Source organism: Mesorhizobium sp. M0159, from assembly GCF_040322295.1.
GTDB lineage: Bacteria > Pseudomonadota > Alphaproteobacteria > Rhizobiales > Rhizobiaceae > Mesorhizobium.
This window is the reverse complement of sequence record NZ_JAMYTF010000023.1, coordinates 1-53330: the sequence shown is the minus strand read 5'-3', so window position 1 is coordinate 53330 and position 53330 is coordinate 1. Positions and strand designations below refer to the sequence as shown.

Below are 53330 nucleotides of genomic sequence, written 5' to 3'. Positions count from 1 at the left end.
CCTGTTCGACCGCCTTGATCACCGTCTGGCGGCTGGCCGGAAAGATCGGCAGCCGGTCCAGATAGGCGGAGAGCACCTTGAGGCAGCGCTCGCGCTGGCCGGACCACGGGTCGAGCACAAGGGCGGCGTGTGCCGTGCAATAGCGGCCCCAAGCCACGAGCAGTGCCTGTGTCTCCTTGGTGTCGCGCGGCAGCGGCGGCCGGTTCGGCAGAGGCGCGCGCGCCTTCTCGATGATGTCAGCCATCAGGTCGGGACGGCTGGTCAAATGGCGCACGCTGGCGTCTGTAGCGAGTTTCGCCGCGGCATCCTTGAACTCGACGATCTCGGCCCAAGTGAAGCCGGCGCCGATCAGATCCTTGGACCGGACGCCGCCGCCGACCGAAAACAGATCGCGCATCGCCTCGGCCATTTCGCGGCAGCGCGGATGCGCATCGTCGGCATCCTCGGGAAAGATCGGGCGCGTCTGCGTTGAGCGAAAGTCAGCTTGGCTAAGCATAACAATTGGCCTCCTGGGTACGTGCCATTGCGGAATGAAGTTCTGCCTGCCGGGCAAGCGCAGCCTGGTCTTCGAACCGGCCCTCGATGCCGGTGATGATCGTCGCGAGCTGGTCGTCGGACAGGCGGTCGCGCCAGTCGGTCCAGTCGCGTTGAACGCCGGGCATGGTGTCGTAGCCGAGGCATTCGAGCGTCTCGATCAGATCGCGCCTTTCGGCCGACATACCCTCAGGATGCTCGCCGACGTTCATCGGACGGCACCGAAGATCACGGCGGCGCAGAACAGGATCGCTGTGACCGCCGCCAGCGAGGCGAGATTCTTGGCCAGCGAGTAATCCTCGTGATAGCCTCGTGCGCGCTGCAGGCGCTCACCTTCGATGACGCCGAGATTGCGCGGGGGGACAGGATGCGACCATTGATACTGGCGGCGACGCTGGTGGCGGCTTGGGCCGGACAGGGGCGAGCAGACGATCCTTCCGTTCTCGGCCGGTCTGGCATGGAACGGGTCTACGTTTGGCTGGACTACGAATCGTGGAGCGAAGGGCTGGCGCTCATTCGGGCCGGTGTGCACGAGACCGACCCGCAAATGGTCCTTCGCCTGATGGCGTGCGTTGCCAGCAAGGGCGACCACGCGGTTGTCATCGGGCGTCCTTCCCTTGCGGCAAAGACCATCCTCGTCATTGACGGCGCCCAAAAGGGCTGTCGCGGTTTTGTGACCGACGAGGATCTTGGATTGCGATGACACTGAAGCGCTCCACCGAATGTGCGATGGGCAAAGTGTGAATTACTCACATCGAAGTGTCAAGCGTAAATGTGATAAACTCACACTTCAAAATGCGGGAGTGAGAATCATGCGGGTTTTATGGGGCCCGTTTGCGCGGCTTGGCGATTAGCACGGCCGCCAGTTCGCTCGCCAGATCGACGACCTTGGCGCGCTCCTCATCGTCGAGCGGCGCAAGGTAGGCGGCGATGACCTCTCCGAACTGCGAGGCCAGATCCTCTCCGAACGACCGCTCCAGCCTGTCGACCACCTCCCGGTTGAGGCTCTTGCCGCCGCGAACCGCCTCAAGCCGTGCTTTGAGTTCGGGCGGCAGGCGGACATGGAAGCTGGGGCGTAACGGTCGGGACATGACCCCGACTTATCGCCGAAAGGTCAAGTGTTCGAAATGGTTCCAGATTTTGTAGAAAACTGGTACTAGTTTCCCCGCTATTCACAGGGCATCGTTACAGGTTGAAACAATCTGGTGATCATTCAGCAATGGTTGTATGCGTACCGAAATGGGACACTGGACGGCGTGAAAAAACTGATTTGACAGCCTAGAGGAAATTGTTCCTAACTTCACTGCCGTTCGGTTTGGGAGAAGAGACAAGTGATCCAGTACGAATCGCGCGAAGCTGCGGGCGATCAGGCAATGGACAAATTGCGAGCGATCGCGACATCGCCTCAATCAAGAGCAGCGACGATCTCCGAGCGCATTGCCAGGGACACGCGATCAATCGCAGAGGCGATGAGTGAAATCCATGGTGGGCACTGGCGCGTGCTTATCGATCACGATGTTGGCGTGGTGGCGGTTTCGCGGGATTTCTCGGTGCCGCTCGGCTCGCCCAGCGCGAATCTGGCATAGGTCAGCACGGCGGCCTGGACCTCCCGTGGCGCCGCCGCCAAGCGCATGAAAATCTCGCGCAGCTCGTCGCTGCCGTCTATATCCTGCGGTGAGCCTTCGCCGGTGATGAGCCAGGCTTCCCTGACCCTGTAAGCGCGGGCATAGTCCTTGACCGCGCGGGTGATGCCGGTCCGACCGCTTTCGTGCTGGATGTAGGTGTTGTAGTTGAAGCCGAAACGCTTCGCGGCGGCCTTCGCATTGTCGAAGCCGCGCATCTCGCGCGCCTGGCGCAGCCGCGCCGCCTGCTCGTCTACTCGGGTTACATCCGTCATGGCGTGACTTTTTCACATTTCTGGTGTGAGTTTCTACTTGACAGATCGATGTGACTTTCTCACACTATCGGTCATGATGGATCATTCATTCGAACTAGAGACGGACAAAGCTGTCGATGTGGTCGCCCTGCGAGGCGAGCTCGGATGGACGCAGCAGCAGCTCGCGGACCATTGCGGCGTCGACCGCTCGACAGTCTCTACCTGGGAGACGAGGCCTCCGACCAAGGGGCCAGCGCTGATCCTGTTGCGCCAACTCCAGGCTTCGCTTTCCGATGCTGCTCGCCACATTCCAGTGGTTGATGGCGTCGCGGCCGGTCCCGAGAAATTCCCCCAAGCCGGGACCGGCCACCCTCTTTCTAGCGAGGCGGCCGAATGACCGCCGTTCGCTGCTCGCCTTCACTGACCTTGCTGCCGCCGCCAGCGGAGCCGATTCGCCAGTTGCCGGCGCCGACGCAGCGCATGTTGAAACTCCTGTCCGCCTTTGCCCGCGAACATCCTGCCGATCTCCTGGCGCGCCTTTTGCGCGACGAGGCGAAGCGGGTTTTGCGCTGGGCTCCGAGGAAGGGAGACGGCCATGCGTGAACTGTTCTGTCAGGGTAGGGAAGTGGCTTCGAGTCCTGCCCCTGCAACCAATACCCCCAGAGAGCGAAGGGCGGTCAGGTACGGCTCGCGAGGCCCCCTGCACCTGTTGAGGCACGCCCGGCGAAAGCCGTGCGGAGGAGCAAAGCTCGCCGCCCACAATGACGATGGACCCTGGAGGGCAGGCCTTTGGCTGCCCTCCAGGGGGCCGCCTTGATGATGTAGCGCGGGTTTTCATACCCGCGAGTTGAAACGCTTTCCCCCTCGTCCCGCCATGGGAAATGCAGCCCGCATTTCCCGCGCCGGGAAAACTGTGCCCCGGAGCCCGACATGGCCGAAATTTCCAGTCAGTGGTTTTACCGCCTCAAGGCAGCCCAGCGCGACCTGATAGAGCGCTGCGGCACGATCGAGCGCGCCGCTTCCATCGCCTCGCTGTCGAAGAGCCAGATGGGCCGCTTCAACAATGCCGGCGATCCCGAGCTGATGCCGCTGTCGGCTGTGCTGCTGCTCGAAGCCGAGTGCGGCACGCCCCTGGTCACCAGCGTCATGGCCGAATTGAACGGTCGGCGACTGGCCGATGCCGACGCGCTCGGTGCGGCCAACGCCACGATGATGGCGGCGCATGCCGATGTCGTCGTGCAGTTCGGCGAGCTGATCGCCGCCGCAGCCATGGCGTTCGCCGATGGCCGGCTGACACCGGCCGAGCTTGCCGGCATCGACCGGGGCGCGGCGAAATTGGAAATCGCGATTGCCGAACTGCGCAAGGCGGCAGCGGCGGCGCGCGGCGCCGGCGGCCTCAGCATTGTCAGCGGTGCGGCATGAGGCTCGTCAAGCAGCTGTTCCGGCACGATCCGGCAAACGGTGTCTGGGGCGATTGCGCCCGCACCGTGATCGCATGCCTTTGCGACGTGCCGGCCGAAGAGGTGCCGCACTGGCACGAGGACCTCTCCGGAGCTGAGCAATCAGCAAGACACGACGCCTGGCTGCGAGAGCGGGAAATCCTGCGTATTTCGATTCCGGTAGTAGCCGATGCGCTGGGAAAGGCCCTCGAATGGGGCGCGTACTATAGCCGGGGAATGGCCTACATACTCGCCGGCAGGAGCCGCAATGATACCAATCACGTCGTGATCTGCCGCGGGCAAGAGATCATTTGGGATCCTGCCATAGATGACAGCGGCGTCGTAGGGCCGTGTTCCGACGGCTACTTCTGGTTCGAATTCCTGGTGTTGCCCCTGAAGGGGTATCCGGTATGAGCGACTGGTCCGCCGACGACCTGCAGGCGCTGCGCGATCTGACCGGCCAAGGCCTTTCAGCCGCGCAGATTGCCGCTCGCCTGCCGGGTGATCGCAGCCGCAATGCCGTCATCGGCAAGCTGAAGCGCGGCAACGGCAAGCTCGGCCAGTTGCTCGGCCAGCCGAAGAACCAGGCGATCGGCCGGGCCACGCCCAAGACCGAGACGCCGCCAAAGCGGAAGTATCGTCCCGTGCGCCCGGTCATGGCGGTCACGCGGCCGATCACGCCGGCCTCGCCAGTCGAGCTTCTGTTCACTTCTCCGGATTGCGTGCACTTTTCCAAGCCGATCGAGGCCGTTCCGAACCTGCCGGCGACGCTGCCAATCACCTTCCTGCAAGCGGTGATGACCGACCGGTGCCTTCACTATGCCGGCGCGCCCTACGATCCTGACGGGCCGGATATGCCGGTCTGCGGCGCCGAGCGGGCGGCGGAACCGCTGCATACGCGGTACTGCCGGCGTCACCTGATCGCGAAACGGCAGGTTGCGGCATGAAGGCGCTTGGCATCCAAACTATCTACGGCACCGATGGCGAGTACCAGACGCCCTACATGACGCGCGTCTGGGTTGGCCGCCTACGGTTGCACATCTTCCATCGCGGCGACGCCGACCCAGATCCGCACGATCATCCGTGGGATTTCTGGACCTTCCCGCTAACGAGCTATGTCGAGGAATTCACACTACGCATTCTCGACAGTGATCGCAGCCATGATGCGTTGCCGATGGTCGCTCTGAAAATGGGCTGGGTGACAAAGCGCAGACTAGTGCGCGCTTTTCGTATCCACCATCGCCGGGCGAATTATCTACATAGGGTGCTTGGCCGATTTTCTGGGAATTGGTGGCACGACTGGCCAGGTCGATTGCGCGGTCATCCACCTTTGCCATGTTTCGATGGACGCAAGATCGTCACCATCGTTTGGGTCGGCCGGCAGTCCAGAAAGTGGGGCTTCCTCCGCTACCGTGACGGCAAATGGTGCTGGACGCCTTGGCGCGACTACATCTTCGGCGGCGGCAAGCATGCGCCCTGTGAGCCACGCGATGGGGGCGCGCAATGACACTCTCTGATCGGCCACGAGTTTACACGCTTTGTGGGAGTAGCCGCTTCCCTGAAGCTTTCCACTTGGCAAATGCTCACCTCAGCATGTGCGGCCACATCGTTATTTCGCTAGGCCTGTTTGGCCACACTGATGAACCGCGCGGCTCTCGATTCCTGACATCAGACGGTAACGAAGCCTCGCCCAAGAAGAGGAACTTGGATCAGCTTCATTTCCGGAAGATCGATCTCGCTGATGCGATTTTCGTGATTAACGTAGGCGGATACATCGGCTCTTCGACAAGGCGGGAGATTGCATATGCAGTATCCCAGGGTAAGGCCGTCGAGTGGCTGTTTGCGCCCACGACATCGGTCGACGGTGCTGCCGCATGACCGCGCATCCCGACTATGCCGAATTCCTCAAGGCCAAGGTGCGCCTGGCGCCGGCGCTCGGCTTCGACGTCGACCCGGCAACCGTCAATCCGCTGCTGAAGCCGATGACGCAGGCGATCGTGCCATGGGCCTGCCGCGGCGGCCGGCGCGCGCTGTTCCTGCGCTTCGGCCTGCACAAGACATCGACGCAGCTCGAGGTGATCCGGCAATGCCTGATGCATGCCGGAGGTCACGGGCTGATCGTCGTGCCGCTTGGCGTGCGCCATGAATTCTTCCTCGAGGTCGAGAAGCGTCATCCGAACATCCGGCTGAAGTTCATCAACCGGCCCGGGCAGATGGAAGCGCCGAACGAGATCGGCGCCGAGAGTGTGCTGATCCACCTGACCAATTACGAGACGATCCGCGACGGCAAGCTCGACCCCTGCCTGTTCACCGCTGCCTCGCTCGACGAGGCTGCCGTGCTGCGCGGCTTCGGCGGCACCAAGACCTTTCGCGAGTTCATGGCGACCTTTGCCGGCGACGATCGCAAGACCGGCCGCAAGCATGCCGGCGTGCGCTACCGCTTCGTCGCCACCGCCGTGCCCGATCCGAACGAATATATCGAGTTGCTCGCCTATGCCGCATTCCTCGGCGTCATGGATGTCGGCGAGGCAAAGACCCGCTTCTTCAAGCGCGACAGCGAGAAGGCCGACGCGCTCACACTGCATCCGCACAAGGAGGAAGAGTTCTGGCTGTGGGTCGCGAGCTGGGCGCTGTTCGTCCAGAAGCCGTCAGATCTCGGCTATTCCGACGAAGGGTACGACCTGCCGCCGCTCGATATCCGTTGGCACGAGATTCCGTCCGACCATAGCGCTGCCGGCGAGGAGCGCGACGGGCAGGGCAGGCTGTTCGCCAATTCGGCGCATGGCGTGACCGAGGCCGCGCGCGAAAAGAAGCGCAGCCTTGACGCTCGCATCGCCAAGGTCATGGAAATCCGCGCCGAGGATCCGGGCGCGCATCGCATCCTCTGGCACGATCTGGAGGCCGAGCGGCACGCGCTGGAGAAGGCGATCCCGACCGTCAAATCGGTGTGGGGAACGCTCGACGACGACACCAAGGAAAAGCGCGTCGTCGGCTTCGCCAGGGGCGAATTCGAAGAGCTGGCGACCAAGCCCGTCATCAACGGCTCCGGCTGCAACTTCCAGGACTATTGCTGGTTGGCGATATACACCGGCATCGGCTTCAAGTTCCACGACTTCATCCAGTCGGTGTTCCGCATCCAGAGATTCGGACAGACGCATACCGTGCGCCTCGACCTGATCTACACCGAGGCCGAGCGCGAGATGCGCCGCACGCTGGAACGGCGCTGGCGCCAGTTCGAGGCGCAATCGGAAAAGATGGCGGAGATCATCCGCCGTTTCGGCCTGGCCGAGCAGGCGATCGAGGGCGCGCTGAAGCGCTCGATGGGTGTTATCAGGCGCGAAGTGCGCGGCGAAAACTACCTGGTCGTGCACAATGACACGGTCGAGGAAACCCGGTCGATGGCTGAAAACAGCGTCGACCTGATCGTCACCTCGATCCCGTTCTCGACGCAGTACGAATACACCCCGTCCTTCAACGATTTCGGCCACACCGACGACGACGCTCATTTCTGGGCGCAGATGGACTTTTTGACGCCGCAGCTGCTGCGCGTGCTGAAGCCCGGCCGGCTCGCCGTCATCCACGTCAAGGACAGGATCGTGCCGGGCGGCGTCAACGGCTTCGGCTTCCAGACGGTCAATCCGTTCTCCGACGATTGCTGTTCGCATTTCCGCCGCCACGGCTTCGCCTTCATGTCGCGCGTCACCATCGGCACCGATGTCGTGCGCGAGAACAACGGCACCTATCGCCTCGGCTGGAGCGAGCAATGCAAGGATGGTACCCGGCAGGGCAACGGCATGCCGGAATACACGCTGACCTTCCGCAAGCCGCCGACAGACCGCTCGAACGGCTACGCCGACCAGCCTGTGGTCAAGCAGAAGCCGCTGTCCTTCACCGATCACACCGAGCAGCCGGACAAGGCGCTGCCGCTGGGCGAAGGCGTGCGCACCCAGACGTTCGAACGCGCGCTGCGCAGCGTGCCCGGGACCGGCTATTCGCGCGGCCGCTGGCAGATCGACGCGCACGGTGTGCGCCGGTCGAGCGGCGACCGGCCGCTGCTGCCCGACGAGCTGCGCCGCCTGGTCAAGCTCGACGCCAAGCTGATCTATCGCGGCTGGAAGAAATGGGCGGAAGAGAACGTCTACGATCACGCCCTGCATGTCGAATTCGCCGAGGTGCTCGACGCCGAAGGCAGGCTGCCGCCGACCTTCATGATCGCGCCGCCGCATAGCGACCATCCCGAGATCTGGACCGACGTGGCGCGCATGCGCACGCTGAACATGCTGCAGCAGCGCAAGGGCCGCGAAATGCATCTGTGCCCGCTGCAGTTCGACATCGTCGAGCGGGCGATCGAGCAGCACTCCATGCCCGGCGAGACGGTGTTCGACCCGTTCGGCGGCATCATGACCGTGCCCTATTGCGCGCTGCGCATGGGCCGCAAGGCAGTCGCGGTCGAGCTCAATCCCGACTATTTCGCCGACGGCGTCACCTATGCCGAGATCGCATCCGGAGGCGGGCAGGGGCCCGGCCTGTTCGACCTGATGGCGGCCGAGCAGGCGGCAGCTGAAATGCACGAGGCGGCGGAATGACACCTCTCGCTCAATATCTGCTGAACGATTGGTGCCAGCCGATCAAAAATCGGACTGTCAGTGATCCGCATGGACTTATGCCTGTTATTAGAGAGGCAAAGTGCTTCGAGTGCTCGTCGTTGTGGCCGTTCTATGTCGAGTTGGCCGAAAGTGACTCAACTCAGGCTGATTTACTGGCATCTGGGCAAGTATTTGCGCCAGCACCAGTGACATTCTTGGATTTCGTTCCTGAAAAGCCCAACAAATTCAGAACAGGAATAATTATAGTTGAAGAAAGCAACAGCGACATGCGGATATTCGCATGCAGCAAATTGAAGATGGTTCCCGTCGGGTTAATCAAGTCATCTCAGACATATTCGCGGGGCAGCGCTCCAGCCTACTTTCATGAAAAGAGTATAGATGTAAGCGATGCTCGTGATTTAATTGGAATTGCTTTCTCATTCCTGACCCTCATCAACACCCCGAACATAGTTGGCAGGGTGACCCACCTCCCGCATAGCGGGTTGCAAAAGAGGCTGGCACGGCAGCTTGGCATGACAGGAAAGTTTCCACTTCATGCCTGGACCGAAATCACCCTTTGCATCGATCCATCCGGGTATGATGTCGCTGCCGAAAACAAGGTGGTCGAGGCGTACCTCAGCGGCCAGAAGTGCCTGCATTTTGTCCGCTCGTTCCTACGCTGGCGGCTCAACAGGTTTGAACGCGTGAAGGCGCACTGGCGCGGCGATGCATCCCTCGGGATCAAGCGCAGCCGCTATGTGGTGCAGCCATGAAGCGCTATTTTGTCCGCTCCTTCCTGCGCTGGCGGCTCAATAGATTGGAGTACGTGAAGGCGCACTGGCGACGCAGGGTGTTGGCATGACCGATGCCGCGCCGATCGTCACCGACGCCTTCGATCCCAGCCATGTCGATTTCGACGTGTTCGCCATGTTCCTCGAGGCGCGCCGCGTCCATCGCCGCAAGTCGGCGCGCAAAGTTGCCAAAGAGGCCGAGGTCGAGCTTGACGCGGTGCTTCGCGCGGCCCGCGGGCGCAACCCCGGCAGCTATGAGTTCTTCGCGCTGTGCAACTGGATCGGCGAGGAACCGGCGCTCTTCCTGAAGAAGGAATTCAGGCATGGCTAGTGGTCCTCCCTCATGCGCGCCTGCGGCGTCGCGGCTGGCCACCTACGACTATCGCGGGCTGGGCAGGCTGTTGCGCGCCAGGCTGGAAGATGACGGGCGCGGCTGGCGCGTGTGCGCCGCCGAGATCGGCGTCTGCGCGTCAGACCTGTCGCGCATCTGCAACGGGCAGAGCGTGTCGGCGCCGAAGGCCATTGCCGTCTGCGACTGGCTGAAACTGTCCTTCCGCGCCTTCTACGACCCGCCGCAAGCATCCGAACCGGAGCGTGAAACACAGGAAATGTTTCACGGGAAGAGCACTGAAACAGAGGGGCACGCCGATGGCTGATGATCCCAAGCGCTACGTCTACTGGGTGCAGTTGGTCAACGGTTTCGGACCAAAATCAAGAGCCTTCGTCGTCGTCTTCGAATGCCTGCACGCCACCACCGCCGACATCGACCGGGAGCTGCGCCAGCACGGCGTCGTCAACGGCTCGCGCCTCGACACTGTCGACGACGGCAAGGGCGGGCGGATGATCCGCAGCCGCGCCGATTTCATGTTCGGCGTCGCCGGCGTGGTCTCCATCCAATCCTACCACAAACCTTGCTGGGAGCCCGAAGAATGGCCGCTGTGAAGAAATCTGCCGCACCCGGCTTTGGCAAGCCGGGCAGCATCGACCCGGCCAGGCTGATGAAGCTGCCGCTCGCCATGCAGGCCGAAGGTATCAGGCTGCTGTTCGAAATGGGCCTGACCGCAAGCCAGGTGAAGGCTCGCCTCGGCCTGTCGTCGGGGACAATCAACCAGATCCTCGACAAGGCGCGTCCGTTCACGCGCGGCGGCGACGTCAATGTCGTCGCGGAGGGGATGTGATGCTGCGCCACAAGCTTTCCACACCCGACTTTTCCGAGGTCGAACTCCGGCAAGCTCTGATGCGGCTGGGCGGGGGATGGCTGACCGGCGACGCCGCCCTTGCGGCGATCGTGCTTTGGTCCAGCGGCCAGTTCGACACAAACGCCATCGCCGCCGTCCTGACCGTTCGCGAGGATGCGGTCTGCCGCACCTTGGCGATGGCGCGCGACGGCGCACGTGCGGATGCGAGGGCTCAACGATGAACGCGATGACTGGTTTTGCCCTCGATAACCGCATGACGATCGTGCTGTTCGCCGGCATGGGCGGCGGCTGCGATGGGCTGGAGGACGCCGGCTTCCACGTCCATGTCGCGATCAACCATGACCCGGTCGCGGTCGCCGTGCATGAGAAACGTCATCCACATACGAAACACCTGCGCTGCGACGTGTTCGAGGCCGATCCGCGCAAGGTCACCAATGGGCGCGGCGTGCGCGTCCTGCATGCCTCGCCGGACTGCACCCATTTCTCGGTCGCCAAGGGCTCGAAGCCGGTCAGCAAGCGCCGTCGCTCGTTGGCATGGGTCATCTGCCGCTGGGCCGGCACGGTGCGGCCCGAAACCATCACGATGGAGAACGTCCAGGAGATCAGGACGTGGGGCCCTCTGATCGCCAAGCGTGACCCGGCGACCGGGCGCGTTATGCGGCTCGACGGTTCGATCGCGGCCAAGGGCGAGCGCGTGGCGGTGCAGGATCAATGGCTGGTCCCGGATCCTCGTCACAAGGGTCGCATCTGGCGCGCTTGGCTGAAACATCTGCGCGGGCTCGGCTACAGCTTCGATTACCGAATTCTGGTCTGCGCCGACTATGGGGTCACCACGATCCGGAAGCGCTTCTTCGGCGTCGCCCAGGCCGACGGCCGGCCGATCGTGTGGCCGGCGCGCACGCATGCGCCGCGCAAGGATGCCAAGCGGCTCGGGCTCAAGCCTTGGATTGGCGCGCATACGATCATCGACTGGTCTCTGCCGGTTAAATCGATCTTCGGCCGCAAGAAGCCGCTGGCCGAGGCGACATTGCGGCGCACGGCGCGCGGCGTCATGCGCTATGTCGTCGACGCTGCAAAGCCTTTCATCGTTCCGATCACCCACTCGGGCGGCGATCGCGTTCACGACGCCGGCGAGCCGCTGCGCACGCTGACCACTGCGCACCGCGGCGAACTGGCCGTGGTCTCGCCGGCATTGATCCGCACCGACCAGCAGAGCGCCGCCTCTCGCAATGGTGTCCATTCCGTCGAAGAGCCGATCAACACGCTGCATACGTCGTCGGGCATAGCGATGATGGGCGCGACCATCGTCGGGGCAGGCGGGCGAGCCGCGCAGTCTGCGCCGCGAGACCTCGATGAGCCCCTTGGAACGACGACCGGCAAGGAGGATCGTATTCTGGTCGCCGCGCATCTGTCCAAGTTCAACCAGAACGGCGACGGCTATATGCCGACCGAGCCGTTGGACACCGTCATGGCCGGCGCGCCGCGGCATGCTGTCATTGCCGCCAGCCTCGTCCAGGCGGGCTATGGCGAGCGCGAGGGGCAGGCGCCGCGCAGCCTCGACATCGAAGCTCCGCTCGGTGCGCAGGTCGCGGGCGGTGGCAAGCATGCACTGATTGCGTCCTTTCTCGCGCAGCACAATGGCGATCCGCGCGTCGACGGCAGCAATGAAGCTCGGCCGGGCCGACCGATCGATGAGCCGCTCGGTGCCTTCACCACCAGCCCCCAAGTCGGCGTCAGCGCCGCATTCATCGCACAGCACAACACGGGCGAGCCGGGCAGATCAGCCGAAGATCCGTTGTCGACTATCGTCACGCTTGGCTCAACGCAGGGCGTGGTCGCCGCCGCGCTCGGCAACATGCATGGCACGAATCGAGACGGCCGGCCCATCGACGAGCCGTTGGCGACCGTTGCCGCTGGCGGCAATCATGCGCATCTGATCCTTGGCTTCCTCCAGCACTATTTCGGCTCTGGCAAGCAGGATGACGACGTGCGCCAGCCGCTCGGCGCGCTCACCGGCAAGGCACGCTACGGCCTGGTCGAAGTGATGGTGAAGGGCGTCCCACACTACATCGACGACATCGGCATCCGCATGCTTGAACCGGAAGAGGGCGCGGCCGCGCACGGCTTCAAGCCCGGCTCGCTGCCGGACGAAATCACCATCGCCGGCAAGACCCGCCGCCTGACCAAGACCGAGAAATATCACCTGGTCGGCAACAGCGTGCCGCCGCGCATGATCAAGCTGATCGCCGAATTCAACGTCCGCCACGCTTTCGCGGAGGCGGCAGAGTGAATCCATATCTTATCACCGGCCCAGCGCTGGTTTCGTTCTCGGGTGGGCGCACCAGTGGCTTTATGCTGCACGAGATACTGCGGGCCTATAACGGCAAGCTACCCGACGATGTGATCGTGGCTTTTGCCAACACCGGCAAGGAACGCGAGGAGACGCTGCGCTTCGTGCATGAGTGCGGGTTGAGATGGGGCGTCCGCATTCATTGGGTAGAATGGCGCGATGGTAAGCCCGGCTTTGCAGAAGTTGACTTCAGCAGTGCCAGCCGCAATGGCCAGCCGTTCTCGGCTCTCATCGCTAAGAAATCCCGTCTCCCCAACGGCCATGAGCGCTGGTGCACCGAGTACCTGAAAGTGCGGCCGATCTTCGAATTGATGCGGCATCAGCTTTGCCTGGAACCGGGCAGCTATGAGGAAATTATCGGCCTGCGGCACGACGAGGGTATGCGTATCTTCCGAGGCATGGACCGCGCTGCGAAAGATGGCCGCAGCGTTTCGTATCCTCTCGCCAAAGCGAAGGTACTCAAATCTACCGTGTCTGCCTTTTGGGAAACGCAGCCCTTCTTCCTCGATCTGGAGCCATGGGAAGGCAATTGCGACCTTTGCTTCCAAAAAGGGAAAGGGATCCGAAAGCGAATCATCCGAGATCACCCGTCCGCCCCAGCGTGGTGGGCCGGTGAAGAGGCCGGCATTGGAGGGCAATTCGACAAGCGGGATAGCGTGGCTGGGCTCGTGAACCAGGTCAGGGTCACTCCTACACTATGGGAGGCATTTTCCGACAGCTTTGACGACAGCATGGAATACGACGTCGAGTGCGGCCTTCACTGCGGGGTCGCAGCATGAACTTGCAGCCCTTCTTGATTGGCGATGGCTGGATAGAAGTGCTCGACGGCAACGATACGGCACGGGACATCTTTAAACGCCACTACAGTTATAGGTCGCGCCAGCAGATGCGCCGAGCCGAACTCATCATGGGCCCGGGTTTCAAGCTGCTCCTGTTGACAGCAGATGCCGGCGCCCTTTGCGCGTGGCGGAAGGAGAAGCACCGGGCAGACGGTCAGTTCGGTGTCGAATGCGCGATCTTTCGTCGTGAGGACGGTGACCTTGCCAGCGGATTGCTGACGGCGGCGATGTCGATCGCGTGGGCTCGCTGGCCGGGGGAACGGCTCTTCACGTTCGTCGATCCGCGTGAGGTGGTTCCAACCATGCGCGCGTCGCGACCCACCTGGGGGCATTGTTTCTATCAGGCAGGCTGGCGCTTTGTCGGGATCACCAAAAAGCGCCTCCACATTCTCGACTGCCGCCCGGAATATTTAAACCGCAACAGTGGTAATCCCGCTGCAGGATCGCGCTCATGAGCGAGGCGATAAAACTCTTCATCGAAGATGCGCGCGCGGTGTCGATCGAGGATGCCGCAAAGATCATGCGGCTGACGTTCAAGCGGAGCGGCGTCGAGCATCCGCAGCCATGCCCGCACTGCTTTGGCACGGATACATTTTCGTTCAACACGAAGAAGGAAAAGTGGAACTGCCGGGCCGGCGGCATAGGCGGCAACGATGCGATCGGCATGGCCGCCCATTGCGAGGGCCTCGACATCAAGAGCCGCGAAGGTCTCCTCGAGGCCTGTTCTGTCGTGCTCGACCGGGACATTCCGGATGAAGGCGAGCGCGAAAGCGACGAGGATCGCGCCGCGCGCAAGAAGCGGCTGGAAGAACGCCGCCTGCAGAACGATGCCGACGCCGCGGCGCGGGCAGATAGCCAGGCCGACTTTCGCGAGAAGGAGCGTGCCAAGGCGCGCGGCATCTATCAGGCGACCATGCTGCTTCGCGCCGATCGCCTGGCCGCCAGCATCGTCGTCGAATATCTGCGCCGTCGCGGTTGCGACGCACCGCCCGGTGTATGGCTGCGCGCCTCGGCCGAGCAGCCATACTGGCATGGACAGGACGAACGCGGGAGCCCTGCCGTCCTCTATACCGGTGTGGCGATGGTGGCGCCCTTCGTCGACCCTGCCCTGTTGCCGATCGGCTGCCACATCACCTGGATCGACCTGAAGCAGCCGCCGAAGTTCCGGCCGCTGTTGGCCGATCCCGCTACCGGCGAGGTGCTGCCGACCAAGAAGATGCGCGGCTCGAAGAAGGGCGGCCTGATCCCGATCGTCGGCGATCCGGAGGCGCAGCGCTGGGTCGGGGGCGAGGGGATCGAGAACGGCGCGGCCTTTGCCGCGTGGGAAGGATATCGCGAGGATACGTTCTATTTCGCGGCCGGTGACCTCGGCAATCTGTCTGGCCCGGCCGATCCCTCGTCGCGCTTCGCGCATCCGACGTTGAAGAAGCCTGACGCCAAGGGCGTCGCGCGGCCGGTGATGGTCGCCGGGCCTATACCGAAGCGCGACCAGGATGCCGACGACGCCATGTGGGTGGCCGATCACGTCCGCGAGCTGGTGTTGCTTGCCGACGGCGATTCCGAGCGGGTGATGACGGCTGCCGCAATGGCTCGGGCCCGCGCCCGGCATGCCCGGCCGGGGCGCATCATCCCGATCGTCTGGCCGCGCGCCGGATATGACTTTTCACGCATGGCAGTCGAGACGGGGGAATAGTGGGCAAGAAAAAGACTGGCATGCCTGAAGAGGTGGCCACCATTCTCGACGAAGCGACGCGCCAGGCCGAAGCAGCCGGGCTGCCCCGCACCCCGCTCGATGTCGATGTGACTGTCGACGAACTGGATGATGGTGAGCCGGGCACCGGGCCGCGCCGCGGCAGCAAGGTCGATATGGAGGCGGTCAAGGCTTGTGCAGGCCTCGACCATTCCGACACCGACAATGCCGAGCGTCTGCTTGCCCACTTCGGCGAAGATCTGCTTGTGCTGGCCCAGGCGAAGGCGCGCAAGGCCGCCTATGCGGTTTGGACTGGCACGCATTGGGATATCGACACCGGCGATCCGCGCTCGCTGGCGGTGGCACAGAACCTCGGCGGGCGCATCGCGCTGGAGATCGAATACATCGATCACACACCGGCTGAGAACATCGCGATCGAGCGCGGCCATGAGGCGCTGAAGAAGCTGGAGCAAGAGCGTTCTCCTGGCGAGAAAAAAGTCGCCAAGATGGCGGAGGCGGCCCAAAAGAACCTCGCTGCGCGCATCAGCCGGCGCATGTCGCACGCCGTCTCCTCGAAGAACAAAGGGCGGCTCGAGGCGATGCTCGCCTGTGCAGCACCCCACGTCATGCGCGGGCCTGACGAATTCAACGCCGACCCGCTGAAGGTCGCGCTGCGCGGCCATACACTGTGCTTCCGCAAAGTGATCAAGACCGTCCGCAATCCCGCCTTCGACGATCCCGACGACAGCCGCGAGGACGTGCCGGAGTTCATCGTCGCGCCTGTCGCCGAGCTGAAGGTGGTCAAGGGCCATCGCCGGCAGGATCTGATCACACAGGTCGTGCCGGTCGATTACGACGCAAAGGCCGACTGCCCGAAATGGCTCGCCTTCATGACGCGCATGCTGCCGCACGAAGAGGTGCGGCGCATGGTCCAGGTGGCGGCCGGGCTCGGCCTGATCGGCCTGACCGTGCAAAAGTTGTTCTTCCACTATGGCTTCGGCGCCAACGGCAAGTCGGTCTTTCTGGAGGTGCTTTGCCGGCTGCTCGGCGAGGTCTCGGTCACGCTGCCGTCCGAATCGTTCACCGGCGAGGGCAAGGCCGGCGGCTCGGCCAATCCGGATATGGCGCGGCTCTATGGCCGCCGGTTCCTGCGCGTCAAGGAAATGCCAGAGGGCGAGGATCTGCGCGAGAACCTGGTCAAGGACCTGACCGGCGGCGAGCACTTTGCCGTGCGCGACCTGTTCCAGGGCTATTTCGACTTCAAGCCGATCTTCACCGGCCACATGTCCGGCAACGGCTATCCGAAGATCTCCGGCACCGACAACGGCATCTGGCGGCGCATGGCCGTCGTCCACTGGCCGGTCGTCCTCGAGGCGAGTGAGCAGCGCGAGTTCGAGGAGGTCGTTTCCGAATTCCTGCCGGAGCACCCCGGCATCCTGAACTGGCTGGTCGAGGGCGTGAAGATCTTCCTGCGCGAAGGCCTCATCGTGCCCGAGGCGGTTCTGGCGAAGACGCAGGAGTATCGCGACCAGATGGACCCGACGGCGGCCTTCGTGGCGCGCTGCGTGGTGCGCGAGGAGGGCGAGCCGGTGACGGCCAAGCAGTTCTATCAGGCGTATGTCGACTTCACGGTCGACCAGGGCGGCAAGCCGGTCTCGCTGACCCGCTTCGGCCTGATCATGCAGAAGAAGTACCGGCGCGAGGATGGCCGGATCGTCCACTACCACGGCATCCGCCTCGTCGACGTGCCGCCGCCCAAGCGCGAAGGCGGGTCCGGCCAGCATGATTTCGAGGAGCATCTCCGCTCATGACGCGTCTCCCCGCGACCCCTCGTTCGGCCTGCAGTTTGGCCCGCAAACCCATGCGCGCCTTGAATTCATTGGCTTTTCCATGGCGACACTTGGAGACAGTCGCGCCAGTTCGCGCTACTCGCTTCGCAGTGAATAAGACAGCGAAAACAAAGGGTTGCGACAGTCTGCACCACTTTGGCGAGGGCTATAGGTGTGAAGAGGGGTCCGGGGGAGAAAAGGTTTTATGCGTATAGGCATCGAATAACTATCGCTACTCCCGCAACGACACGTCAACCCATTGAAATCGCTAAACGAACTGTCGCTTAATAACTATCGCTAAACTCCCGCAAACTATCGCAAACTGTCGCAAGGATAAGAAGATGAAGACCGTGACCATTGAGGAATTGCTGACCTGGGCCTTCGTCAATGAATTGCCGAAGGGCGGCGGGGTTGATGGGCTGGACAACGCCAACTCGGCCTGGCGGATGCTGGAGGCGTCATCATGGGGCAAGATCACGAGCTTTGCCGAGCTTGGCGCGATCATCGACAGGGGAAGGGGCGATGCCGAGAACTACTGGATCGAGCAGGGCGAGCCGCATGACGACGCGGTTGCCGTCGGGCGCGCGGTTGCCGGGCTGTCGCGCTGCGACGTGGCGGTGCCAAAGGACTGGAACGCGCTGGCCGACTGGCCCGATACCGAAGGCATGGCCGAATCGGCGGTCAAGAAGGCCGTCGAGCGCTACATGGTGCGCACGCCGCAGCGGCGGGCGGCCGGCATCGTCAGCCTCGTCGTCGGCACGGCCATTCTCGGCCGCGAGCCGGACTTTGCGGCCGAGCCGTCCAAGACGCGCATGATGGAGCGCAGCGGCAAGCCGGCATGGTTCGTCATGAAGCGGCTGACCGACATCCATGGGCAGACCTATGACCTGGAGGTTCACGGCTATGACGAGCGCAAGCAAAGGCCGGTGAAGGGCGCCTATCGTAAATACGAGTTCTCGACCGATCCGACCGGCGACATCCTCGGCCGGCTCGATTACCAGATATGGGTCGCGGCCCTGCGCCGGCTCGAGGTCGAGATCGCCATGCAGCTGACCGGGCACAGGCTGGTCTATTCGGATCGCTCGATGACGCCATGGCTTGAGGCCGACAGGCCTGGGGTCGCCATCGTCGAAAGGGCAGCAGATCGGCCCGCGAAAAAAACTGCCGTTGCTTGTTGACGTGCGGGAGAAACTTGACATACATCTGAACACGGTAAAAAAGAAATCACCCCGGCGCCCCAAGCGACCGGGGTTTTTCATTGGGAAAAGGCCGTGACCGTCGAGCTTCATGTCGATGCGTCCGATTTTGCTGATCTTGGCCGCGCCATTGCGCGCCTGCCGGAGCAGATCAAGGCCAAGGCTGCTGCCCGCGCCATGCGCCGCGTCACCGAGATGGCGCGCAGCCGCATCATCAAGCGCGATGCCGAGCGCATCGATATCCCGCCATCGCGGGTGAGGGCGGTGACCACGGCGCACTTCAACGCGGGCGGCAACACGTCCGACGTGATCGTCCGCTCCGGCTGGATACCGCTCTACAAGCTCGGCGCCACCCAGACGGCCAAGGGCGTGCGCGTGCGATTGAGAGGATCATATCGCTCCGCCTTCATCGCAGGGATGAAGAGCGGCCACACGGGTGTGTTCAGGCGACAGGGCAAGGCAAGGCTGCCCATCCGCGAACTGTTCGGACCCAACCCTGCGCACGACATCACCAACAACCCGCAGGTCTACCTCCAGGTGCTGACCGAGATCATCGAACAGAGCCTGATGCCTCGCTACCTGCACGAGGTCGAGAACCTCTTGCCCCGCTGACCCCACCCCCGGTGTAGGGACCGTACCAGCGTCTCCGACCCAGACGGGCCCGGGGGAGCCCGGGATTTTTCTAGTAGGCGCGTCGGAAAGCGGTACACGCAAGAACGTGTGATGCACGCGTGCCGCACGGGACACTGCACGCATGGTCATCGAAACCGACGCCGACGCCGGCGAGTGGATTTCGATCACGGACGCCGCGGCGCGTTTGAGCGCGGCCGGTGACCGGATCGACCGCTCGACCTTGTCGCGCTACCTGAAACAGCACGCGCAAGCGCTGCCGACGCGCGAGGAGGGCAAGTCCCACCTGGTCGAGTTCGGCGGGCTGGTTGCCCATCGTGGCGAGAACATTCGACTGCGCACTGTGCCGCCGGTCTCGGGGCAAGCTCCTGGCCTCGGGATAAAGGCCAAAACGCAGCCTTCACGGTTCGCCGGCAGCCAGTCTGACGGCTTTGCCCGCAAGGCGCAGGCCGATGCCGAGATGCGCGAGATGGACCTCGCCAAGCGCCGCGGCGAACTGACTCCGACGGCCGAGGTCGACAAAGCCGGTCGCGACGCCATCGCGCTGATGCAAAGCGCCTTCGACCGGGCGATCGAGAGCGAGGCGGCGAGCCTTTCGGTCAAGTATGGATGGGACGAGCGCGTCGCGCGCATCGCGCTGAAAGGTTTCGTCCGCGTCGGCCTAGACGACTTCAACCGAGAGATCCGCGAGCGGCTCGACCAGCACGAGCGCGAGCGCGCCGCCGGCGACACCGGGCCATTCGACCAGGCCGGCCTGCAATGAGCTACCACGACGCGCGGCTTTCCTTTCCGGAACTGCCGCATGGTGCCGAAATCCTGTTCACCGGTCTCGAGGCCGCCAGCCGGCCAGTCGCCGACCTGACGATCTCGGAATGGGCCGACCGCTACCGCTTCGTCTCGCCGGAATCGGGGTCGCCCTGGCCCGGCCAGTTCAAGACCGACCGCGTTCCCTACCTGCGCGAGCCGCAGGATTGCCTGCATCCCGACCATCCGGCACGCCGCGTGACCTGCCGCTGGGCGGCGCAGCTCGGCAAGTCGACGGCAATCGAGAACTGGTTCGGCTTCATCGTCGACCAGGCGCCCGGCTCGATGATGATCGTGCTGCCGACCCTCGAGGAAGCGACCAAGTTCAACCGGGTCAAGCTGCAGCCGACGATTGAGGCCAGCCCGCGCATCGCCCACAAGGTGATGCCGGTCAACAGCCGCGACGAGCAGGGCTCGACCACTTCGTTCAAGCGCTACGCCGGCGGCTTCTGCCAGATCGTCAATGCGGGCTCCTCCAAGGGCCTGCAGATGGTGTCAATCAAATACCTCGCGATGGACGAGGTCACCGGCTATCCGCGCGACGTCGACGGCCGTGGCAGCCCGCGCGACCAGGCCCGGGCCCGCCAGAAGATGTATGGCGACCTCGCCAAGGAATGGGAAGGCTCGACGCCCGGCATCTCCGGAGAATGTGCAATCACCGGCGATTTCGAAGTCGGCGACCAGCGCTACTACTACGTGCCCTGTCCGTATTGCGGCATCTATCATGTGCTGGAATTCGACCAGTTTCGCGAGCAGCTGCGCGATCCTGATCCGGCGCGCAATCTGCCGGTTCATGTGGCCTGCATCGCCTGCAACGGCGCCATACTCGACGGCCACAAGGCCGAGATGAACGCGCGCGGCCACTGGATCGCCCGCCGCGTCCATGACGGCGAGGAGAAGGTGCCGGACGCGATCGCGCCCCAAGACATCGGCCGCTGGCGCTGCGACCCCTGTGAGGGCCGCTGCCGCGACTGGCAGCCGAGCTATCATCTGTGGGCGGCCTACGCGCCGCGCGAACGCTTCGCCGACATCTGGCACCGCTTCAAGGACGCCGAAGGCGACACGACGAAGCTGCGCACCTTCTACCAGCAGGATCTGGCGTTGCCCTACGATCCGGGCGGCGTCGCCGTCGAATGGGAAAAGATCGTCGAGGCGGCGCGCAAGTTTCCGTTCCCGCAAGGGACCATCCCAGCCGAAGCCGGTCTCATCGTCTCGGCCGCCGACGTCCAGGGCTATGGCATCAAATGGTCGGTCTGGGCGGTCGGGCCACGCGACCGCGCCTGGCTGATTGACCGCCAGGTCTTCATGGGCGCGCCGGATCAGGTCGACGACGCCTGGATCGAGCTCGCCGACGCGCTCGGCAAGTCCTACCGGACGGCCGGCGGCGGTGAGAAGGGCATCGACATTTCCGGCGTCGATTCGGGCTTTGCTACCGATCGCGTATACCGCTTCTGCGCCTCGCGGCCGAACGTCTACGCGCTCGACGGCCGCCACCAGATCGGCCTGCCATGGCTCGGCACGCCGGTGAAGAAGGATATTCGCGACCAGCGCAAGCGCATCATCGCCAAGGTCATGCTCTATCCGGTCGGCCTTTACGACATCAAGACCTCGGTGATGGCGGCGCTGGCCAATTTCGTGCTCGGCCCCGACGAGAGGGGCAGCTGGCCGCGCAACACCATCCATCTGTCGAACGAGCTCTGCGACGACGAGTTCGCCAAGGAGATGACGGCGGAGCGGCTGGTCGATCCGGACGAGGAAGCGCGTGCGACGGTCTCGCGGCGGGCGCGTAACCTGATCAGCCCGAAGGCGCCGCGCGAGTGGAAGAAGATTTTAGGCCGCGCCAATGACTGGTTCGACACCACGGTCTACGCCTTCGCGCTGGCCTGGCACCTGAAGCACAAGCGCCGGCTCAATGCCGAGCGCTGGGCCGATCTGTTGACTGAACTGCACGGCAAGCCGGCCGAACCGGACCTGTTCGAAGCGGCCGAGGACGGGCCGTTCAAGGGCAAGACCAGAAAAGCCGATCCGGAGCGCGACGCGCGCCGCAAGGCAAACCGTGAAAAATGGGCGAAGCGAACGTGAAACTGATCGACCGGCTGCTGGGACGAAAGGCGGGCACGGATGTTTCCGCGCGTCCGCTTCCCGGCGCGGCGTTCCTGCGCGATTCGCGCTCGGCAATCATCAACACGCGCCCGGCGATCCTGCGCGACAGTCGCGATGAAATCCGACTTGCCTGGCGGCGCGCCGCCGGGCTTGCCATCGACCTGATCCAGAATTCCGGCAGGCTGAAGGGCGCCGCCGACCAGGTGCTCGCCGATACGGTCGGGGTCGAGCTGGTGCTCAACCCGACGCCTGACCTGTCCGGCCTCGGCTATAGCGATGCCGAGACGGCGGAGCTGATCAAGCTCATCAAGCGGCGCTGGAAGCGCTACGCCTGGAACCCACGCGAATGCGACATGCGCGGCAAGTTCACCGTGCCGCAGATGATCGACATCGCGCTGCGCTGGGACATGGCCTATGGCGAGGCCACCGGCCTGATTTCCTACATGCCGATCGCGCAACGCCGCGGCTATGGCATTTCGACCGGCACCAAGGTCTGCATGGTACCGCCGACGGCGCTGGTGCAGGACACCAACGACTATGAAGGCCTCTACCAGGGCGTCATCCACGAAGCGAACGGGCGGCCGATCGCCTACCGATTCGAGGAAAAGGAAGCCGGCATCCGGACCAGGCGCGACTATCGCGCCTATGACGCGGCCGGCAGGCTGCAGGTGATGCATGTGTTCGATCCGTGGGATGCGACCGACGTCCGCGGCATCTCGCGGATTGCGCCGGCGTTCCGCAAGCACATCCAGCATGAGATCCTGGTCGATGCGAAGATCCAGACCGGCATCCTGCAGACGGTTTTCGCCGCTGCCCTGACCAGCCCCAATCCGTCGAAGGAGGCATTCGAGGCGATCGAGGCACTGCCGGACGACAGTGATCTGCAGGCCGACTTCCACGACTATTTCGCCGGCGCCTTGAGCCGTGCGGCAGAAGGCAAGATTTCGATCAGCGGTGATCCGCAGGTCTCTCATCTCGCTCCTGGCGAAGAGTTGAAGCTGCTGACCACGCAGACGCCTGGTCCGGAGTTCCTTCCGGTGTCGGACGAGCTGTCGCGTGATATGGCGCGGGCCATCGGCATCACCTTCGGCGGCCTGACGATGAACCATACGGCGGCAACCTATTCGAGCGTTCGCATGGAGAACTCCTCGATTTGGCCCGTCGTCACGCGTCGCCGCGAGCGTATTGCCGCGCCGATTTGCCAGTCGATCTACGAAGCCTGGCTGGATGAGGAGATCGGCGAAGGCCGCATTCCATTCAAGGGCGGCTACGAGGCCTTTGCCGCCAACCGCGATCGGGTCAGCTGGGCGCTGTGGCAGGGTCCTGCAAAACCCTCCGCCGACGATGGCAAGAGCGCAAAGGCGTCCACCGAACGTCTGGTCAACGGCACCTCGACGCTTGCCAGCGAATGCGCCGAACTCGGCTACGATCCGGATGAAGTGTTCGAGCAGCGCGTGCGCGAGCACCAGAAATATATCGCTGCCGGCATGCCTTCGCCCTTCGTGCCTCGCAATGGTGGCGCGCCAGACGCGGCTGAAGAAGAGCCGACCAAGAAGGCTGCCGCTTGATGCCAACCCTGATCAAGATCGCCGGCGTCTCGGTCGACGCGGAAGACCCATGCGCGCTTTACCAAGCGCTCTATGCGGCAAAGCTGAAACTGATCGCCGGCGAGCGGGTCGAAGAGACTGAAGTGCGCTCGCCGGTCACCCATCAGCGCGTCCGCATATCGGTCGGCAGCGTCGCGGCGCTCGACGCCGAGCTGATGCGGTTAGCCGCCGCCTGTTCGGCGAAGCAGGGCAAGCGCTCGCGTTATGCCAAGTCGATCCGCTTCGTCGGGGGCGGCTCATGTCTCTAGCCTTCGAACGCGTCTGCGGCGTTCTGTTTGACCGGCCGCATCTCTATCATCCGGGCAAGGCGGAAACCTTGCTGAAGATGCTCGGTCCGCGCCTGACGGGCCAAAACATCACCATCGTCAACGCTCCCGGCGCGGTCGACCATGTCGCCTTTGCCAGTGGCCGCCCGTCAGCGGGTGTGCTGGGCGATAGCATGGGCCGCCGCCTCGACCAGCGCGGCATCGTCCCATTTGAGATGATCGGGAACGTCGCTGTCATTCCGGTCGAAGGCACGTTGGTCCAGAAGGGCGCATGGATTGGATCATCATCTGGCGAAACATCCTACCAGGGGCTGATCACGCAATTCGCCCGGGCCGAGCGCAGCACTGCCGTCAAGGGAGCCGTGGTTGAGATCGACAGTTTCGGCGGGCAGGTCAATGGCGCGTTCGAGGCCGCTGCAGCACTTCGGTCGCTGTCCAAGGCCAAGCCGACCATCGCCATCCTGACCGATTTTGCGTATTCGGCCGGCTATCTCCTGGCCAGCCAGGCGCGACAGATCATCATACCGGAGTTCGGCGGCGCCGGCTCGATCGGCGTCGTCATGATGCATGCCGACTTTAGCGGCAATCTGGAGCAGGAAGGCATCAAGGTCACTTTCATCCATGCCGGCAAGCATAAGGTCGACGGCAATCCCTATCAGCCGCTGGCGGCCGGTGTTCAGGAGAAATGGCAGACCGAGGTCGAGCAGATGCGCGACCGGTTTGCCGCCGTCGTCGCGCAGGGCCGCGGCAGGCGCCTGTCGAAAGCGGCGGCGCTGAAGACTGAGGCGGGAGCGTATTCGGCGAGCGAAGCCGTCGAACTCGGCCTGGCCGATGCCGTCGGCGACAGCCAGGAGGCGTTCGCGGCCTTCGTCAAGGAAATCAACGGAAAGGCCTGAACCATGGCGAACAGCATGTTGGCCGCGGTCCGCGCAGCAACGCTCGCGGCCGCGGATGAGCTTTCCCCTGATGATGGGGAAGAAACCGGCGCCCAGGCGTCAACTGAAACCAACCGCCCCCCGCGGGCAAAGGAGACCGGAATGTCCGGAAATCAGGCGCCCGCCGCAGCGGGCTCGCAGGCCGACCATGACGCAGCCGTTGCTGCGGCTGAAACCAAAGGCCACGCCGCCGGCGTGTCCGCTGAAAGCAAGCGCCTCACAACGGCGATGGGTGCCGAAGGCGTTAAGGGCGATGGCGGCCGCATGGCGGCGGCGCTCGACCTCGCAGCCAAGTCTCCGGCCATGTCCGGCGAGGATGTCTCCGCCTTCGTCGTCGCCAATGTGGCGGCAACCAAGCCGACAGGTGGTGCTGATGCCGCCGCGTATGAGCAACAGCGCCTGGCCGCCGCCAGCCTGGCGCAGCCCGGCAATGCTCCGAAACCCGCCGATGCTTCGGCCGGCTGGAAGAAGGCGGCGGACAGCATCAACAAGCGCATCGGCTGATCGAGCCTTTCGCGCACCATCCTCAAAATCGTGAAAGGCTGAAGCCATGACGACTGTTACCGAAGGCCGGCATGCCGGCGAATTTCTGCTCAGCGAGGCGAATTTCCACCGCTCGCGCGAGAACGCCACCGTCGCCTTTTCGCAGACGCTTCTTGCCGGCACCGTGCTCGGCCGCATCGCGGTCGTCGCCGGCGTTGTCGCCACCGCGGCCGCCGATGCCGGCAACACCGCCGGCTCCGGCGCGCTGACGCTCGCCAATCCGGCCGTCTCGTCCAGGGTCAAGGACGGCGTCTACAACATCATCTGCACCGAGCCGGCGACCAATGGCGGCACCTTCGAGGTGACCGATCCGACGGGCAAGTCGATCGGCAAGGCGACGGTCGGCGTCGCCTTCAACAAGGAAATCAAGTTCACCATCGCGGACGCGACCGACTTCGTCGCCGGCGACCGGTTCACGGTGACGGTCGAGGCCGACGCCGAGGATTTCCAGTATGTCGCCTACAACCCGGCAGGCACGGACGGCTCCGAGGTCGTGGCGGCAATCGCGCTCTATCCCGTCGTCACGCCGGCCGACGCGACGGCGGCCATCGCCGTCATTGCCCGCGATGCGGAAGTCAACGGCCACCAGATCGAATGGCCGGCAGGCATTACCGCTGCCGCTAAGGCCGACGCGGTCCAGGCGCTCGAGGCGCGCGGCATCATCATCCGCAACTGACGGTGCGGCGGGTGACCGCCGGCCATTCCGATTGAGCCCGCGGCCCGCCGCGCCCAACCATTTCCTGCCAGCCAGGATTTCCAAGGGAAACCAAAATGGACAACATCCTCGACATCTTCAAGAATGACGCGTTCAGCTGCACGTCGCTGACCGATTTCGTCAATGACCTGAAATACCGGCCCGGTCGCATCGGCGAGATGGGCCTTTTTTCTTCGCATCCTGTCACGACCACAACCATCGCCATGGAGCGCGTTGGCGACATCCTGCAGCTGGTCAAGCCGAGCCCGCGAGGTGGTCCCGGCGAGACCCGCGACATGCCGAAGCGCAAGATGACTGACTTCAAGGTGCCGCACTTCCAGCGCGACTGGGGCGTGCTCGCCGACCAGGTGCAGAACGTTCGCGCAAAAGGGACGTCTGACCAGTTGGCGACGGTGCAACAGATAGTCGGTGCCGTCATTGCGTCCAATACCTCGGACTTCGACCTGACCGAGGAACATGCCCGGCTTGGGGCTGTCACCGGCATCATCACCTATGCTGATGGTTCGACCTTGAACCTGTTCACCGAATTCGGCATCAGCCAGGTTGCGGAAGTCGATTTCGACCTCGACAATGCCAACCCGGCCGACGGGGCTCTGCGCCTCGCCTGCACCAAGGTCATTCGAGCAGAGAAGAAGGCGCTCGGCGCCGTGCCGTTCGCCTCCGTGCACTCCTTTGTCGGCGACACCTTCTTCGACCAGTTGCTGACCCATAAGGAGGTTCGCGACACCTACAAGGGCTGGTCTGAAGCCCAGATCCTGCGCGACTCTTTCGTCGGCAAGAACCGCTCCTCGAACCCGACGTTCGAATTCGGCGGCATCGTCTGGGAGAATTACGGCGAGATCGACGGCGAGGGCGTCGGCATCGCCGCGACCAAGGCGCGCTTCTTCCCAGTCGGTGTGCCGAACCTGTTCAAGACCTACATCTCGCCGGCCGATTACATGGAGACCGTCAACACGCTCGGCGAGCGTCTCTATGCCAAGCAGTGGCCGATGCAGAACGACAAGGGCATCAATGGAGAGTTGCAGATGAACGAGCTGCAGCTCTGCACCCGTCCCGGCACGCTGATGGGCGCGCGCAACACCTGATCGACCCGGCGGCGCTCGGCGCCGCCAATATCCTGTACCGAGGCGCTTGGTTATGATCGACTGGAACGAGGCTTCGGCGGCGCTCGAAACGACCGTCGCCGAAGTCTTCGACCGCGAGACCTTCCGCGTCGTGCCGACGGCGCGGCGGGTCGGCGTCAACGATACCCGCATGGCCGATCCAGACCGTGTCGGCTTCCCATTCCTCGGATCGATCCATTTCGGCCCGGCCGCTCTCGCGCCCGGCTTCTCTCATCCGTCCATGCTGTCTTCGGATCGCGACCGGGCGCGCGAAATGCCCACGCATGAGGCTGTCGTGACCGCGCTATCGACCGACTGGCCCGAGCCGGTCAAGGTCGAGGACCAGATCGTCTGGCTTGACCTCGAGACAGGCAGTGAGAAGGGCCGTTTCCTGATCGCCGCCATTCCGATCGACGGCGGCAAGCGCCTGGCCATCTTCGTCAACCGCACCAAGGGCCGGCCATGACCATCGCTGCCGAAATCGCCCGGCTGGCCGCCGTCGAGAGCCTGTGTCCGACCGCCGCCCTGCTTGCCGAAACGGCGCTGCCGACCTTGGCGCGCCATCGCGTCTTCGACAGCCGCCGTCCGGCGATCGACGAACTCGACGCCGGCGAGGAATACACGCCGGTGCTGTCGCTGTTCACCCGCAAGTCGGAATCTCCGCGCCGCGGCCAAGGGCAGGGCAGCGTCGCCCGAAACGGCCGCACCATGCTCGAGGTGGTGGCGGAGCTCTGCGTGTCGGCGCATGACGAGGACGGCTCGCCCTATACCGACGCCATGGCCGGCTCCGACCCTAAGGCGCGCATCGTGCTGTCGGCGCTCTGCGCCCAGGTGCGCTTCGTGCTGACGCAAGGGCCGACAGGCACGCTCTTTCGCCAGATCGTCATGGCCATCGAATCGATCGACGAGGAAGGCTTCGCCGTCCCCGAGCTTGGCCTGCGCTGGCAGCGCACCACCATGCTGTTCGACTGCCAGATACCCGACGACGACTTTTCAGGCGGCGCAGGGCTGCCGCAGCCGGCCGCACGCATCGCGGTCCTGCTGCCGGCGAACTCCTACGCCAAGGCGACGCTCGACAACATGGCCGCGCAGTTCGGCGCCGCAGCCGTGCTGCCGGTCATCGACACGATCGCCTTCGAAGTGAAGCAGGCGGGCATTTCCGGCGAGATGGGGCCTGCAGCGTCGATCGCGCAGCCGTTTCCGGAAATCGAGGATTAGACCATGGCCAATCTTGTTCACGTCAAGCTCGCCGATGCCGACCACCGCATGCCGCACCCGTTCAATCCGACTGTCGATTTTCCGGCAGAAGGGCTGACCGTCGACCGCGAGGACCCGGCATGGCTGCAGCTCATCAATGACGGCTCGCTGATCGCCGAACAGCCAATCGAAGCGCCTGCCGCCCCGGCCGCAGGCAAGCGCAAGGAGAAATAGAGCCATGGGCATCCTGTTCAACAACATTCCGGGCGCAGGCCTGGTCGCGCCGCTGTTTGCCTTCGAGGTGACCTCCGGCGGCAGCTACCAGTCGGCCTCGCGCCTGCTGCTGATCGGCCATAAGAACACCGGCGCGCTCATTGCAGACAATACCCCGACGCCGGTGGGCTCGGCGCAGGAAGCCGTAGCACTTTGCGGCGTCGGCTCGATGCTGGCCGAAATGGCGCGTGTCGCGTTCTTGAACGCGCCGACGCAGGAAACCTGGATCTTGGCGGCGCCAGCGACTGGAACGGCGCGCGTCGACACCATCAAGGTCAATTCGGTTCCGGCCGGCGGCGGTGTCGCCACCGTTGAAATCGCAGGCGAGCCGGTGCAGGTGCAGATCGCCGCCGGCGACAGCGTCAATACCGTCGCCGCCGCCCTTGCTGCTGCCATCAACGCCTATTTCAACGCGCTGACCGGCGCTTCGCTCTCGGTCACCGCCACCGTCGCCACGGACACGGTGACAGTGACCGCCCGCCATCTCGGCCTGATCTATGCCGACTATGATTTCTATGTGCCGACCGTCGTTGCCGGCAACGCCTTTGCCGGCGCTGCCGTCACCATCACCAACACAGTGGTGCCGACCGGCAGCCCGGACCTGTCGGCGGCTCTGGCCGCACTCGGCGACGATCCCTTCGACTGGATCGTCTCGCCCTTTTCGGATGCCACCAACATCGCCCGCTACACGGCGGCGATGAACGATGTGTCCGGCCGCTGGGCGTACAATCGCCAGGTCTATGGCCATGTCTTCACCACCGCGGCCGGCACGCTGTCGGCGCTGACAACGATCGGCTTGGCACTGAACGACCGCCACCTGACCATCCACCCCCGTCTGCCGGTCGCCGCCGGCAACCCGACGCCGGCCTGGCTGGCCGCAGCTGCCCGCACGGCGCGCATCGTGCCGTGGCTGTCCGACGACGCGACGGGCAATGTCTCGCGCAACCAGAAGGGCCTGGTCGTGCAGGGCGAGCGGCCGCCGCGCGATCGATCGCTGGTGCCGACTTATGCCGGCCGCAACACCATGCTGCGCTCCGGCATCTCGACCGTCATCGTCAACACGGATGGCGGCGTGGCGATCGACAAGGTCATCACCACTTACCAGAAGGATGCCAACGCGCAGCCGGACGAGACGTTTCGCGACATCCAGGCGATCGGCCAGCTCGTCGCCATCCTGCGCTATTTCCGCGCGCAGTTGTCCTATGAGCACGGCCAGAAGGCGCTTGCCGACGAAAACCCCGGCGGCCTCGGCGCGATCTCGACGCCGAAGTCTATCAAGGCGACGCTGGTGCATGCCGCCGACACGCTGGAAAACCGGGGCGTGCTGGAAAACGCGCGCGGCTTTGCCGACCGGCTGATCGTCCAGCGCAACAGCCAGAGCGCCAACCGCGTCGACATTATGGCGCCGATCGACCGCGTCAACCCGCTCGACGTAATTGCCGCCAACGCGATGCTCTACAGCCAGTATCGCGCCGCCTGATCGCCGCAGCCATCCCCATCCAACTGAGAGGAAAAACCGATGCAGAATTTCGGCGGAGAAATGACGTTCGGTCTTTCGACCGGCGAGCGGATCGTGGTGCGCGGCGCGGCCGAGATCATGCCGTCCAATGTCGATATATCAGGCGCCGCCAACCAGGACGGCTCGGTGTATCGGACGGTCGAGCCGACCGGCTTCAAGGCGAACCTCACCTTCGAGGATTTGCCGACCGACGACTGGAACCGTCTGATGCGGGCTTCCGGCTTCAACGTGACGCTCAACGAAAGCTTCACTGGGGTCCAGCATCTGTGGACCGAAGCCGCCTTTACCGGCACGCCGACCATCAACCGGGCGAGCGGTGAAGTCACCGGCGTGGCGCTGATCGCCCGCGTCTACCGGAAGATCTGACGATGGCGGAAACAGTCGTTCCGCTGTCGAAGCGCTACGAAGCACATGGCGAGGCCTTCGACAGCGTCACCCTGCGCGAGCCGCGCTTCGAGGATCTGCTGGCGCTGGGCGAGCCCTACGAAATACAGCGCGCCGCCGGCAACAATGTCGTGATCGAGAATGTCGACACCGTCGCTGCCTATGTTCGCCGCTGTGTCGTGGCGCCGGGGATCGAGAAGCTTGGCGGCCTCGATCTGGCCGATGCCAGGCAGGTGCGTGATGCGGTGATCGGTTTTTTTATGCGTACCGCGCCAACGGTCACCGAGTAGGCGAAGTCGTCGGTATTCAGGCCGACGACCTGATGTTCTTCTTCGGCTGGCAGCCCGGAATTGTGCTGCCGATGCCGTTTTCCGAAATCGCCATGCTGCACAGGCGCGGCATTGAATTCCTGAAGCGTAGGCCGAAGACATGAGCAACCGCACGATCGAGGCCATATTGCGCCTGTCGGCGAAGCTCGGCCCGATGGGTGCCTTCGGCCAGTTGTCCAGCAAGCTCAACCAGGTCAATCAGAAAGCTTTAGCGTTTAACCGCACGCAAGGACTGATGGCGCGCAACAGCATGTTGGCGGCAAACGCCGTCCGCGGGCTTGTCGCCTATGGTCTGGTGCGCGGGGCCGGGCAAATGGTGACAAACTTCGCCGGCGCCGAACGGCGGCTGAACCGTATCGCCATCAATGCCGATGCCGGCAAGGACAAGCTGGGCGAGATGTTCCGCACGGTCGATCGTGCTGCGCTCGACTATTCGATGACGCAGGACAGCATCACGGACGGTCTCGAATCGCTTGTCGCTTCCGGACGCAGCCTCGACGATGCGCTGTCTTTCCTGCCTTCCGTCGCCGCAACCGCGCAAGCTGCCGGCGCCGAGATTGCCGATATCGCCACCACGGCCGACGCGATCGGCAACTCTTTCCATTTCGCCGGCAACAACATGCAGCGCGCCTTTGACATTCTGGTAACGTCGGGCAAGCAGGGCAAGTTCGAACTGAAGGACATGGCCCAGTACCTGCCTTCGCTTGCGCCAGCCATGGCTTCGCTCGGATACGAGGGTGAGAAGGGCTTGGGCAAGCTGGCGTCGATGCTGCAGACGGTGCGCCTGCAAACCGGTGATGCGAGTTCTGCCGCTACCAATTTGCAGAACGTCTTGCAGAAGATGGAATCGAACGAGACGGCGAAGAGCTTTAAGAAGTTCGGCGTCGATCTGCGCAAGGAAATGGCCAAGGCGCGCAAGGAAGGCCGTGACCTTATCGATGTGTTTATCGAACTGACCGAACGGGCGCTCAAAGGCGATCTGTCGAAGATCCCGCAACTGTTCACCGATGCCCAATTCCAGCAAGGCATGCGCGCCCTTTTGCAGGGCCGCGACGCCATGGAGGGTTTCCAGAAGGCGCTCGAAAATGTCGATGGCGCGACGATGCGCGATCTCGGCCGCGTCCTCGATGACAACCAGTCGAAGATCGACCGCATGGGCGCATCGTGGGAGCGCATGGTGCGCGCGATCGGCTCGGGTATTGCTCCCGCCGCCACCGGCGCCATGGACTTCGTCAGCTCCAACATGGACAAGGCGCAGTTCATCAATGCCGAGCTCGACAAGGAAGGCATGGGCTGGTGGGAAAAGCGCATGTGGTGGCTGCGCAACGGCTTTGACAACCAGGACCAGGGGCTGACGGCATTTAAAGGCGGGTGGCGGTCGCCAGAAGGGCTGATCGCCGCCAAGGGGCCGATGAGCGCCAGCCCCGAATTGCCCTCGCGCCGTCAGGACCAGCCGGGCCGCACCCCGATCCCGACACCGCGCCCGGTTGCGCCGAGCGTGGCCGAGCAATACCGGCTCTACGGTCGCGGCCACGCGGCCGCCGTGCGCAACAGCGTTCAGGTCGAGAAGCCGTCCGGCAATGCCGGCAACGCCCCCAAAGACTGGTTCGAGTTGCCCTCCGTGGAAGGCCTCAAGCGCGATTTCGAGACGGCATCATCCGTGGTCGTCGATGGTGGCAAGCAGGCCGGTGACAGCATCAAGTCGGGTGCCGACACTCTGGCGTCGGTCGCGGGCAAGCTGGAAGCGGCAATCGTCGCCGGCGCCAATGCGCTTGCCGGAGCTGCCCGCAGTGCTGCCGCCGACCTGTCGCGGCCTATCGGCTCGCTTAAGGCGGTGCGCGCCGACACCGGCAAGTCCAATGCCGGCCATCTGATGGGGCCACGTTGATGCGCGACTGGCTGAAAGCCTTTCGGCCCGCCTCATTCCGCGGCGTGCCGTTCTTCGTCGAGGCGGAGGAAGCCGAAGGCGGGCGGCGCGTCGCCATCTCGCCGATCGCCTATTCCGATCTGCACATTACCGAGGACATGGGCGGCGATGTCAGGCGTTTCAGCCTGTCGGCCTATGTCGCTGGCGACATTGCCGATGCCAATGCCCGAGCCTTCACCGCGGCGCTCAATGCGCCCGGTGCGGCGACGTTGGTGCTGCCGATGGGCGGTCCGGTGCTGGTTCGCGTGCCGCGCTGGTCATTGTCGCGCGAGCGCGGCCGTGCCGGCTATGTCGGCTTCGAGATCGAGTTCGTTTTGGCAGGCCTCGCCTCGCTGCCTTTCGCCGCCGTGCCCGGCGCCTATGCCATCGCCGCCAAGATCGCCGCCGGCATCGACATGATCACCTCGGCCGCCGCGTTCCGCATGCGCGATGTCGCGCCCGGCCAGGCGGCGCCCTCTGCGCTTGCGGCCGCGGGCGCTGCGGCGCTTATGGCTTCGGTCGCCGATGCGTCGGAGTTGCCGGCCGAAAAGCGGCCCGCCATCGCCGACGCGATAGCGACGATCACGCGCCTGTCGACAGAACCTGTTGCCCAGGCCGGGCCGATCGCTGCGGCGATTGCCTCGACGGTTGGCGCCATTGCCGATCTGGCGAGCCCGGCCGAGGCCACTGAAGCTTTCGCGGTTGCGGCCGCTCCTTCCGGCAACGATGTCTTCGCCCTGGTGGCCGCCGCCGCCTTCGCCGCCGGCTTTTGCCAGGCGCTTGCTGCCGGCGACTATATTTCGCGCCAAGATGCGCGCCGTGCCCGTGACCGCATTGCGCCGGTCGTCGATCCCGTCCTCGAGGCCCTGTCGACAGGCCTCGACGTTGCGGTCAGCGAATGGCTGTCGGATATCGCGGCGACCGCGGCATCCGACCTCAGCGCTGTTGCCGCCAATCGGGCGCCGCTGGTCAGCGTGCAGACCGAAATATCGCTGCCGGCGACGGCGCTGGCCTACGCGCTTTATGGCGACGCTGGTCGCGCCGGCGAGCTGGTCCAGCGCAACAGCGTCGCCACGCCGGCGGCCATGCCGATCAGCTTTGAAGCCATCGCGCCATAAAGGGGATTGGCGTGCCGCTTGAAGTGATTTCCATTCAGGCCGGCGGGCTGCTGCTCACATGGCAGGACATCAGCATTTCGATCTCGGCCGAGGAGGCCGTGCGGTCGGCTGTCGTTACCGGGCATATTCCGCCCGGTGTGGCGCCGCCGTGGCCGGACGACAGGGCCAGCCTGTCGGCCGGAGGCACGCTGCTGTTGACCGGCTATGTCCGCGACTTCCGGCCAGACCAGGGGGCCGACGATTGGAAGGCGACGATTTCACTTGTCTCCCGCACCGTCGACGCGGTCGAGACCTCGATCCTGCACAAGACCGGCCTGGCCGAGAACAAGGACATCAAGGGCATAGGCGAGGCCTTCGACAATTGCGGCGTCGGCATCGAGGCGAAGGGGTCGTTCGAAACCATCGCCAAACACCAGATCGAACCTGGCGAATCGCTGTATTCGACGCTAGAGCCGCTGGCGCGCGCCGAGGCGGCGATCATCCACGACACGCCGGAAGGCAAATTACGCATCGTCCAGAAGCCGGAGGGATCGCACAGCGGCGGTCTGGCGGCTGGCGTCAACATCATCTCCGCCGCGGCGGAATTTTCAGGCGAGGGCAGGTTCAACCCGGTCATCGTTCGCGGCCAGCAATCGCGGGGCACGACACCGCAGGCACTGCGGCCGGAGGCCAAGGCGTCCGACCCCTCGGTCGGCCGCAGCCGCCCCAAGATCGTCGTTCTCGATGGCGAGGCGACGACGAAGCATATGAAGAATGCCGTCGAATGGGAGGCCCGCGCGGCGGCCGGCCTTGCTGTCAACGCGACCATCACCGTGTCGGGTTGGCGCGATGCCGGCGGCAGGATATGGACGCCGAACTTTCTGGTCTATGTCCGCCATCCGCGCGTCTTCCTCGATCAGATGATGGTCATCAAATCGGTGGAACTGACGCAGGACACACAAGCCGATGGTGACGGCACGCGGGCGACCTTGACGCTGACCGATCCGCGCGCGCTCGGCGGCTCTTCGTCCGGTTCGAAGTCGGGCAAGGGCTGGTCGGCGCCGGAGCCAAAGGCGGAGTATTCGGCGCAATGAAATCTTCCGCGCACCTGACGCGTTTCGAGATCGACTCTTCGCGCTTCGACAATGGCCAGCTGCTGATCTCCGGTCGCGGACTTGCCGGCGAGACGTTCAAGGATCTCCTCTACGTCCAGCCGCATGGCGCCGCCAGTCGTCCGCCCAAGGGCGCGATCGGCGTTGCCATGGTCATGCCTGGCCGCCGCACCCAGGCGATGCTGATGGGCATCGAGCACGCTCAGCACCGGCCCGACCTGCCGGACGGTGCCGCGGCACTTTACGATGCGTCTGGAAACATCATCAAACTGTTCGCCGGAGGCGTGACCATGGATTTCGGCTCGCGGACCATCACGCTGACCGGCGGCACCTGGAATGTAAAGGGCGACCTTAACGTCGACGGCAACATCACCGCCACCGGCTCGATCATCGACGCCGGCGGCAACACACCGCACCACACGCACTGATGATCAGGATCGTTCCACTCACCGGCGACGGCGAACCGCTGCTGTCGCCCGATACGCTATGGGACGGTACGTCGGGCGACTGGGCCATAGAAGGCGACGACAAGGCCAATGCCGGCGGCCTGCGCGCCAAGGCGGAACTTGCCACCGCCGTGCTGCTCTGCCTGATGACCGATGCGCGCGTCGAGCCGGACGAGCTGCCGCCCGAAGAGCAGAACCGCGGCTGGCCGGGCGACAGTTTCGACCTTCGCACCGACCTCGGCGAGACGATGATCGGTTCGAAACTCTGGCTGCTGCGCCGCTCGACGGCAAACGATGCGACCGCATTGCGGGCCGAAGACTATGCCCGTGCCGCCCTGCAGACACTAATCGACCAGAAGGCTGCGGCCACTGTTGAGGTGATCGGTACGGCCGATCCGGCGCAGCGGCGCATCGATTTGAAAATCACCTTGAAGGACCGCGATGGCGCGGTCGTCTTCGATCGCCGCTTCGGCGTCCTGTGGGAGCAACTGCGTGGCCTGGACCGTCCTCTCGCCAACTGAGATTTCGACCCGGCTGCGCGGCACCTTGCGTCGCTACCTGCCGGGCACCGATGCACTGGTCTGGCCGAACAATCTGACGGCGATCGTCAAGACGGTCGCAGCCGGCATGCATGACATGCATCTGCGCGCCGCCTGGCTTTACGAGCAGATTTTCGCCACCACGGCCAGCGTCCAGCATCTGGAACGGCACGGTGCCGAACTCGGCATCTATCGCCGGCCGATGGCGCGCGCCGAGGGCGTGGTAACGCTCAATGGCTATGCCGACACCATCTATCCGGCCGGCATCGCCTTTATTGCCGGCAACCGGCTCTATCGCTCGGTTTCCGATGCGCGCTCCAACCTGGCTGGGCTGCTCGCGCTGACCATCCTGTCCGACGATTATGGCGCCGCCACCAACATCGCCGCCGGCGAGACTTTGCAGCGCGCCGACCCGACGCAGTTCCCGAACCTCGAGCTTGAAGCGACCGTGGCCGGCGGCGGCATTGGCGGCGGCGCAGATACGGAAACGGATCCCAGCCTCCGCGCGCGCATCCTCGACCGCAAGCGCAGGCCGCCGCAGGGCGGCGCCTATTCGGACTACGAGCAGTTTGCCCGTGCCGTGCCCGGCGTCACCCAGGCCTGGGCCTTTCCTTTCGCCGACGCGCCCGGCACGGTCGGCGTCTGGTTCCTGTTCGAAGGCCGCGCCAACGGTATCCCCGAAGCGGGCGATATCGCTCTGGTGCAGGATGCGCTGGAAGCGCGGCGACTGATCCGTGCCGGCCTGTCGGTTTCGGCACCGATCCCGTCGCCGCTCGACATCACCATCGCCAATCTTGCCGTCGACACGGTGCAAACGCGCGCGGCGATTGCCGCCTCGATCGCCGCCATGCTGGTCAGGCGCGCCCGGCCGGGCGTCGCTTCCGCGCCGTTCACCCTGTCGCGCTCCTGGATCTCGGAGGCGATCAGCCTTGCCGTCGGCGAGGACCGGCACTTCCTGATCAACCCGTCCGGCGACATCATCTATGTCGGCGGCGAGATGCCGGTGCTGGGCACGGTCAACTATGTCTGATGCCGTGCGCTGGCCGCGCTATCCGGGCGAGGACGAGCTTGCCTTCTTCCACTTCGCCCCGGACGATCCGTTCATCGGCGCGCCGCCGCAGGGCGATGTCCTGTCCGATCCCTCGGATGAAGCCGGGGAAGGTTTTTTGACGGCGCTGCTGCCGAAGGGTGCGGCATGGGGCACGCCCGACAACCAGGCGCTCGATCCGCTGTCCGTGCTGTCGCGCTTCTGGCGCGCGGTCGGCTCGGCCTTTGCCGATGCCTATCGGGCGCTGTTTGGCGTAGCGCTCGAATCGACGGCGGTGACGCTGGTCACTTCGCTGGACGACTGGGAAATCGAATACGGGCTGCCCGATCCCTGCCTCGGGCCGGACCAGACGATCGACTCGCGCATGCGCTCGCTGCTGCTGAAAATCCGCTCCGGCGGCACCATTACGCCGGCCGATTTCATCAAGCTTGCGGCCGATGCCGGCTATGCCATCTCGATCGAGGAGCCAACGCCGTTCCGGGCCGGTGCATCGACTTGCGGCGGACCTGAGGCAATCGCCGGCGGCGAGGTCGTCGAATATGTCTGGATCGTCAGCGTGCCTGGCGTGTCGGTCGAATTCTTTCGCGCCGGCGACGGCCGTGCCGGCGAGACGCCGCTCGGCCGGCTCGGCCTGCCTGACGATCTGATCTGCCTGTTCAACGCGCTGAAGCCCGCCTGGACCACCATCGTTTTTTCCGTCTGAAAAGAGGCCGCCATGAAGTTCGTCAATCCGCGCAATGCGCCCGTATCGAGCGAGCGCATCCCATACTGGAACGAGAACCGCGCGGCTGGTCTGACCGGTGCCATCCCGCCGGCCGATGTCTTCAACGATCCGCAGGACGAGATACTGAAGGTGATCGTCGAAGCCGGCCTCACCCCCGATCCCGCGGACAAGACGCAGCTCTGGCAGGCTCTGCAGGCGCTGATCGCCGACATCGTTGCGGGCGGCACGCCGTCGATCGAGGTGCCGCCCGGCTCGGTCTCGATGTTTGCTGCCGCGACGGCGCCGACCGGCTGGCTGAAATGCAATGGCCAGGCGGTCAGCCGCGCGACCTATGCCGATCTGTTCGCGGCGATCGGCACCAGCTGGGGCGTCGGCGATGCGGTCTCCACCTTCAACGTGCCCGACTTCCGTGGCGAATTCCTGCGCGGCTTCGACGACGGCCGCGGCATCGACACCGGACGCGTCTTCGGCAGCTTTCAGGATTACGCCACGGCGCGGCCGCAGACGGACGATGTCGCGCGCGTCAATGGCGATGGGTCGCTTGGAACGCTTCGGCAAGCCGGCAATGCGACACCATCAACCAACCCGTCTGAGGTCGGCTTTGCCCGCGTCGCCAAGACCGGCGAGCGCAACGTTAATGACGGCTGGGATCCGGGCGGCGGCGGCAACCCCTATGTGGACATCGTCAATGTGACGACAGGCGATGCCGAAACGCGGCCGCGCAACCGGGCGGTGCTTTACATAATCAAGACCTGATTGCCTCACGGGCCGCATCCTCGCCTTTTCGGCTGGCCCCCTTTCTCCTTCACCGGATTGTAAATCATGGCCGCACCCGACCTGTTTGGGATACTCGATGTCGTCAAGAAACTGACGCCGCCGGCGGGCATGGGCACCGCCCATGTCGATGGCTTCTCCTGGGCGCGCAACGGCCTGTCCTATGGCGATTCGACCAAGCTGACCGCCGACGACTGGAACCGCATCATCGCCAATTTGCGCGTCGTGCTGATCGCCTCCGGGGTCAATCTTTCAACCCTCGACCCGGCCGACCCGGCGCTGTTGCAGACCGTGCTGCAGCTCTATCTCGGCGCGGCGGTCACCGACATCCTGTCCGGCGTCGATGTCGGCGGCTACGGCATGATGGCGAAGTCGATCTATGACGCCAACAATGACGGGCTGATCGATATCGACCATGGCGGCACCGGCGCGTCGAGCCTGATCGATGCCGCCGATAATCTGTCGGCCATGTCGACCGACATCGCCAGCGCGGCGACCACCGATCTCGGCGATGCCACCGGGATCAATATCCGCATCACCGGCACGGACGCGATCTCTTCCTTCGGCTCGGCGCCGAATGGCGCCATCCGCCGCCTGACTTTTGCCGCAGCGCTGACGCTGACCCATAACGCCACCAGCCTGATTCTGATCGGCGGCGCTGACCTTGTGACCGAGGCCGGCGATACCGCCTGGATGCAGTCGCTCGGCTCCGGCAACTGGCGCATGCTCGGCTTTTTCAGGGCCAGCGGCGCTGCGCTCAGCAGCATTCTGCGGCAAGGCTCAAACCCGCTGCCGACCGCCGAAGGCGATATCCGCTGGGATACCGACGACAACATCCTGGTCATCGGCGACGGCGCCGGGCAAAGGCTGTTCCTGCCGGCGCCGGCTGGCCTGTTGGCGGGCGACGTGCTCTATGCGACGGCGCCGAAGGTACTGGCGCGCCTGCCCAAGGGCGCGGCCCGGCGCACGCTGCGCATGAATGCCGCCGCGACCGCACCGGAATATGGCGGCGGCAACGGCCTGCCCGACGCCATCCTCGAGGACCAGAAGGCGTCCGGCGTCAGCGGCGGCTCTTCGGCGCCCGGTAATGGCGCCTGGGTGACGCACATCCTCAACACCAAGGTGCGCGACCCTTACAATCTGATGGCGCTGGCCAGCAACGTCTTCACGCCGGCGAACGATGGCCGGGTTGAATGGCAAGTCGTCGGCTATGGCACCGAACTGCAAGTGCGTCTGTTCGACGTGACCGCCGGAGCCGAGGTCGGCATCGGCATGGGCGCTGGAGGCAACACGTCGCCGGACACGGGTTGCATCGCCATCGGCGGCGCGATGGTCGTCGGCGGCCACGCCTATCGCCTGGAATGGCGCACGTCACACACGCATGCCAACGGCCTCGGCCTGGCCTTCGGCTTCGGCTCGATCGAGGTCTATGCCCGCCTGAAATATTGGGGAGATTAGATGAGCAATTTCGTCCTCGTCGAAAACGGCATCGTCGTTCAGTCCGACCGAACGGGCGCCGCCCCGGAAGGCTTTATCGAAGCCGATGATGCGGTCTGCCCCGGCTTCCTGTTCGACGGCGAAGTCTTCACCTCGCCCGTACCGGTGCCGGTCATTCCGGACCGGGTATCCGCGCGGCAGTTCAAGCTGCAGCTGCTCGCCGCCGGATTGCTGGCCGAGGTCGAAGCCTGGATCGCGGGGCAAGGCCCGGCCATCCAGATCGCCTATGACAACAGCGGCAGCTTCGTGCGCACCGATCCGACGATGCAGGCCGGCTTTGCCGCGCTGGGCTTTTCGGGCGCGCAGGTTGATGCCTTCTTCACAGCGGCATCGGTTCTCTGAAATCATGGCAAAATATGTTTTCCCCGATGTCGAGCCGATCCGGCCCGGCTACGATTTCCAGATGCGCCTCCAGTTCCCGCAGGATCTGTGGGACGCCGAACAGATCGGCAGCGGCCGGCTGGTGGCGCAGTTCCGCGCCGCCGTGCCTGGACCGGTGCTGTTCGAAGCCGACACGATAGATCTGACGATCCAGCGCGAGGCGCCGCGCACGCTGGCCTTCTTCCTGTCGGAGGAAGCGACCAAGCCTTTCGTCGCCTCGACCATCGTCGTGTTCGATATCGCCCGCTTCGACGGCGACGACAGCCGCATGGTGCTCGACAAAGTGATCTGGCCAGTTCTGACAACGGTGACCCGCGATGTCGTATGACGCGATCCTCGAAATCCCCAATGTCGTCGTCGTCTCCGGCCCGGCTGGCCAATCCTTCCTGCCGGTCGACGATGCCGCCGAGCTGGTCGCCGATTTCGGCCGCGACGGCGACCGCGCCATCATTCGCGCCAATGGCGACGAGTGGCTGAAGACGGCCGGTTCGTGGGCCGCGACCGGCGAAAATTTCTGGGGCACGCTGCTGGCGCAGGGTGCTGCCCAGGTCCAGCAGGCCGCCGCGTCGGCAACGCAAGCCGAAACGATCGCTGAACAGTTCGGCGACCTCGAGACCGGCATTACGCTAGCGCAGGCGGCCGCTGCGGCCGCTGCGGGCGATGCCGGCCAGACCGCGGCGGATCGTGCGCAGACCGGTGCCGACCGCACTCAAACCGGCCTTGATCGCACGGCAACCGGCGCCGACGCTGGCCAGACCGCTGCCGATCGCGTCGCGGCCGCCGCCGATCGTGCGCAAACCACGCTGGATCGCGGGGCGACCGACGCCGATGCCGGCCAGACGGCGGCCGATCGCATTGCCACCACTGCCGACCGCGCGCAAACCGGCCTCGATCGCGCGGCGACCGGCGCCGATGCCGCCCAGACCGCAGCCGATCGGATTGCTACCGCGGCCGATGTTGTCTCGACCCATGCCGATGTTGGCCTTGCCAATGCGGCGATCGGCGGGGTGATCTATGACACCACGGCCGCCGGCATCGCGGCCACTACCAACGGGCAGTTCTTCATCGTCAAGGGCGACGGCACGAACACCTATGCCTTGATGTATAAGAACGTCGCCGCCGTGGCGACGCTGGTCGCCAGCTATCCGAGTAAAACCGCGTTCGATCTCGCGTTTGATATGATCACAGAATGGATGGCTTTCGGCGGCCTGCTCGGCATTGCTTTCGTCGACACTGCGGGAAAGATTTATGGCGGCTACCGTCAGGACGATGCCCTGTTCCGTTCTCGTCTTGCCCTGGAAAGCAGCGCTGGCGCCATTTCCTACAGCTACAATGCGGCCACCGGGTACACTGACGTAAATGTCATTGGCCTTGAAGCATCGGCTTCTGAGCAGATTGTCGCCGGCAATGTCGCCTACGCGCCGATTGTCGATGCCAACTATAAAGTGTTCGGCTACGGCAGGGCCGATGGCTCCTATTATTTTCATCACCTGGTGGCGGGCAAGATCGACGGCGTGGCCGGTGGCGCTATCGACAGTTCCGCATATTATTTCACGGTCGAGGATGTGTCCGGCCTAAACCAGGTTATCCGCTACACAAAGGCGACCGGCGTCAGAACTCAAATGACGACGGGGTCGAATAACTCTGGCCCGCACCTTTCGTCAGACGGAAGCAACGTCATCTATTCGAGTGACCGCACAACGCCAGCGAGCGAGTTCTTTCAGTCGGTAGCTGGCGGCGAAGAAAATCGCGTAATTGGCACCAGTCTTATTGTGCCGGTTGGCAACTCTCTTTCAACCAGCGGCGGACTTGGCTATTACACCGGGCTTCTGGCGCTGCGGCCCAACGCCTCCTTCCATCTTGAAGCCGTTTCAGGGCAACGGTCAGATGACATGGCCTATCGCCTTGGGGCTACCCCGTTCTCGGGATCGGTCGCAGGCGCGTCCATTCCTGCATCAGGCGCCGTGGTCATTACAGGTCTCGAAACCTCCATCTTCCGTCTGTGGCAAGGCGCGACTGGCGCGCTGCGGGTGAGCATAGCCGGCGTTCCCGGCAACCTCGCTCTCACCGGCTACGGCACCGTTCCAGTCTATACTTTCACACGAGATACAGCCGGATCTATCGTTGCGGTCAGCAACCCGGTTGTCATTACGCCGACTAGCGGCGTTTTGGTCGGCTCAACTGATGCATCGGCGGCGATGGCCCTCAAGGATGTGCTGTCCGGCATATGCATTCTTTGGTTGACCTATAACGACATTGAGCCGGGGTTCAGTCTGGCAACGTCGATGGCTAACATTGCAGCCATCGTCAACAAGGTTCGCCCGCTGGTTAAAAAGATGCTGATCGTTTGCGATCACATCGGGCTCGCTCGCCTGACGGATGCCACGGCGCAAGCCAATGGCTGCCCGGCCGGCATTGGCAGGGCCGGTACGGAAGCGATCAGCAAACAGTGGATTGAGGCAAGTCAGGCTCTCACTGCGGCGACGCTTGCCGCCTATCCGGGCGAGTGCCTTGATCTTCACGCCGCCCTTATCGCGGATGGTTACACTCAAAACGTCACTGTTCTCGGCGTCGTTTATCCGCTCGTCACCTTGGCGATCTTAGGCGACGGCGTTCACCCGACAACCGCGCTCGGCAAGACCGTCGAGGCGGGACACATCAACGACAGCCTATTGGCTAGAGGGCTTTAAAAATGGCAAGGTCTCTCATCATTAAGTCCCCATCAGCCATGGCTGCTGGCGTATCCAACCCAACTCTTTTGAAAGACGGGTTGCTGAACGCCGGCTCACTCTGGCTGTTCGACGCGCTCCGGCTGGGCACTTGGGACCCATCAACCGCGGTCGTCGCGGCCAATGCTGTTGTCGGCAATTTGGTGACCGGAGCACCGTCTGCTCTGATTAAGAACAACACGGCCGGCATCGGAGGCGCCGGCACGGCGGTGCTCTCGACCGGGACCGTTGCGTCCATCACGCTCGACGCCGGCGGTTCTGGTTACGCTGCTGCGCCCACCGTTTATCTCGTCGGAGGCGGCGGCACTGGTGCTACAGCAACCGCCAACATTTCAGGTGGAGCAATCACGGGCTTCAATGTCACTGCGCCAGGATCAGGCTACACCAGCGCGCCTGAAGTCGTAATCGGAGGCCTGAAATTCAGCCCCACCAAGAAGGGCTTTATCCTTGGCCCGACCGCTGACCACGGTGGCATCCAGATCGGCAGCGGCGCTCAATATTTCCAGAGCAATCTCACCCACGATTACTATATGTCGACCATCGTAACCCATCCGGCCGTTGATCCTACCGGGCACATAGGCTTGTTGTTGGTAAAGGGCGCTGCTGCGAACTATGCCGCGTCCGACGTTCCGACGATGGCTCGCCGCTATACGGGCGGCGGCGAGATGGCGGTGCGCTTTGATAGTGACGCCGGCAATCCGCTTACGGCGATCAATCTTGGATCGCCGGCCGGCCTGCACCACATCGCCTGCGCTAAGGTTGGAACCAACAACTTCTATTTTCAAGACGGCGTGTTGGTCGACAGTAAGTCGATCGCCGCTCGGACGCCCTGGGTATCCAACCTGTCCCCGTTCACTTGGGGCAATGGCGCGATTGCCGGTATGACGGCATGTCCTGGCCTGACGATGCATCGCACCTATGGCGAGGATTTGACTATTTCGGCGCGAACAGCCGCCGCTGTGGCGGCGCAAGACTACGCCGAAAACATCGCGCGGTTTGCTTGATCGGGCGCCTTTTCTATATTGGTTGAAGAGACCATGTTGATGGCCTGCTCAACCAGTGGGTCCCAATACCGATATCCGACCGGAGAGAAGTGAACTCCGTCCCGAAACGCGGCGTCATACACCAGACCAGCCTCCAGAACAGCGCTGCGAAAGAGTGTCGCGACATCGTGGATTTTCGCCGTGGGCAAAGCGGCGATCTCGTCGTTCTCCATTGCAATCAGCCTGCGATTGAAGCGCGACACCCATTGACCAGCCGAAGCGATATCGGTGATCGTCAGCATGACGAGGGGTTTTTCTCCGAACGAGCGCGAAAGCGCGTCGAGGGCGGATCGAAAGTAAAGGCGACGAAACTCAAGATCGTCGCCCTCGCTTGTTTGCGCGTCGTTCAGTCCAATAGAAACCACGGCTCCGGCGACCTTGCTCCACAGGTGCGCGCCCTTGACGCGACTTACCGCGGCTAAGACATCGGCGATGCGGGAGCCGCTATAGGAACCCCGTGCAACGCGAGGGTTGCCGGTCCCGGCGCACGACGCTTCAACCAGGCTGTCGCCCAGGAGCAAGATCTGCGGAACCGTGGCTCGTCTTAAATGCGCGATAAGGTCGGCCTCGCGATCGGCCCTCGAAGTCCCGACCAATTTGCGAAGAATGAACCGCGAACGTGAGACCGCGTCCCCGACGAGTGTCATGTGAGATTTCCCCCAAAGCCCGCGATCTTCTTAGCTGGTTTTATTTGGCTCGGCTAGATCACGCGAAACCCAAAACATCTACAACCCAACCTGCCCGCGAGGGCGGAAAGGAACTGCCATGGACACCACGTTCAAGGGCGATGCGAAGCGCATCACCGATCTCGACATACCGCGCATCGGCGCGATCATCGGCGTCGGCGAGGATGAAATTCACGCCTTCATGGACGTCGAAGCGGCAGGTTCCGGCTTCGACGCCAAAGGCCGGCCGAAGCTGCTGTTCGAGCCGCATGTTTTCTACCGCAACTTGTCCGGCGCGAAGCGCACCGCCGCGGTGAAGGCCGGGCTAGCCTATGCCAAATGGGGCGCAGAGCCCTATCCAAAGGACAGCTATCAGCGCCTGATCGCGGCCATGGCGCTCGACCAGATGGCGGCGTTGAAGTCGGCGTCGTGGGGCCTGACGCAGATCCTCGGCGAGAACTTCAAGGCTGCCGGCTTCCCGTCTGTCCAGACCATGGTGCAAGCGTTCATGGATGACGAAGCGGCGCATCTCGAGGCGACGGTGAAGCTGCTTGTCGCCTGGAAGGTGGACGACGATCTGCGCGCGCATCGCTGGCCGGTTGTCGCCGAGACCTGGAACGGCCCCGGCTACAAGAAAAACCGCTACGATTCGAAGCTCGCCTCAGCCTATGCCAAATGGCAGAGGATTAAGGATACTCCCTTCTCGCCTGAAGCGCATGCCAAGCCGGTCGCACCTGCTGAACCCGTCGCGCCATCGGCTCCGGCCGTCGACAAGGCCACGATCGAGCGGGTCCAGAAACAGCTCAAGGATCTCGGCTATACCGAGGTCGGCGGTGTCGACGGCAAGGGCGGCACGATGACTTCGACGGCGATCCGCGCCTTCCGCGCCGAGAATGGCCTGCCCGAAGGTGATGGCATCGACGATGCGCTGCTGCTGTCGCTGCAGAAAGCAAAGCCGCGCGTGCTGGCGCCGGCGCGCAGTGAAGCGCCACCCGAGGTCGTTCGCGAAAAGGTGCCGGAGGTGCGCACCAACTGGCTGACCAAGGTCGGCGCGTTCTTCGCCAGCATCGCCGCGCTGATCGGCAGCTTCTTTGACGGCATTCTCGGCAATCTTGACCAGGCTTCGGGCGTCATGCAGCCGGTGAAAGACGCCGCCGGCGACGTGCCCGGCTGGGTGTGGATGCTGGCGATCGCTGGCGTTGCCGGAGGACTCTTCCTGATCGCCCGCCATGGCGAGAAGAAGGGCGTCGAGGCGTTCCAGAGCGGAGCGCGGCGATGATGAGCGAGTATCGCTGCACCTGGTGGGAATACACTGGCCGTCATTCCGAGTTCAAGGAAGGCGTTGCCTCTCCGATCATGCGCAACTTGGAAACCGGGGATGAGGTCATCGGCCGTGATCTGCCGATTGGCGCACTGTGGGTTGCGGAAGGCGACGGCTATCCGAAAGGTGCCGATGGGCTCGCGATCTGCTGCCGTTTGCATGGCCATCACACCTGGTTCATCGACGGCCGGGCATCCAACTGCACGATGAAGGACGATAGCGCTCATCGGTGCTGGGTCCGGCACGGTACCGTGGGCGAAACCATTCACGTCGACAAGGACGGCAACACCTGCGCGGCCGGCGCAGGCTCGATCGCCATAACGGGCTTTCACGGCTTCCTGCATCACGGCGTTCTGAGGGATTGTTGATGTCTGCGCTCATCGGAATAGTCGCCGGCTTAGTTGGCGTTCCACGACCCTTTGCCGGGATCCTGGCATGGGCCTTCATACTGCTCGCGATCTCGGGCGCCGCCTTTGGCGGCTACGAACTCATCAAGCATTGGGGAGCGCAGGAAGTGCGCGACCAGATCGAAAAGGAAAATCAGGATGCGATCCGCAAAGGCGTTGAGGCGAGCCGGTCACTTGACGATTGTGTTGCTGCTGGCGGGGTGTGGGACTTCCGGCGTCAACGGTGTTCCGGCGCTGCGCTTGGCCCTCGGTAACAGCCTGACGGGTGCGCAGGGCAAGACCGTCGAGGATCAGAACCGGATCGACCACACGGTGGCGCCGGGCTGCGCCATCGGCCTCTACAAGCCCGCCGAATGCGACCGCCACACCAAGGCCAGCGCGGCACGCCGCGCCGAACTGAAATCATGAAAGGGCGAGTGGAGAAACGATGGCGGAGAGAGATCCTAGCCAACTGCCGGATCGATGGAGGGATCTCGATAAGCGGACCATCGAGATGGTCTACCGCTGGAACGAGGAAGAGCGCGAACGCATGATCCAGGTCAGCCACCTGACCAAGAAGCAGATGGACCGGCTGGACCAGTTTTTGAAGCTGCCGGACGACAAATGGGAGGCAGGCTTCAGGATCGTCACCCGCTCGGTGCTGTTCAACAAGACGCTGCGCTCGGCGCCAAAATTCGTGCTTGGGCTTGCCGCCGTGCTGGTGGCGCTGAACCAGCTCTGGGCGCTGCTGGCGCCCTACCTGAGGTCGCTCAAATGACGGTGCTGGCCAAATGACGGTGCTGGAAAGAACGCGCGCCTTCGACTGGCGCTCCGCGCTGGTCGCGTCCCCCTTTGCCGTGCTCTTGGCATGGTTGGTCACCATCCTGATCGACCGCGAGCCGCCGACCGTGTTCGAATCGGCGAGCGTGCTGACGCCGCAGGTGCCGCAGGGCGGCGTGCTCGACGTCCAGTACACGGTGATCCAGAACCGCATCTGCGCGGCGACCGTCGAGCGCTACGTCACCGATTCGGATGGCACCGTGCATGTGCCATCGACCTACACGGTCGGCCGCCGGCCGCTGATCGACGGCTATCCGCCGGAAGGCCGCGAGACCTATCAGCGCTCCATCACCATCCCGCTGGCGACCGCGCTCGGCCGGGCGCACTACGAGGCGCGCTTCACCTACACCTGCAACGTCCTGCAGAAGCTGGCCTTCCCAATCGAGGTGACGGCGCCGACGGTCTATTTCGACATCGTGCCGGCGCCGGCGCCGCTGATGCCGCTGACGCCGGAATCACCTTAGCAATCCGCGCCCGGCGGCTCCGGGCAATCTCCCAAAGGAAAACACTTACATGACCACGACCATCAAGGTGAACACCAACGGCAACTATGTTTCGACAATCAAGATCAACGGCGTCGAGTCCGGCACGGTCGGTCCAGGCTTCCCGGCTGAAAAGTCGTTCGGCCTTCCGCACAACAACGGCGGCCCCTCGGTGTTCGAGGTGTTCGAGCGCCAGGCCACGCCCGAGGAGATCGAGGCTGCGAAGGCGGCCGCGACCAGCTGATCATTCTCCCGGCACCAGCACTATGATGATGATCGCCCGCCGTGCCGAAAGGCGCGGCGGGCTTTTTGCGTTCGGGAACCGAAACGTTCAAAGTTTATTGAATAGGGTGCGTTGCGTTGGGGTTTGTATGAGCGGGGCGAGGTTGGCGTTTATTCCTCCGATGGAGCCCAAGCTGGTGGCCAAGCCGCCCGGAGGCGACGACTGGATTCACGAGGTCAAGCTCGACGGCTACCGCTCCCAGATCGTTATCAACAGCCCCGAGGATATTCGCGTCTTCACCAGAACCGGTGCGGACTGGACGAGCAAATATACCGGGCTGGTCGAAGCAGCGCGGGAGCTCGAGGTCGAGAACGCCATCATCGACGGCGAGGCTGTCGTCACCAACGAGGCCGGGCTGCCGGATTTCGCAGCACTCCAGAAAGCCGTCCACAGCGATCCCTACGCGATGATTCTCGGCGCCTTCGACATTCTGCACCTCGACGGCCACGACCTGCGCGACATCGGCTGCAAGGCGCGCCGCGAAATGCTCTATGGCATCATGAAGCCGAATAGCAGGATCCAGTTCAGCGAGGCCATGCCCGGCGACGCCAAGGCGATCTTCTACCTTGTCGACCAAGCTGAGCTCGAGGGGATCGTCTCGAAGCGCGCCGACAGCAAATATCGCAGCGGCCTCACATCGAACTGGCTGAAGACAAAGAGCTGGACCATCGACGAATTCGAACTGCTCGGCGTCGAGCGCGAGCCGGGCAAGGCGGCATTCGCGTTGCTGGCTGATCCCGGCACCGGCAAATATCTCGGTACCGCCTTCATCACCTTGGGCCGCGACATGAAAGATAGGCTATTGAAGCGCGTCCGGGAGCACGCCGGCCCGCCGCCAGATGATGCCGCGGGCTTGGCATTCGTCAAGGGCCAGCCCTATATCGACCGGATGGCGAAAGGCTGGACACTACAATCATTGATCGATGGCAAGATGCGGCTCATCGCGTTTTGCCACAATCCAAAATGCCACCACAATCAGGCGCTCGACCTGGAGGGGATCAAGGCGAAGCTCGGCCCTGACGCGCCGGCGATGTCGGATGACCTCATTCCAAAGCTGAAATGCGCCAGGTGCGGCGGTAAGCAGGTCGGCCTGACCTACACTCCCGCCGACGACGAGATGAAACGCGTGGACGTGAGCGCTTATCGAAAGGCGAGGGAAGGGCGCTGACTGCGCCCAGAAAGCGCCCAGATACGACCGCGAAGCGCTCAGTTTCGGGGGGAATAGCTGGGCACAAACGGCACGAAAAAGCCCGGAAATCCGCCATTCCTGCGGTTTGAACGCTCGTTTACACCGAACATGTCGGAAGTCGGCAGGGCGGCACTATCCACGAGTGACACGCCTCCTGATCCCGACGGCATAATTTGACACGGCCAAAGGCAGCAATGACACGGCGCATTGATTTCATTGTATTTCTAGGAGCCTTCCAAGCTGAATATGCGGGTTCGATTCCCGCTACCCGCTCCAGATTTCCCCCAAGCCGCGGCGCACCTCGCGCACGATGCCGAAGTAGGCAGCCCCAAGCGAAGCGCTTTGCCGATAGTTCAAAGTATTCGTTGCGCGTCCAGACGGACGCGCATCTTAATCTGTGTTATCGTTGTTATCGTTGTCCCGAACCGCAGGCGGCGTTGGGCGACAGGCGTCAGCTCGCGAATTTGCTGAATATGGACGCGAGCTGGTTCTGCTGCGGCACCTGCCCGTTCGGCGTCAACTGGTCGACAAGCCCTGGCAAGGCCGCGGACAATTGCTTGAGCAGATCCTGCTGGTTCAGGCCCGTCCTTTGCGCGATCTCCTGGATGATTTGTGGCCCGAGAGCACTGCCCAGATCGCTGGGGTTGATCGGCTGGTTCTGACCGGTGCCGACCCACGAATTGGCAACGTTGCCGTGGCCGGCGTCCTTCAGTTTGTCGAGCAGTCCGCCCAGACCGCCGAGCAGTCCGCCGTCGGCGGATGCGGTTGTATCAGGCGGGACGGGGGCAGGGCTCTGCGCCGCCTCCGGCTGGGCGGAACTTCCACCGCTCAGCATTTTTCCCACCAAAAGTGCGCCGAGCGCGATCATCAGCGGCTTGGCGACGTTGCCGCCGGGAACGGCATTGTCAAACAGTCCCATTGTGGATCTCCATGTCAAATTGCCCGTCCGTCTCCAACAATGACGCATCCATGGCGAATTTCAAGCCGGTTTGAGCTTTCCGTAATCATGATTTTCAAGTTGGCTTGAGCTTTGCTTAATAATGTGGAAGTAATCGGGTGCGGGGAACGGAGAGGAAAAATGTCAATATTAAGCTGGATTATTCTCGGCGTCATCGCCGGCTTCATAGGCAGCAAGATCGTCAATAAAAGCGGGCAAGGCCTTGTGCTCGACATCGTGCTCGGGATTGTCGGTGCCATCCTCGGCGGGCTCATCTTCAGCGCCTTTGGCGCGTCGGGCGTTACCGGGCTCAACATCTATAGCCTGATCGTAGCCGTGGTCGGTGCCGTGGTTGTCCTGTGGGCCTATCACCAGTTCAGCGGCAGGCGGGCTCTGTAGAAGCCGCTCGGCAATTGCGTCGGCATTCATCCGAATGCCGACCGCCTATCTGATCCTTTTGAGGATTTCGCGGATCAGCGTGTTGAGGCCGGCTTCCAGCCCTCCCACCATGATCGGCCATAATTCCTCGAGCAGTCGCTGCCATGCGGCATCGCGCCCGTTCCTCACCGGCAGATTTGGCATCGCGCCCATTGCCGCCGTCACGTCGCGGCGCAGCCGGTCGCCGCAGGCGCTTGCGCCGCTGATCGTCGGATCGAAGGGCAGCCGGGTGAAATCCCATTTTCCGCGCTGCTCGATGCCGAGATTGCTTTCGACCTCGGCGTGCGACAGCACCGTTTTGGGCGTGACCTTGATGCGGTAATATTTGCAGAGTTCGGCGACAACCGTGGTCATCGCGTCCCACTGCGCCCTGGTCATCGGATAGCGGCCGGCATCGAACGGCCTTTCCTCCGCCCCGGCCATGCAGCAGAGCGAAACCCCGATCGAGCCGCCGTTGCAGTTGAGCGTGTGCGCGGCATATCCCGGTTTTACCCGGCTCGAATTGAGCGCGATCGAAGGCCGGCCCCTGACCAGGCGGCCATTCCCCTCGACCAGTATGTGATACGCATCCCTGTCGGTATCGCCGGCCGAATGCGAGCCGGCCGTCCAGTGGCAAATGACGCGCTTCATCGCAACATTGGGCAACCAGTCGGGCGGCAATGCCACAGAAATCCCCGCGACATAAGTTCAGTGACGGAGCACAGTATAGTTTCGTTGGCGGCCGACGCGAAAACGAAACGATAATTTGGTTGAGCGTTTTCTAACGGTCAGCTATTCGCCGGCATCTGCGGCGACCGCGTGTTCTCTGTATTGCGGCAGATCGTCGGTGATCGTGAACCACTCCGCCTTCGAGCCGACGAAGATGTGCTGCGTCGGGCGGATGGTCGGCTCGTCGACCAGGGTTCCCATGGCGACATGCACGAAGGCACCGTCGCGGACCACGGAATAGAGCAACGAGCCGCAAGTCCGGCAGTGCGCGTCATGGCCGGTTTCGTCGCCGAAGATCGTGAGATTGTCCTCGCCCCTGGTCAGGCTCAGCCTGTCGCGTTCGATGCCGGCGAATGGCTTGAACGCCGAACCGGTGGTGCGCCGGCAGTTCGAGCAGTGGCAGTTCGCGGCATAGACGAACGCGTCCGCCACCGCGTACTGAACGGCGCCGCACAGGCACTTTCCGGTGAGCGTGCGGTTGCTTGCATTCTGGTTGTTCTCGTTATCCGGGCCTGCCATGCGCTTCTCCGATTATCCCTGCGCCGTTTTCCGCTCTAGGCGACGACGGTCAACCGGCGCTTGCGCTCGTCGAGCGAGACTATGGTCAACCCGCTGGCCACCACCAGCAGGATGCCGCAGATGGCCAGCGCATTCGGGAGCTGCCGGAATACCACCAGGCCTGAAATCACCGCCCAGACGGTAAAGCAATAGTAGAACGGCGCCACCACGCTGGTCGGCCCGACGCGATAGGCCATGAAGATAAAGAAGTGGCCGAAGATCAGGAACAGTCCGGCGCCGCCCATCAGCAGCAGGTGACGGATTTCAGGCACCACCCACTGCTCGGAAAGCAAATGAGCTGCCCCGGCCCCCGCGAGCACGACAATCACCGCGGACATAGCGACGACCATTCCCGGCACGTCGGCGGCGACCTTGCGTCCGGCCAGATCGCGCGCCGCGGACAGGGCTGCATTGCCTAGCGCCAGCAGGGCATAGACCGAAATCCCCTGCATCGTCGGTTGTGCCACCATCACCGCGCCGATAAAACCAAGGCCGATCAGCGCCAGGCGCACCCCGCCGATCCGTTCGCCAAACAGCATCGAGGAGCCGACCAGCATCAGCAAGGGCGTGATCTGTCCGAGCGCGGTCGAATCGGCGATCTGCATGTTGGCGAGCGCCACCACGTAGCAAAGGATCGCACCCAGTTCGAGCAGGTTCCTGCGCAAAACCTTGGCGTCGAGGATCAGCGGGATCTGCTTGCCATAGCCCAGCATGAACAGCAGCGGAATGCCCCACAATGTTGCCGCAGCGCCGCGCAGGAATAGCACCTCATAGGGCGGCAGTCCCGCGGTTGCGAGTTTCATCATCGTGTCGTTGACGATGTAGGACCCGGTCGAAACGACCATGAACAGCGGGCCTCGTATGGCAGTCGGGATGAAATGCATCGGCCCACGAAATCAGACCGGCGCCAGGGCGGCAATGGGCCAGATCCGGCTGTAAATCCGGCAAAGCCGTCAGCCGCCGCCGTAACCATTCCATTTGCCCTTGTTCATTCCTATATCCGCGCCACATTCTCCGAAACCGGATCACGCGTTCGGGCCGGGCGAGCGCGCTCGGCGACAAGGCACTTGTGTTTTTCGGCCTTAGTCGCTAATCGCCCCGCATTCGACTGAACTGAAGGTCCAGGCCGTCCCCAGGCCGTCCAAGGAAAGAGACTATGGCAAAAGGTAAATTCGAGCGCACTAAGCCTCATGTGAACATTGGCACGATTGGTCACGTCGATCATGGCAAGACGTCGCTGACGGCGGCGATCACCAAGTATTTTGGCGAATACAAGCGCTACGACCAGATCGATGCGGCGCCCGAAGAGAAGGCGCGCGGCATCACCATTTCGACGGCGCACGTCGAATACGAAACCGCCAACCGCCACTATGCCCATGTCGACTGCCCCGGCCACGCCGACTATGTGAAGAACATGATCACCGGTGCTGCGCAGATGGACGGCGCGATCCTGGTGGTGTCGGCCGCCGACGGCCCGATGCCGCAGACGC

At 63.7% G+C, this 53330-nt stretch carries 67 protein-coding genes (1 of these 67 running past the window's edge); 56 read left to right on the top strand and 11 right to left on the bottom strand.

Translation table 11 applies throughout. The annotated features are described in order from the left end of the window. From NKJ32_RS21280 to NKJ32_RS21260, 5 genes are all read right to left on the bottom strand, one after another. Positions 1-496, bottom strand: partial view of a hypothetical protein gene (locus NKJ32_RS21280; RefSeq protein ID WP_352828843.1) — the 5' portion only. It extends 23 nt beyond the left edge of the window; 496 of the gene's 519 nt are visible here — the first part of the coding sequence; its start codon is at positions 494-496; its stop codon lies beyond the left edge, outside the window. Further along, on the bottom strand, positions 489-746 hold the full coding sequence (locus NKJ32_RS21275) for a hypothetical protein (RefSeq protein ID WP_352828841.1): 258 nt from the start codon (positions 744-746) through the stop codon (positions 489-491). Before NKJ32_RS21275 ends, NKJ32_RS21280 begins: the two co-directional genes overlap by 8 nt. After that, positions 743-1240, bottom strand: a complete 498-nt coding sequence (locus NKJ32_RS21270) for a hypothetical protein (protein ID WP_352828839.1) — start codon at positions 1238-1240, stop codon at positions 743-745. The genes NKJ32_RS21275 and NKJ32_RS21270 overlap by 4 nt, the downstream gene beginning before the upstream one ends. 115 nt (positions 1241-1355) lie before the next feature. Further along, complete coding sequence (locus NKJ32_RS21265) at positions 1356-1625, bottom strand: hypothetical protein (RefSeq protein ID WP_352828837.1); 270 nt, start codon at positions 1623-1625, stop codon at positions 1356-1358. A gap of 419 nt (positions 1626-2044) precedes the next feature. Beyond that, positions 2045-2431 carry a helix-turn-helix domain-containing protein gene (locus tag NKJ32_RS21260; protein WP_352828834.1) on the bottom strand — a complete coding sequence of 129 codons (387 nt, stop codon included), beginning with the start codon at positions 2429-2431 and terminating at the stop codon, positions 2045-2047. Between the two features lie 73 nt (positions 2432-2504). On the opposite strand from NKJ32_RS21260, the gene NKJ32_RS21255 reads away from it, so the two are divergent. The 45 genes from NKJ32_RS21255 to NKJ32_RS21035 all read left to right on the top strand — a co-directional run bounded on the left by NKJ32_RS21255 (position 2505) and on the right by NKJ32_RS21035 (position 40589). Further along, the gene (locus NKJ32_RS21255) at positions 2505-2807 is read left to right on the top strand and encodes a helix-turn-helix domain-containing protein (RefSeq protein ID WP_352828832.1); all 303 of its coding nucleotides are present in this window, start codon (positions 2505-2507) and stop codon (positions 2805-2807) included. Next, entirely contained in the window at positions 2804-3013 is a 210-nt protein-coding gene (locus tag NKJ32_RS21250) for a hypothetical protein (protein ID WP_352828830.1), read from the top strand. Before NKJ32_RS21255 ends, NKJ32_RS21250 begins: the two co-directional genes overlap by 4 nt. 327 nt (positions 3014-3340) lie before the next feature. Then, the gene (locus NKJ32_RS21245; RefSeq protein ID WP_352828827.1) at positions 3341-3832 is read left to right on the top strand and encodes a hypothetical protein; all 492 of its coding nucleotides are present in this window, start codon (positions 3341-3343) and stop codon (positions 3830-3832) included. Beyond that, positions 3829-4263, top strand: a complete 435-nt coding sequence (locus NKJ32_RS21240; RefSeq protein ID WP_352828824.1) for a hypothetical protein — start codon at positions 3829-3831, stop codon at positions 4261-4263. The genes NKJ32_RS21245 and NKJ32_RS21240 overlap by 4 nt, the downstream gene beginning before the upstream one ends. Further along, complete coding sequence (locus NKJ32_RS21235; protein WP_352828821.1) at positions 4260-4796, top strand: GcrA family cell cycle regulator; 537 nt, start codon at positions 4260-4262, stop codon at positions 4794-4796. Before NKJ32_RS21240 ends, NKJ32_RS21235 begins: the two co-directional genes overlap by 4 nt. Beyond that, a complete protein-coding gene (locus tag NKJ32_RS21230) occupies positions 4793-5356 on the top strand; it encodes a hypothetical protein (protein WP_352828818.1) in 564 nt (187 codons plus the stop codon). Before NKJ32_RS21235 ends, NKJ32_RS21230 begins: the two co-directional genes overlap by 4 nt. Before the next feature lie 367 nt (positions 5357-5723). After that, positions 5724-8435 carry a DNA methyltransferase gene (locus NKJ32_RS21225; RefSeq protein ID WP_352828815.1) on the top strand — a complete coding sequence of 904 codons (2712 nt, stop codon included), beginning with the start codon at positions 5724-5726 and terminating at the stop codon, positions 8433-8435. Beyond that, the gene (locus NKJ32_RS21220; RefSeq protein WP_352828812.1) at positions 8432-9208 is read left to right on the top strand and encodes a hypothetical protein; all 777 of its coding nucleotides are present in this window, start codon (positions 8432-8434) and stop codon (positions 9206-9208) included. Before NKJ32_RS21225 ends, NKJ32_RS21220 begins: the two co-directional genes overlap by 4 nt. Before the next feature lie 85 nt (positions 9209-9293). Continuing rightward, entirely contained in the window at positions 9294-9557 is a 264-nt protein-coding gene (locus NKJ32_RS21215) for a hypothetical protein (RefSeq protein WP_352828809.1), read from the top strand. Then, entirely contained in the window at positions 9550-9882 is a 333-nt protein-coding gene (locus tag NKJ32_RS21210) for a hypothetical protein (protein ID WP_352828806.1), read from the top strand. The genes NKJ32_RS21215 and NKJ32_RS21210 overlap by 8 nt, the downstream gene beginning before the upstream one ends. Then, a complete protein-coding gene (locus NKJ32_RS21205) occupies positions 9875-10168 on the top strand; it encodes a hypothetical protein (protein ID WP_352828803.1) in 294 nt (97 codons plus the stop codon). Before NKJ32_RS21210 ends, NKJ32_RS21205 begins: the two co-directional genes overlap by 8 nt. Beyond that, positions 10156-10404, top strand: a complete 249-nt coding sequence (locus NKJ32_RS21200) for a sigma factor-like helix-turn-helix DNA-binding protein (protein WP_352828800.1) — start codon at positions 10156-10158, stop codon at positions 10402-10404. The genes NKJ32_RS21205 and NKJ32_RS21200 overlap by 13 nt, the downstream gene beginning before the upstream one ends. Beyond that, positions 10404-10646, top strand: coding sequence for a hypothetical protein (locus tag NKJ32_RS21195; RefSeq protein ID WP_352828798.1), 243 nt, complete (start codon positions 10404-10406; stop codon positions 10644-10646). The genes NKJ32_RS21200 and NKJ32_RS21195 overlap by 1 nt, the downstream gene beginning before the upstream one ends. Next, the gene (locus NKJ32_RS21190) at positions 10643-12715 is read left to right on the top strand and encodes a DNA cytosine methyltransferase (protein ID WP_502902696.1); all 2073 of its coding nucleotides are present in this window, start codon (positions 10643-10645) and stop codon (positions 12713-12715) included. Before NKJ32_RS21195 ends, NKJ32_RS21190 begins: the two co-directional genes overlap by 4 nt. Continuing rightward, positions 12712-13554: an adenine nucleotide alpha hydrolase family protein gene (locus NKJ32_RS21185; RefSeq protein WP_352828792.1), complete on the top strand. Its 843-nt coding sequence runs from the start codon at positions 12712-12714 to the stop codon at positions 13552-13554. The genes NKJ32_RS21190 and NKJ32_RS21185 overlap by 4 nt, the downstream gene beginning before the upstream one ends. After that, positions 13551-14069: a hypothetical protein gene (locus tag NKJ32_RS21180; protein WP_352828790.1), complete on the top strand. Its 519-nt coding sequence runs from the start codon at positions 13551-13553 to the stop codon at positions 14067-14069. The genes NKJ32_RS21185 and NKJ32_RS21180 overlap by 4 nt, the downstream gene beginning before the upstream one ends. Then, entirely contained in the window at positions 14066-15307 is a 1242-nt protein-coding gene (locus tag NKJ32_RS21175) for a DUF7146 domain-containing protein (protein WP_352828788.1), read from the top strand. Before NKJ32_RS21180 ends, NKJ32_RS21175 begins: the two co-directional genes overlap by 4 nt. A 20-nt stretch (positions 15308-15327) precedes the next feature. Then, complete coding sequence (locus NKJ32_RS21170) at positions 15328-17115, top strand: DNA primase family protein (RefSeq protein WP_352828786.1); 1788 nt, start codon at positions 15328-15330, stop codon at positions 17113-17115. Between the two features lie 359 nt (positions 17116-17474). Further along, positions 17475-18311, top strand: a complete 837-nt coding sequence (locus NKJ32_RS21165) for a hypothetical protein (protein ID WP_352828783.1) — start codon at positions 17475-17477, stop codon at positions 18309-18311. 93 nt (positions 18312-18404) lie between these two features. After that, the gene (locus NKJ32_RS21160) at positions 18405-18941 is read left to right on the top strand and encodes a phage tail protein (protein ID WP_352828780.1); all 537 of its coding nucleotides are present in this window, start codon (positions 18405-18407) and stop codon (positions 18939-18941) included. A gap of 142 nt (positions 18942-19083) precedes the next feature. Then, positions 19084-19722 carry a hypothetical protein gene (locus NKJ32_RS21155; protein ID WP_352828777.1) on the top strand — a complete coding sequence of 213 codons (639 nt, stop codon included), beginning with the start codon at positions 19084-19086 and terminating at the stop codon, positions 19720-19722. Then, positions 19719-21845: a phage terminase large subunit family protein gene (locus tag NKJ32_RS21150; protein ID WP_352828774.1), complete on the top strand. Its 2127-nt coding sequence runs from the start codon at positions 19719-19721 to the stop codon at positions 21843-21845. Before NKJ32_RS21155 ends, NKJ32_RS21150 begins: the two co-directional genes overlap by 4 nt. Further along, complete coding sequence (locus tag NKJ32_RS21145; protein WP_352828771.1) at positions 21827-23434, top strand: phage portal protein; 1608 nt, start codon at positions 21827-21829, stop codon at positions 23432-23434. Before NKJ32_RS21150 ends, NKJ32_RS21145 begins: the two co-directional genes overlap by 19 nt. Continuing rightward, positions 23434-23721, top strand: a complete 288-nt coding sequence (locus NKJ32_RS21140) for a hypothetical protein (RefSeq protein ID WP_352828768.1) — start codon at positions 23434-23436, stop codon at positions 23719-23721. Before NKJ32_RS21145 ends, NKJ32_RS21140 begins: the two co-directional genes overlap by 1 nt. Beyond that, positions 23712-24635 carry a S49 family peptidase gene (locus NKJ32_RS21135; RefSeq protein WP_352828765.1) on the top strand — a complete coding sequence of 308 codons (924 nt, stop codon included), beginning with the start codon at positions 23712-23714 and terminating at the stop codon, positions 24633-24635. The genes NKJ32_RS21140 and NKJ32_RS21135 overlap by 10 nt, the downstream gene beginning before the upstream one ends. A gap of 141 nt (positions 24636-24776) precedes the next feature. Continuing rightward, a complete protein-coding gene (locus tag NKJ32_RS21130) occupies positions 24777-25178 on the top strand; it encodes a hypothetical protein (RefSeq protein ID WP_352828762.1) in 402 nt (133 codons plus the stop codon). 46 nt (positions 25179-25224) lie between these two features. After that, positions 25225-25893, top strand: coding sequence for a head decoration protein (locus NKJ32_RS21125; RefSeq protein WP_352828759.1), 669 nt, complete (start codon positions 25225-25227; stop codon positions 25891-25893). A 95-nt stretch (positions 25894-25988) separates the two neighbouring features. Next, positions 25989-27017, top strand: coding sequence for a major capsid protein (locus tag NKJ32_RS21120; protein ID WP_352828756.1), 1029 nt, complete (start codon positions 25989-25991; stop codon positions 27015-27017). Between the two features lie 52 nt (positions 27018-27069). Continuing rightward, the gene (locus NKJ32_RS21115; protein WP_352704921.1) at positions 27070-27501 is read left to right on the top strand and encodes a hypothetical protein; all 432 of its coding nucleotides are present in this window, start codon (positions 27070-27072) and stop codon (positions 27499-27501) included. After that, a complete protein-coding gene (locus NKJ32_RS21110; RefSeq protein WP_352828753.1) occupies positions 27498-28253 on the top strand; it encodes a hypothetical protein in 756 nt (251 codons plus the stop codon). Before NKJ32_RS21115 ends, NKJ32_RS21110 begins: the two co-directional genes overlap by 4 nt. Positions 28254-28256: 3 nt before the next feature. Beyond that, complete coding sequence (locus NKJ32_RS21105) at positions 28257-28466, top strand: hypothetical protein (RefSeq protein ID WP_352828750.1); 210 nt, start codon at positions 28257-28259, stop codon at positions 28464-28466. A gap of 4 nt (positions 28467-28470) precedes the next feature. Then, positions 28471-29985, top strand: coding sequence for a phage tail sheath subtilisin-like domain-containing protein (locus NKJ32_RS21100; protein WP_352828747.1), 1515 nt, complete (start codon positions 28471-28473; stop codon positions 29983-29985). Positions 29986-30024: 39 nt separating this feature from the next. After that, positions 30025-30390, top strand: a complete 366-nt coding sequence (locus tag NKJ32_RS21095) for a phage tail tube protein (RefSeq protein WP_352828744.1) — start codon at positions 30025-30027, stop codon at positions 30388-30390. A 2-nt stretch (positions 30391-30392) separates the two neighbouring features. Next, complete coding sequence (locus NKJ32_RS21090; RefSeq protein WP_352828742.1) at positions 30393-30698, top strand: phage tail assembly protein; 306 nt, start codon at positions 30393-30395, stop codon at positions 30696-30698. A 139-nt stretch (positions 30699-30837) separates the two neighbouring features. Beyond that, positions 30838-32625 (top strand): phage tail tape measure protein, encoded by a 1788-nt coding sequence (locus tag NKJ32_RS21085; protein ID WP_352828739.1) that lies wholly within the window; start codon positions 30838-30840, stop codon positions 32623-32625. Further along, positions 32625-33761 carry a DNA circularization N-terminal domain-containing protein gene (locus NKJ32_RS21080; protein ID WP_352828737.1) on the top strand — a complete coding sequence of 379 codons (1137 nt, stop codon included), beginning with the start codon at positions 32625-32627 and terminating at the stop codon, positions 33759-33761. The genes NKJ32_RS21085 and NKJ32_RS21080 overlap by 1 nt, the downstream gene beginning before the upstream one ends. An 11-nt stretch (positions 33762-33772) precedes the next feature. Further along, positions 33773-34834: a phage baseplate assembly protein gene (locus tag NKJ32_RS21075; RefSeq protein WP_352828734.1), complete on the top strand. Its 1062-nt coding sequence runs from the start codon at positions 33773-33775 to the stop codon at positions 34832-34834. Continuing rightward, positions 34831-35280, top strand: a complete 450-nt coding sequence (locus tag NKJ32_RS21070; protein ID WP_352704903.1) for a phage baseplate assembly protein domain-containing protein — start codon at positions 34831-34833, stop codon at positions 35278-35280. The genes NKJ32_RS21075 and NKJ32_RS21070 overlap by 4 nt, the downstream gene beginning before the upstream one ends. Further along, positions 35280-35819 (top strand): phage GP46 family protein, encoded by a 540-nt coding sequence (locus NKJ32_RS21065; protein WP_352704901.1) that lies wholly within the window; start codon positions 35280-35282, stop codon positions 35817-35819. Before NKJ32_RS21070 ends, NKJ32_RS21065 begins: the two co-directional genes overlap by 1 nt. Beyond that, positions 35791-36867 (top strand): baseplate J/gp47 family protein, encoded by a 1077-nt coding sequence (locus tag NKJ32_RS21060; RefSeq protein WP_352828731.1) that lies wholly within the window; start codon positions 35791-35793, stop codon positions 36865-36867. Before NKJ32_RS21065 ends, NKJ32_RS21060 begins: the two co-directional genes overlap by 29 nt. Beyond that, a complete protein-coding gene (locus tag NKJ32_RS21055) occupies positions 36860-37588 on the top strand; it encodes a putative phage tail protein (protein ID WP_352828728.1) in 729 nt (242 codons plus the stop codon). Before NKJ32_RS21060 ends, NKJ32_RS21055 begins: the two co-directional genes overlap by 8 nt. 12 nt (positions 37589-37600) lie before the next feature. Continuing rightward, positions 37601-38365, top strand: a complete 765-nt coding sequence (locus tag NKJ32_RS21050) for a phage tail protein (protein ID WP_352704895.1) — start codon at positions 37601-37603, stop codon at positions 38363-38365. A gap of 66 nt (positions 38366-38431) precedes the next feature. Beyond that, positions 38432-39841: a hypothetical protein gene (locus tag NKJ32_RS21045; protein ID WP_352704893.1), complete on the top strand. Its 1410-nt coding sequence runs from the start codon at positions 38432-38434 to the stop codon at positions 39839-39841. Beyond that, positions 39842-40222 carry a hypothetical protein gene (locus tag NKJ32_RS21040; RefSeq protein WP_352704891.1) on the top strand — a complete coding sequence of 127 codons (381 nt, stop codon included), beginning with the start codon at positions 39842-39844 and terminating at the stop codon, positions 40220-40222. Between the two features lie 4 nt (positions 40223-40226). Continuing rightward, the gene (locus NKJ32_RS21035; protein WP_352704889.1) at positions 40227-40589 is read left to right on the top strand and encodes a hypothetical protein; all 363 of its coding nucleotides are present in this window, start codon (positions 40227-40229) and stop codon (positions 40587-40589) included. Between the two features lie 298 nt (positions 40590-40887). Here NKJ32_RS21035 and NKJ32_RS21030 read toward each other — a convergent pair whose 3' ends face one another. Beyond that, entirely contained in the window at positions 40888-41232 is a 345-nt protein-coding gene (locus NKJ32_RS21030; RefSeq protein WP_352704887.1) for a hypothetical protein, read from the bottom strand. A gap of 36 nt (positions 41233-41268) precedes the next feature. Here NKJ32_RS21030 and NKJ32_RS21025 point away from each other — a divergent pair, with 36 nt between their 5' ends. Both NKJ32_RS21025 and NKJ32_RS21020 read left to right on the top strand, forming a co-directional pair. Beyond that, a complete protein-coding gene (locus NKJ32_RS21025; protein WP_352828725.1) occupies positions 41269-42951 on the top strand; it encodes a TolB-like translocation protein in 1683 nt (560 codons plus the stop codon). A gap of 38 nt (positions 42952-42989) precedes the next feature. Continuing rightward, positions 42990-43994 (top strand): hypothetical protein, encoded by a 1005-nt coding sequence (locus NKJ32_RS21020; protein WP_352828723.1) that lies wholly within the window; start codon positions 42990-42992, stop codon positions 43992-43994. Here the strand turns inward: NKJ32_RS21020 and NKJ32_RS21015 are convergent. Continuing rightward, positions 43964-44680 (bottom strand): SGNH/GDSL hydrolase family protein, encoded by a 717-nt coding sequence (locus NKJ32_RS21015; protein ID WP_352704882.1) that lies wholly within the window; start codon positions 44678-44680, stop codon positions 43964-43966. The genes NKJ32_RS21020 and NKJ32_RS21015 overlap by 31 nt on opposite strands. Before the next feature lie 118 nt (positions 44681-44798). On the opposite strand from NKJ32_RS21015, the gene NKJ32_RS21010 reads away from it, so the two are divergent. From NKJ32_RS21010 to NKJ32_RS20980, 7 genes are all read left to right on the top strand, one after another. Next, a complete protein-coding gene (locus NKJ32_RS21010; protein ID WP_352704881.1) occupies positions 44799-45977 on the top strand; it encodes an N-acetylmuramidase domain-containing protein in 1179 nt (392 codons plus the stop codon). Next, positions 45977-46387, top strand: a complete 411-nt coding sequence (locus NKJ32_RS21005) for a hypothetical protein (RefSeq protein ID WP_352828720.1) — start codon at positions 45977-45979, stop codon at positions 46385-46387. Before NKJ32_RS21010 ends, NKJ32_RS21005 begins: the two co-directional genes overlap by 1 nt. 213 nt (positions 46388-46600) lie before the next feature. Next, positions 46601-46834: a hypothetical protein gene (locus NKJ32_RS21000; protein WP_352828717.1), complete on the top strand. Its 234-nt coding sequence runs from the start codon at positions 46601-46603 to the stop codon at positions 46832-46834. A gap of 19 nt (positions 46835-46853) precedes the next feature. Next, complete coding sequence (locus NKJ32_RS20995; RefSeq protein ID WP_352704875.1) at positions 46854-47183, top strand: hypothetical protein; 330 nt, start codon at positions 46854-46856, stop codon at positions 47181-47183. A gap of 13 nt (positions 47184-47196) precedes the next feature. Further along, complete coding sequence (locus NKJ32_RS20990; RefSeq protein WP_352704873.1) at positions 47197-47709, top strand: hypothetical protein; 513 nt, start codon at positions 47197-47199, stop codon at positions 47707-47709. 49 nt (positions 47710-47758) lie between these two features. Then, positions 47759-47971 (top strand): hypothetical protein, encoded by a 213-nt coding sequence (locus NKJ32_RS20985; RefSeq protein ID WP_352704871.1) that lies wholly within the window; start codon positions 47759-47761, stop codon positions 47969-47971. Positions 47972-48146: 175 nt separating this feature from the next. Continuing rightward, positions 48147-49178 carry an ATP-dependent DNA ligase gene (locus tag NKJ32_RS20980; RefSeq protein WP_352828714.1) on the top strand — a complete coding sequence of 344 codons (1032 nt, stop codon included), beginning with the start codon at positions 48147-48149 and terminating at the stop codon, positions 49176-49178. Between the two features lie 472 nt (positions 49179-49650). Here the strand turns inward: NKJ32_RS20980 and NKJ32_RS20975 are convergent, their stop codons facing one another. After that, entirely contained in the window at positions 49651-50118 is a 468-nt protein-coding gene (locus NKJ32_RS20975) for a YidB family protein (protein ID WP_023680430.1), read from the bottom strand. A 159-nt stretch (positions 50119-50277) separates the two neighbouring features. Between NKJ32_RS20975 and NKJ32_RS20970 the strand changes: the two genes are divergently transcribed. Next, a complete protein-coding gene (locus NKJ32_RS20970) occupies positions 50278-50535 on the top strand; it encodes a GlsB/YeaQ/YmgE family stress response membrane protein (RefSeq protein ID WP_352828711.1) in 258 nt (85 codons plus the stop codon). A gap of 45 nt (positions 50536-50580) precedes the next feature. Here the strand turns inward: NKJ32_RS20970 and NKJ32_RS20965 are convergent, their stop codons facing one another. The 3 genes from NKJ32_RS20965 to NKJ32_RS20955 all read right to left on the bottom strand — a co-directional run bounded on the left by NKJ32_RS20965 (position 50581) and on the right by NKJ32_RS20955 (position 52724). Beyond that, a complete protein-coding gene (locus NKJ32_RS20965; RefSeq protein WP_352685038.1) occupies positions 50581-51240 on the bottom strand; it encodes an N-acetylmuramoyl-L-alanine amidase in 660 nt (219 codons plus the stop codon). Between the two features lie 105 nt (positions 51241-51345). Further along, positions 51346-51801: a GFA family protein gene (locus tag NKJ32_RS20960; protein WP_352828709.1), complete on the bottom strand. Its 456-nt coding sequence runs from the start codon at positions 51799-51801 to the stop codon at positions 51346-51348. A 35-nt stretch (positions 51802-51836) separates the two neighbouring features. Further along, positions 51837-52724, bottom strand: a complete 888-nt coding sequence (locus NKJ32_RS20955) for a DMT family transporter (protein ID WP_352787449.1) — start codon at positions 52722-52724, stop codon at positions 51837-51839. Between the two features lie 272 nt (positions 52725-52996). On the opposite strand from NKJ32_RS20955, the gene NKJ32_RS20950 reads away from it, so the two are divergent. Beyond that, the coding region (locus tag NKJ32_RS20950) for a GTP-binding protein (RefSeq protein WP_352700731.1) at positions 52997-53330 on the top strand (334 nt) is incomplete at its 3' end.

Excerpts from the sequence above, each read along its gene's own strand:
- NKJ32_RS21275 (WP_352828841.1), bottom strand. The coding sequence starts at position 746 with ATGAACGTCGGCGAGCATCCTGAGGGTATGTCGGCCGAAAGGCGCGAT.
- NKJ32_RS21265 (WP_352828837.1), bottom strand. The coding sequence starts at position 1,625 with ATGTCCCGACCGTTACGCCCCAGCTTCCATGTCCGCCTGCCGCCCGAA.
- NKJ32_RS21260 (WP_352828834.1), bottom strand. The coding sequence starts at position 2,431 with ATGACGGATGTAACCCGAGTAGACGAGCAGGCGGCGCGGCTGCGCCAG.
- NKJ32_RS21255 (WP_352828832.1), top strand. The coding sequence starts at position 2,505 with ATGATGGATCATTCATTCGAACTAGAGACGGACAAAGCTGTCGATGTG.
- NKJ32_RS21250 (WP_352828830.1), top strand. The coding sequence starts at position 2,804 with ATGACCGCCGTTCGCTGCTCGCCTTCACTGACCTTGCTGCCGCCGCCA.
- NKJ32_RS21245 (WP_352828827.1), top strand. The coding sequence starts at position 3,341 with ATGGCCGAAATTTCCAGTCAGTGGTTTTACCGCCTCAAGGCAGCCCAG.
- NKJ32_RS21240 (WP_352828824.1), top strand. The coding sequence starts at position 3,829 with ATGAGGCTCGTCAAGCAGCTGTTCCGGCACGATCCGGCAAACGGTGTC.
- NKJ32_RS21235 (WP_352828821.1), top strand. The coding sequence starts at position 4,260 with ATGAGCGACTGGTCCGCCGACGACCTGCAGGCGCTGCGCGATCTGACC.
- NKJ32_RS21230 (WP_352828818.1), top strand. The coding sequence starts at position 4,793 with ATGAAGGCGCTTGGCATCCAAACTATCTACGGCACCGATGGCGAGTAC.
- NKJ32_RS21225 (WP_352828815.1), top strand. The coding sequence starts at position 5,724 with ATGACCGCGCATCCCGACTATGCCGAATTCCTCAAGGCCAAGGTGCGC.
- NKJ32_RS21220 (WP_352828812.1), top strand. The coding sequence starts at position 8,432 with ATGACACCTCTCGCTCAATATCTGCTGAACGATTGGTGCCAGCCGATC.
- NKJ32_RS21215 (WP_352828809.1), top strand. The coding sequence starts at position 9,294 with ATGACCGATGCCGCGCCGATCGTCACCGACGCCTTCGATCCCAGCCAT.
- NKJ32_RS21210 (WP_352828806.1), top strand. The coding sequence starts at position 9,550 with ATGGCTAGTGGTCCTCCCTCATGCGCGCCTGCGGCGTCGCGGCTGGCC.
- NKJ32_RS21205 (WP_352828803.1), top strand. The coding sequence starts at position 9,875 with ATGGCTGATGATCCCAAGCGCTACGTCTACTGGGTGCAGTTGGTCAAC.
- NKJ32_RS21200 (WP_352828800.1), top strand. The coding sequence starts at position 10,156 with ATGGCCGCTGTGAAGAAATCTGCCGCACCCGGCTTTGGCAAGCCGGGC.
- NKJ32_RS21195 (WP_352828798.1), top strand. The coding sequence starts at position 10,404 with ATGCTGCGCCACAAGCTTTCCACACCCGACTTTTCCGAGGTCGAACTC.
- NKJ32_RS21190 (WP_502902696.1), top strand. The coding sequence starts at position 10,643 with ATGAACGCGATGACTGGTTTTGCCCTCGATAACCGCATGACGATCGTG.
- NKJ32_RS21180 (WP_352828790.1), top strand. The coding sequence starts at position 13,551 with ATGAACTTGCAGCCCTTCTTGATTGGCGATGGCTGGATAGAAGTGCTC.
- NKJ32_RS21175 (WP_352828788.1), top strand. The coding sequence starts at position 14,066 with ATGAGCGAGGCGATAAAACTCTTCATCGAAGATGCGCGCGCGGTGTCG.
- NKJ32_RS21170 (WP_352828786.1), top strand. The coding sequence starts at position 15,328 with ATGCCTGAAGAGGTGGCCACCATTCTCGACGAAGCGACGCGCCAGGCC.
- NKJ32_RS21165 (WP_352828783.1), top strand. The coding sequence starts at position 17,475 with ATGAAGACCGTGACCATTGAGGAATTGCTGACCTGGGCCTTCGTCAAT.
- NKJ32_RS21155 (WP_352828777.1), top strand. The coding sequence starts at position 19,084 with ATGGTCATCGAAACCGACGCCGACGCCGGCGAGTGGATTTCGATCACG.
- NKJ32_RS21150 (WP_352828774.1), top strand. The coding sequence starts at position 19,719 with ATGAGCTACCACGACGCGCGGCTTTCCTTTCCGGAACTGCCGCATGGT.
- NKJ32_RS21145 (WP_352828771.1), top strand. The coding sequence starts at position 21,827 with ATGGGCGAAGCGAACGTGAAACTGATCGACCGGCTGCTGGGACGAAAG.
- NKJ32_RS21140 (WP_352828768.1), top strand. The coding sequence starts at position 23,434 with ATGCCAACCCTGATCAAGATCGCCGGCGTCTCGGTCGACGCGGAAGAC.
- NKJ32_RS21135 (WP_352828765.1), top strand. The coding sequence starts at position 23,712 with ATGTCTCTAGCCTTCGAACGCGTCTGCGGCGTTCTGTTTGACCGGCCG.
- NKJ32_RS21130 (WP_352828762.1), top strand. The coding sequence starts at position 24,777 with ATGTCCGGAAATCAGGCGCCCGCCGCAGCGGGCTCGCAGGCCGACCAT.
- NKJ32_RS21125 (WP_352828759.1), top strand. The coding sequence starts at position 25,225 with ATGACGACTGTTACCGAAGGCCGGCATGCCGGCGAATTTCTGCTCAGC.
- NKJ32_RS21120 (WP_352828756.1), top strand. The coding sequence starts at position 25,989 with ATGGACAACATCCTCGACATCTTCAAGAATGACGCGTTCAGCTGCACG.
- NKJ32_RS21115 (WP_352704921.1), top strand. The coding sequence starts at position 27,070 with ATGATCGACTGGAACGAGGCTTCGGCGGCGCTCGAAACGACCGTCGCC.
- NKJ32_RS21110 (WP_352828753.1), top strand. The coding sequence starts at position 27,498 with ATGACCATCGCTGCCGAAATCGCCCGGCTGGCCGCCGTCGAGAGCCTG.
- NKJ32_RS21105 (WP_352828750.1), top strand. The coding sequence starts at position 28,257 with ATGGCCAATCTTGTTCACGTCAAGCTCGCCGATGCCGACCACCGCATG.
- NKJ32_RS21100 (WP_352828747.1), top strand. The coding sequence starts at position 28,471 with ATGGGCATCCTGTTCAACAACATTCCGGGCGCAGGCCTGGTCGCGCCG.
- NKJ32_RS21095 (WP_352828744.1), top strand. The coding sequence starts at position 30,025 with ATGCAGAATTTCGGCGGAGAAATGACGTTCGGTCTTTCGACCGGCGAG.
- NKJ32_RS21090 (WP_352828742.1), top strand. The coding sequence starts at position 30,393 with ATGGCGGAAACAGTCGTTCCGCTGTCGAAGCGCTACGAAGCACATGGC.
- NKJ32_RS21085 (WP_352828739.1), top strand. The coding sequence starts at position 30,838 with ATGAGCAACCGCACGATCGAGGCCATATTGCGCCTGTCGGCGAAGCTC.
- NKJ32_RS21080 (WP_352828737.1), top strand. The coding sequence starts at position 32,625 with ATGCGCGACTGGCTGAAAGCCTTTCGGCCCGCCTCATTCCGCGGCGTG.
- NKJ32_RS21070 (WP_352704903.1), top strand. The coding sequence starts at position 34,831 with ATGAAATCTTCCGCGCACCTGACGCGTTTCGAGATCGACTCTTCGCGC.
- NKJ32_RS21065 (WP_352704901.1), top strand. The coding sequence starts at position 35,280 with ATGATCAGGATCGTTCCACTCACCGGCGACGGCGAACCGCTGCTGTCG.
- NKJ32_RS21055 (WP_352828728.1), top strand. The coding sequence starts at position 36,860 with ATGTCTGATGCCGTGCGCTGGCCGCGCTATCCGGGCGAGGACGAGCTT.
- NKJ32_RS21050 (WP_352704895.1), top strand. The coding sequence starts at position 37,601 with ATGAAGTTCGTCAATCCGCGCAATGCGCCCGTATCGAGCGAGCGCATC.
- NKJ32_RS21045 (WP_352704893.1), top strand. The coding sequence starts at position 38,432 with ATGGCCGCACCCGACCTGTTTGGGATACTCGATGTCGTCAAGAAACTG.
- NKJ32_RS21040 (WP_352704891.1), top strand. The coding sequence starts at position 39,842 with ATGAGCAATTTCGTCCTCGTCGAAAACGGCATCGTCGTTCAGTCCGAC.
- NKJ32_RS21035 (WP_352704889.1), top strand. The coding sequence starts at position 40,227 with ATGGCAAAATATGTTTTCCCCGATGTCGAGCCGATCCGGCCCGGCTAC.
- NKJ32_RS21030 (WP_352704887.1), bottom strand. The coding sequence starts at position 41,232 with ATGGGTCGAGACAACATCGGCCGCGGTAGCAATCCGATCGGCTGCGGT.
- NKJ32_RS21020 (WP_352828723.1), top strand. The coding sequence starts at position 42,990 with ATGGCTGCTGGCGTATCCAACCCAACTCTTTTGAAAGACGGGTTGCTG.
- NKJ32_RS21015 (WP_352704882.1), bottom strand. The coding sequence starts at position 44,680 with ATGACACTCGTCGGGGACGCGGTCTCACGTTCGCGGTTCATTCTTCGC.
- NKJ32_RS21010 (WP_352704881.1), top strand. The coding sequence starts at position 44,799 with ATGGACACCACGTTCAAGGGCGATGCGAAGCGCATCACCGATCTCGAC.
- NKJ32_RS21005 (WP_352828720.1), top strand. The coding sequence starts at position 45,977 with ATGAGCGAGTATCGCTGCACCTGGTGGGAATACACTGGCCGTCATTCC.
- NKJ32_RS20995 (WP_352704875.1), top strand. The coding sequence starts at position 46,854 with ATGGCGGAGAGAGATCCTAGCCAACTGCCGGATCGATGGAGGGATCTC.
- NKJ32_RS20990 (WP_352704873.1), top strand. The coding sequence starts at position 47,197 with ATGACGGTGCTGGAAAGAACGCGCGCCTTCGACTGGCGCTCCGCGCTG.
- NKJ32_RS20985 (WP_352704871.1), top strand. The coding sequence starts at position 47,759 with ATGACCACGACCATCAAGGTGAACACCAACGGCAACTATGTTTCGACA.
- NKJ32_RS20975 (WP_023680430.1), bottom strand. The coding sequence starts at position 50,118 with ATGGGACTGTTTGACAATGCCGTTCCCGGCGGCAACGTCGCCAAGCCG.
- NKJ32_RS20970 (WP_352828711.1), top strand. The coding sequence starts at position 50,278 with ATGTCAATATTAAGCTGGATTATTCTCGGCGTCATCGCCGGCTTCATA.
- NKJ32_RS20960 (WP_352828709.1), bottom strand. The coding sequence starts at position 51,801 with ATGGCAGGCCCGGATAACGAGAACAACCAGAATGCAAGCAACCGCACG.
- NKJ32_RS20955 (WP_352787449.1), bottom strand. The coding sequence starts at position 52,724 with ATGCATTTCATCCCGACTGCCATACGAGGCCCGCTGTTCATGGTCGTT.